The 42649-nt window shown below is 31.8% G+C and carries 38 protein-coding genes; 36 read left to right on the forward strand and 2 right to left on the reverse strand.

From position 1 onward, the window contains the following. Nucleotides 1-371 precede the first annotated feature (371 nt). The 3 genes from B3Z56_RS09435 to holA are packed head-to-tail and all read left to right on the forward strand — an operon-like array spanning nucleotide 372 to nucleotide 5553. A complete protein-coding gene (locus B3Z56_RS09435) occupies nucleotides 372-2651 on the forward strand; it encodes a bifunctional diguanylate cyclase/phosphodiesterase (RefSeq protein ID WP_346876496.1) in 2280 nt (759 codons plus the stop codon). 49 nt (nucleotides 2652-2700) lie between these two features. Continuing rightward, a complete protein-coding gene (locus B3Z56_RS09440; protein ID WP_346878644.1) occupies nucleotides 2701-4485 on the forward strand; it encodes a ComEC/Rec2 family competence protein in 1785 nt (594 codons plus the stop codon). A 57-nt stretch (nucleotides 4486-4542) separates the two neighbouring features. After that, nucleotides 4543-5553, forward strand: coding sequence for a DNA polymerase III subunit delta (holA, locus tag B3Z56_RS09445; RefSeq protein ID WP_346876498.1), 1011 nt, complete (start codon nucleotides 4543-4545; stop codon nucleotides 5551-5553). 61 nt (nucleotides 5554-5614) lie between these two features. Here the strand turns inward: holA and rpsT are convergent, their stop codons facing one another. Continuing rightward, the gene (gene rpsT / locus B3Z56_RS09450; RefSeq protein WP_035128853.1) at nucleotides 5615-5881 is read right to left on the reverse strand and encodes a 30S ribosomal protein S20; all 267 of its coding nucleotides are present in this window, start codon (nucleotides 5879-5881) and stop codon (nucleotides 5615-5617) included. Between the two features lie 229 nt (nucleotides 5882-6110). On the opposite strand from rpsT, the gene gpr reads away from it, so the two are divergent. The 27 genes from gpr (at nucleotide 6111) to ppdK (ending at nucleotide 34351) form a co-directional block, all read left to right on the forward strand. After that, nucleotides 6111-7124 (forward strand): GPR endopeptidase, encoded by a 1014-nt coding sequence (gene gpr / locus B3Z56_RS09455; protein ID WP_346848414.1) that lies wholly within the window; start codon nucleotides 6111-6113, stop codon nucleotides 7122-7124. Between the two features lie 83 nt (nucleotides 7125-7207). Then, a complete protein-coding gene (locus B3Z56_RS09460; protein ID WP_346878645.1) occupies nucleotides 7208-8236 on the forward strand; it encodes a stage II sporulation protein P in 1029 nt (342 codons plus the stop codon). Nucleotides 8237-8388: 152 nt separating this feature from the next. Continuing rightward, the gene (locus B3Z56_RS09465) at nucleotides 8389-8673 is read left to right on the forward strand and encodes a hypothetical protein (protein ID WP_346848416.1); all 285 of its coding nucleotides are present in this window, start codon (nucleotides 8389-8391) and stop codon (nucleotides 8671-8673) included. A gap of 152 nt (nucleotides 8674-8825) precedes the next feature. Then, entirely contained in the window at nucleotides 8826-10631 is a 1806-nt protein-coding gene (lepA, locus tag B3Z56_RS09470; protein WP_346848417.1) for a translation elongation factor 4, read from the forward strand. Nucleotides 10632-10807: 176 nt separating this feature from the next. Further along, on the forward strand, nucleotides 10808-11950 hold the full coding sequence (gene hemW, locus B3Z56_RS09475) for a radical SAM family heme chaperone HemW (RefSeq protein ID WP_346878646.1): 1143 nt from the start codon (nucleotides 10808-10810) through the stop codon (nucleotides 11948-11950). A gap of 107 nt (nucleotides 11951-12057) precedes the next feature. After that, nucleotides 12058-13095, forward strand: coding sequence for a heat-inducible transcriptional repressor HrcA (gene hrcA, locus B3Z56_RS09480; protein ID WP_346848510.1), 1038 nt, complete (start codon nucleotides 12058-12060; stop codon nucleotides 13093-13095). A 67-nt stretch (nucleotides 13096-13162) separates the two neighbouring features. Next, nucleotides 13163-13789 carry a nucleotide exchange factor GrpE gene (gene grpE, locus B3Z56_RS09485; protein ID WP_278245209.1) on the forward strand — a complete coding sequence of 209 codons (627 nt, stop codon included), beginning with the start codon at nucleotides 13163-13165 and terminating at the stop codon, nucleotides 13787-13789. A gap of 96 nt (nucleotides 13790-13885) precedes the next feature. Continuing rightward, on the forward strand, nucleotides 13886-15745 hold the full coding sequence (gene dnaK, locus B3Z56_RS09490; protein WP_035128867.1) for a molecular chaperone DnaK: 1860 nt from the start codon (nucleotides 13886-13888) through the stop codon (nucleotides 15743-15745). Nucleotides 15746-15911: 166 nt separating this feature from the next. Further along, nucleotides 15912-17036 (forward strand): molecular chaperone DnaJ, encoded by a 1125-nt coding sequence (gene dnaJ, locus B3Z56_RS09495; RefSeq protein WP_346878647.1) that lies wholly within the window; start codon nucleotides 15912-15914, stop codon nucleotides 17034-17036. Between the two features lie 412 nt (nucleotides 17037-17448). Beyond that, nucleotides 17449-18318 carry a YitT family protein gene (locus tag B3Z56_RS09500; RefSeq protein WP_346878648.1) on the forward strand — a complete coding sequence of 290 codons (870 nt, stop codon included), beginning with the start codon at nucleotides 17449-17451 and terminating at the stop codon, nucleotides 18316-18318. Nucleotides 18319-18588: 270 nt separating this feature from the next. Then, entirely contained in the window at nucleotides 18589-19524 is a 936-nt protein-coding gene (prmA, locus tag B3Z56_RS09505; RefSeq protein ID WP_346878649.1) for a 50S ribosomal protein L11 methyltransferase, read from the forward strand. Nucleotides 19525-19550: 26 nt separating this feature from the next. Then, complete coding sequence (locus tag B3Z56_RS09510; RefSeq protein ID WP_035128879.1) at nucleotides 19551-20303, forward strand: 16S rRNA (uracil(1498)-N(3))-methyltransferase; 753 nt, start codon at nucleotides 19551-19553, stop codon at nucleotides 20301-20303. Between the two features lies 1 nt (nucleotide 20304). Further along, nucleotides 20305-21606 carry a tRNA (N(6)-L-threonylcarbamoyladenosine(37)-C(2))-methylthiotransferase MtaB gene (gene mtaB / locus B3Z56_RS09515; RefSeq protein WP_346878650.1) on the forward strand — a complete coding sequence of 434 codons (1302 nt, stop codon included), beginning with the start codon at nucleotides 20305-20307 and terminating at the stop codon, nucleotides 21604-21606. Nucleotides 21607-21727: 121 nt separating this feature from the next. After that, nucleotides 21728-22072, forward strand: a complete 345-nt coding sequence (locus B3Z56_RS09520; protein ID WP_035128885.1) for a histidine triad nucleotide-binding protein — start codon at nucleotides 21728-21730, stop codon at nucleotides 22070-22072. Between the two features lie 147 nt (nucleotides 22073-22219). Then, on the forward strand, nucleotides 22220-22396 hold the full coding sequence (gene rpsU, locus B3Z56_RS09525) for a 30S ribosomal protein S21 (RefSeq protein ID WP_035128888.1): 177 nt from the start codon (nucleotides 22220-22222) through the stop codon (nucleotides 22394-22396). 21 nt (nucleotides 22397-22417) lie between these two features. Then, a complete protein-coding gene (locus tag B3Z56_RS09530; protein ID WP_035128891.1) occupies nucleotides 22418-22867 on the forward strand; it encodes a GatB/YqeY domain-containing protein in 450 nt (149 codons plus the stop codon). Nucleotides 22868-22979: 112 nt separating this feature from the next. Then, nucleotides 22980-23270 (forward strand): sporulation protein YqfC, encoded by a 291-nt coding sequence (gene yqfC / locus B3Z56_RS09535; RefSeq protein ID WP_346848424.1) that lies wholly within the window; start codon nucleotides 22980-22982, stop codon nucleotides 23268-23270. Beyond that, nucleotides 23257-24426 carry a sporulation protein YqfD gene (gene yqfD, locus B3Z56_RS09540; RefSeq protein WP_346848425.1) on the forward strand — a complete coding sequence of 390 codons (1170 nt, stop codon included), beginning with the start codon at nucleotides 23257-23259 and terminating at the stop codon, nucleotides 24424-24426. The genes yqfC and yqfD overlap by 14 nt, the downstream gene beginning before the upstream one ends. Before the next feature lie 14 nt (nucleotides 24427-24440). Beyond that, a complete protein-coding gene (locus B3Z56_RS09545) occupies nucleotides 24441-26690 on the forward strand; it encodes an HDIG domain-containing metalloprotein (RefSeq protein ID WP_346878651.1) in 2250 nt (749 codons plus the stop codon). A 19-nt stretch (nucleotides 26691-26709) separates the two neighbouring features. Further along, nucleotides 26710-27210 carry an rRNA maturation RNase YbeY gene (ybeY, locus tag B3Z56_RS09550; RefSeq protein ID WP_346848427.1) on the forward strand — a complete coding sequence of 167 codons (501 nt, stop codon included), beginning with the start codon at nucleotides 26710-26712 and terminating at the stop codon, nucleotides 27208-27210. 46 nt (nucleotides 27211-27256) lie between these two features. Further along, nucleotides 27257-27955 carry a diacylglycerol kinase gene (locus B3Z56_RS09555; protein WP_035128900.1) on the forward strand — a complete coding sequence of 233 codons (699 nt, stop codon included), beginning with the start codon at nucleotides 27257-27259 and terminating at the stop codon, nucleotides 27953-27955. A 164-nt stretch (nucleotides 27956-28119) separates the two neighbouring features. Beyond that, nucleotides 28120-28518, forward strand: a complete 399-nt coding sequence (locus B3Z56_RS09560; protein WP_346848428.1) for a cytidine deaminase — start codon at nucleotides 28120-28122, stop codon at nucleotides 28516-28518. Between the two features lie 10 nt (nucleotides 28519-28528). Continuing rightward, a complete protein-coding gene (gene era, locus B3Z56_RS09565; RefSeq protein WP_346878652.1) occupies nucleotides 28529-29410 on the forward strand; it encodes a GTPase Era in 882 nt (293 codons plus the stop codon). 18 nt (nucleotides 29411-29428) lie between these two features. After that, nucleotides 29429-30160 (forward strand): DNA repair protein RecO, encoded by a 732-nt coding sequence (gene recO, locus B3Z56_RS09570; RefSeq protein ID WP_346848429.1) that lies wholly within the window; start codon nucleotides 29429-29431, stop codon nucleotides 30158-30160. Nucleotides 30161-30215: 55 nt separating this feature from the next. Continuing rightward, nucleotides 30216-30758, forward strand: a complete 543-nt coding sequence (locus B3Z56_RS09575) for a DUF4342 domain-containing protein (protein WP_346848430.1) — start codon at nucleotides 30216-30218, stop codon at nucleotides 30756-30758. A 252-nt stretch (nucleotides 30759-31010) separates the two neighbouring features. Further along, nucleotides 31011-31643, forward strand: a complete 633-nt coding sequence (locus tag B3Z56_RS09580) for a helix-turn-helix transcriptional regulator (RefSeq protein ID WP_346848511.1) — start codon at nucleotides 31011-31013, stop codon at nucleotides 31641-31643. A gap of 53 nt (nucleotides 31644-31696) precedes the next feature. Further along, on the forward strand, nucleotides 31697-34351 hold the full coding sequence (gene ppdK, locus B3Z56_RS09585) for a pyruvate, phosphate dikinase (protein ID WP_346878653.1): 2655 nt from the start codon (nucleotides 31697-31699) through the stop codon (nucleotides 34349-34351). A gap of 84 nt (nucleotides 34352-34435) precedes the next feature. Here the strand turns inward: ppdK and B3Z56_RS09590 are convergent, their stop codons facing one another. Next, nucleotides 34436-35512, reverse strand: a complete 1077-nt coding sequence (locus B3Z56_RS09590) for a CotS family spore coat protein (RefSeq protein WP_346848432.1) — start codon at nucleotides 35510-35512, stop codon at nucleotides 34436-34438. 366 nt (nucleotides 35513-35878) lie between these two features. On the opposite strand from B3Z56_RS09590, the gene B3Z56_RS09595 reads away from it, so the two are divergent. From B3Z56_RS09595 to B3Z56_RS09620, 6 genes are all read left to right on the forward strand, one after another. Then, entirely contained in the window at nucleotides 35879-36895 is a 1017-nt protein-coding gene (locus tag B3Z56_RS09595; protein WP_346878964.1) for a deoxyguanosinetriphosphate triphosphohydrolase, read from the forward strand. 273 nt (nucleotides 36896-37168) lie between these two features. Then, complete coding sequence (gene dnaG / locus B3Z56_RS09600) at nucleotides 37169-38944, forward strand: DNA primase (RefSeq protein ID WP_346878654.1); 1776 nt, start codon at nucleotides 37169-37171, stop codon at nucleotides 38942-38944. 18 nt (nucleotides 38945-38962) lie between these two features. After that, on the forward strand, nucleotides 38963-40036 hold the full coding sequence (rpoD, locus tag B3Z56_RS09605) for an RNA polymerase sigma factor RpoD (RefSeq protein WP_346878655.1): 1074 nt from the start codon (nucleotides 38963-38965) through the stop codon (nucleotides 40034-40036). A 112-nt stretch (nucleotides 40037-40148) separates the two neighbouring features. Beyond that, nucleotides 40149-41036 carry a PH domain-containing protein gene (locus B3Z56_RS09610; protein WP_346878656.1) on the forward strand — a complete coding sequence of 296 codons (888 nt, stop codon included), beginning with the start codon at nucleotides 40149-40151 and terminating at the stop codon, nucleotides 41034-41036. Between the two features lie 20 nt (nucleotides 41037-41056). Next, nucleotides 41057-41743, forward strand: a complete 687-nt coding sequence (locus B3Z56_RS09615) for a class I SAM-dependent methyltransferase (protein ID WP_346878657.1) — start codon at nucleotides 41057-41059, stop codon at nucleotides 41741-41743. A gap of 20 nt (nucleotides 41744-41763) precedes the next feature. Further along, the gene (locus B3Z56_RS09620) at nucleotides 41764-42558 is read left to right on the forward strand and encodes a Nif3-like dinuclear metal center hexameric protein (RefSeq protein WP_346878658.1); all 795 of its coding nucleotides are present in this window, start codon (nucleotides 41764-41766) and stop codon (nucleotides 42556-42558) included. The last annotated feature ends 91 nt before the right edge of the window (nucleotides 42559-42649 follow it).

Below are 42649 nucleotides of genomic sequence, written 5' to 3' on the forward strand. Positions count from 1 at the left end.
AGGGGGTCTGACCCCGTTACTTTTTTTGGAATAATCATTGAAACCCGCATGAACACAACAAATAGTTAACTAGTTAACTATTTATATAGTTTTATAGGTAAATAGGTAACTATAGAAATAGTCATATAGTTACCTATACAAATATTTCTATATTTACATATGATTTCATTGATATATTCATACAATTTTATATTTACATTCACTATATTAACTTCAATGAAATTATAAATGAAGAATTTTATTATATAAATAAAGGATTTTCATCCTAAAAAAAGAATAATAGATATTACATTTAAGAATAGAAAACCTGTATTCTATATGGGAAATAAGTTATATATTATATTTCTACGATTGTAAGGGAGAAATGGATTATGAAGAAAGTTTTGACAGTGGTATTAATAGCAATTTTATATTTATCCTATTTCGGAGCAACCGTTGTAAAATCGAATTTTTTTGGGAACATTTTATCTCCCATTGTAACTTTTATAGCAGCTTATTATGTTTTTAAAGGTTTTTATATGGAGGAGAAAAATAAGACATTAAAAACTTCAGGACTATTTTTGGCTCTAAGTATTTTAAACTGGGCTGTTTGTGATGTTATGTGGGCAGTGGAAGCTATAATTCTGAAAATTAATCCAGAACAAGTTAGTGCTATAGTAAGTGGGTATTTATTAACTAATGTACTGTTACTATGTTCCTTAATTATAGGTGGATATCATCAATTTAAAAAATGGAATGCAACCCAGGTTTTAATAGATACTGTTGCAATAACAATCTGTACTATGACTTTAGTTTGGGTTATATTTTTTAATACTGATATGCAAAATGCAATACTTATGAAAAGTGATTGGATTTTTATGATTTGTGTATTTGTAGACTTTTTAATATTTATATGGGTTGCTAGTTGGTTCTTGTCTATAAGAAAAGGGAAAATACCTTTATATTTAAGGGTTACAGCTGGTTCATATATACTTTATATAGTTTTTGATATTATTTATTATTATGAATATTTTTACAGCCTATATGAGCCGAATTCATTATTAGATGCTGCATATGTAATTGCTTTTGGAGTGGCAGCTATAGGGTCAATTATTAAAATTAAAACTCAACATAAGATAGAACGTACTGAATTCATGAATAGTGGTAGAAATAAAAAGGGGCTTTTATTATTAACTGCTCCAATAATTTTAATCCTATTTAAAGGAGTGCAGTTAGAATATTTATTATTAATGCTTATAGTTATTACCTTTTACTATATACATTCAAATCATGTTCAAACCAATATACTTAAAGAAGAATTATTAAAAAATGAAAAGCAATTAAACTTAAGGTTGGAAAGCAAGGTTCAGGAAAGAACAAAAGAGTTAAATGATTTGATAAATAAAGATGTAGTTACAGGATTACATAGTAGGAGATATTTTCTTCAGCAGATAGATAATAATATTAATAATCTGAAGAAAGATGAAAATATTATTCTTTTTTACATTGATTTAAATAAATATAAAATGCTAAAAACCATGTTTGGTAATTATATTGGGGAAGAAGTATTAGTGGAAATAGGAAAGAGACTTAAAGAGTATGTTTACAGAGAAGAAGATATTTTAGCTTCCTTTGGTGAAGATGTTTTTGTTTTTGCTAAGGAAGGTTCATATACCTATGAAGATGGATTAGAAATGGCTAAAAATCTTATACATGCCTGTAGCGACATATTTACCATTGAAGAGTATGATATACGAGTTACTTTAAATGTAGGAATATCTATATATCCCCTTGATGCAAAAAATAGAGATGAAATGATTAAACATGCAGATATAGCTATGCTACAAGCTAGGCTATTAGGATTTAATAGGGCAATGGTCTTTACCCAAAAACTAGGAGAATTAGCATTTGCTAAAAATGAAATTGAAATTATGCTTAAAAAAGCTGACTTTAATGAAGAATTTCAATTGTATTATCAACCACAAGTCTCCATTGAAGATGAAACAATTATAGGCTTTGAGGCACTTATGCGATGGCAAAGAAATGATGGAAAATTCATTTCTCCTGGTGAATTTATTCCCATTGCAGAGGAAACAGGATTTATAATTCCCATAGGATATTGGGTTATGGAAACTGCCATGGCACAGCTATCCCAGTGGAAGAAAAAAACTAATAAACACCTTAGAATGGCAATTAATGTTTCTGTAAGACAGTTAAAGGATAATAGTTTCATTATAAAATTAAAAGAAACCATGGAAAGATATCATATTGCACCTGAAGAAGTAGAAATTGAAATTACAGAGACTTTAGAATTGGAAGAAGATATAAAAGTTAAAGATACATTGTTAAAGATTAATGCAATGGGTATTTCAATAGCTGTTGATGACTTTGGCACTGGATATTCTTCTTTATATTATTTAAAGCAGTTACCAGTAGATAGGATAAAAATAGCCAAACCTTTAGTAGACCTAATAGATAAAGATAACTATGATTATGCAATCGTTAAGGCTGTAATTACCGTTGCTAAAGCAATAAGGGTTCCTGTAATAGCTGAAGGGGTTGAAAGAAAGGAACAATTGGAATGTCTAAGAAAATTACAATGTGATGAGATTCAGGGATATTACTTTGCAAAGCCAATGCCAGCAGAAGAAATATATATAAATTGGTTATAAAATTGAATTACAATTTATTACTTTGGCAATGATACTACAGGGTGATATTATGGATAAATCAATGGTTCAGATATGCTTGGCAGGGATTTTTGGATGTACTATATATTTTTTATATAGCTACATGGGAATTTTACCAGCTGTAGTTTTTATAGTAATTTATATACTTTTACTTAAAAAAGATTTTAAGAAACCCCTAGCTTTTATAGTTATGGGGTTTTCTATGTTGTTTTTTATAAACTGCATTATATATTTTTATTCCATGGACCTAGGGGAAAATATTAAGTGCAGAATTGTAGAGGAAGGGAAGGATTACTATATTGGTAGTCTTCAAAATAGAAGAATTAAAATTTTTCCTAAGAACAAGGATATTCAATTGGGAAGGCAGTACATATTAAAAGGAGAATTTCATAGAAAGGTAGATTATAGTAAAGGCATTGTAGGAGAGTATAACCTGATAGCTTCAAAGCCTTTAAAGGAAGATTTAATATATAAGGGATACTTGATAAAAAGTCATCTTTATAATAAGCTTTTAGCTGTTACAGATGAAGAAGGAGCTGCTATTATACTGGCAGTAAGTGGTGGCGATGATAGCTATATTGATTACGATAAAAGAGAAGAGTTTAAGGCTTTAGGTATATCCCATATAATAAGTGTATCAGGACTTCATGTATCACTAATTTATGGAGTACTTCAAAGTATAATTGGATATAAACTAGCTTTAATAGTTCTTTTCTTTTATGTTATATTTACTGGAGGAAAAAGCTCTACCTTTAGAGCCTTTATAATGATATTTTTACTAGTATTAGGCCCTAAGGTGAAAAAGACCTATGAAGGTATATCAGCCTTAGCCTTTGCAGCATTTTTACTTCTGTTAATAAAACCTTACTACATATTAGATATAGGTTATGTACTTAGCTTTTTAGCCGTATTAGGAATCTTCACTTTAAATAATAAAATTAAAAGGAAATTTTATAAGCTCCCCAATTTTATAGCTGCCTCCCTTAGTTTAACCTTTAGCTCTATGATTTTTACTACACCCTATATAATAATGAGATTTAATGCTGTGAGTTTAGGTGGACTAATTTCTAATCTATTTCTGATTCCCTTTTACACCTTTCTATTAGTTTTAGGTAATCTTCTGCTTCTATTTATTAAGGTTCCAACGGTGTTTAATCTTTTGTCTCTCATTACTAACTCAGTGTTGCTTATAATTGATACCATGGAGGCTTTCTTAGTTAATCTTTTGCCATTACCCTTAGAATTTACTTACATAGAAGGGGTTATGATTCTCATATTATACATAAGTTATATCCTTATAAGAAGAGGGGTGAAATCTTTAAGATACTTGCCTATATTACTATTTCTTTTAACTATAAAGCAGCAATATATAATTTACCCAGAAATAAATTTTATAGGGGGGAAAAAGGCTGATATTGTAGAAATAAACTATGGTACCAGAAAAGTAATGGTATGTAATCAAAAGGTGAAGTTGAAATATGTCTATGAAAATTATAAGGGGTTAGATAGAATCTATGATGAATCTGAAGAAGAGCTAACCTTAAAACTATCAAAGCATTGCATTATAGATGTAGAAGATAAGGATGGAGTTCTCTATTTACAAATAAATCATAGGGGTAAAATTAGCAATATAATTATAGACAAGGAATATGAAAAAGAAGCCACTCAATGCTGTTATAAAAGCAATTTTTCATCAACAAGTCCAAACTGTGATATAATAAGGATTAACAGAAAAAGAGAAGGAATTATTCTAGGACATTATTATGAAAACTATAAACTCATAGGTGGAGAATTATATCATAATTATGTTCACTAGAATAAGTATTATGCTGAAATAAGTATTATACTGAATTAAAGAGTGGAGGAATTTTTCTTGATAACCTTAGAACAACTTGAAAAACACATAAAAGAAAATAAACTAAAAAATTGTTATATACTTTGTGGTTCTGATGAAGGACTTATAAAGACAGCTATAAAAAAAATAAGAAGTTTAAAGATAGATGAAAGTTTTGCTGATTTTAACTATACAAGAATTTCTGGAGATAAATTAGATGTAGATGCTTTAATAAATAATTGCGAAACTATACCCTTTATGAGCGAATATAGAATGGTAGAAATCTTTAGAGCTAACTTTTTAAGAGATAAGGGAGAAGATATAGATAGCCTTAGAAACTATCTTAAGGATATTCCTCCCTATACCTTTTTAATTATGTACTATGTATTTGAAGATGATAGAGAAAAACTTAGTAATAAGGTTAAGAAACTTCAAAATGTATGTGAGGTTGTAAAAGTTGACAAACTAAAGGGCATGGGCCTTCAAAGTAAAGTAAAAGCCATCTTTGAAGAGAAGGGAAAGTCCATAGGGAAAAGTGAAGTTGGATACTTTTGCTCCATCATAGAAAATAACATGAACATAGTAGATAACGAGATAGAGAAGCTTATTTTATACACTGAAGGAAGGGCGATAACTAGAGAAGATATAATAAAGATGTGTCCCTATGAAAAGGAGAATGATATATTTAATTTAGTATCCTATCTTTCAGAAAGAAATATAAAGGCAGCCATAGATACTTTAAATCAATTGATATATAGGGGTGAAAAAACACCTAAAATATTATCTATGATAGAGCGTCAATTTAAGCTTTTATTTGCCATAAGAATAAAGGTTGGAAAAGGGATTAGAAAAGAAGACATAGTAAAGGAATATAACCTAAATCCCTATATTGCAGATAAGATGATAGTTCAAAGCAAAAAGTTTTCTCAGGAAGCTCTAAAGAAGAATATAGAAAATTGCATTGAAACGGAAAGTGAAATAAAAAGTAAATCTGTAGATCAAAAGAATGCCATTGAAATGCTTATGGTAAAGACCATGATGAATAAATAAAAAGTTTTAAACTAAATATATGCAAAAAAATAAATAACCGGTGAATACACCGGTTTATTTATTAAGCAGATAATCCATTTAACTTAGCTGCTAATCTAGATTTTTTCTTAGCTGCTTTATTCTTATGTATTATGCCTTTAGAAGCAGCCATATCAAGGGCTTTAACTACAGTTTTAAAGCTTTCTTGAGCAGCAGCAACGTCATTGCTAGCTAGAACAGCTTCAAATTTCTTTATAGTTGTCTTTAAAGAAGACTTTATCATAGTGTTTCTCATAGTCTTAGCTTGAGTAACTTTGATTCTTTTTTTAGCTGACTTAATGTTTGCCATTATTAATTCACCCCCTTGTATTTTTATCAATCTCTCAGCGGCAGCTTTGGGGAAGTCTGCTTACGAGTTTCATATAACAAAAGCTATTATAACATTAAATTTTGCGTACTTCAAGTAGAATTTACCTTTAACATATTAGTATATGAAAGAAACTTTGGGAAAAGATAAATATACATACTAATGTATATAGGAATAATATGAAAAATACCATAAATGAGGTGTGATAATTATGATGAAGAAAAACAAGTCTAAGGATAAAGAAGAAGTAGTTTACAGTGTAAGGACAGATTTAGCTTTAGAAGCTAAAGAGATTTATAGTGAAAATAATCCTGGAAAATTGTCAGGAGTAAAATCGGAGGAATACATAGATAATAACGTTAGAGTTACTGCAGTAAAAATATTAGATGAAGAAGGAGCTAAAAACATAGGAAAACCTATTGGTGAATATATAACCTTAGAATTTCCAGAATTCGTATACTATGATGGTGAGAGAATAATAGATGTAAGTGAAGTTATGGCTAAAGAGTTATCAAAGCTGATTAATCTAAATGAAGATATGGTAGCTTTAGTGGTAGGGTTAGGTAACTGGAATATCACCGCTGATGCCGTAGGACCAAAGGTAGTGTCAAAGATAATGATAAGTAGACACTTAAAAGAATATGTTCCAGATAGCATTGATGAGGGGGTAAGACCAGTGTGTGCTATATCCCCTGGTGTCTTAGGACTTACAGGTATGGAAACCAGCGAAATTATAAAGGGTATAGTAGATAAGGTAAAACCTAGTGTAATAATTTGTATAGATGCTCTTGCTTCTAGGAAGACACAGAGGGTAAATAGAACTATACAGCTAGGTAATACAGGTATATCTCCAGGAGCAGGAGTTGGAAATAGAAGATTAGAGCTCAGTGAAAAGACCCTAGGAGTCCCTGTAATAGCCATAGGAGTGCCTACAGTGGTAGATGCAGGAACTATAGCTAATGATACCATAGACTTAGTTTTAGAAAGCTTAATCAAGTCTTCAACTAAGGGTGGTGCCTTTTATAGCATGCTTAAGGAAGTTGACAGAGATGAAAGACAAACATTGATTAGAGAGGTTTTAGACCCAGAATTAGGGGGCATGGTAGTAACTCCTAAAGATATTGATAAAGTAATAGATAGTGTATCTAAAATAATTGCCAATGGCATAAACATAGCCCTTCAACCAGCTTTAACCTTAGATGATATAAATACCTATTTAAACTAAAGTAATAAAATTTATTCCCTCCTCATATAAATTATTAGAGTAATTAATTATACCTATGTATAACTCAAACAGGGGGGGATACGGTGAATAACAAAAGTAAGACAGATGCTGGAAAGTATTGTTCTAGAGCTATCCTTGCTATAATAGCAGTAGTCATGGTAATATCTATAGGTTTATCTAGGTCTACCCAAGCCTTAGATGATGATAACTTAGAAAGTATCAATAGAACTAACTTTTTTATGAAGCTCATAGGGCAAAGTGTCAGTACTTTAAAGCCAGCAGTAAATAAGGATGATACAAAATTTGTAGGTAATTTTACCTTGAATCCTTTGGATATAGTTAGAAAGGAAATAAGCTTTTTAGACGAAGAAAATTTAAGGGATAAAACTGCTCTTGAGAATGTGAAGGAACATGCTAAGGTAGTACAGAAAATTACAATAAATCCTTTCGAACTAAAAGATACAGACATAAATAAATTTCAAGAAGGGGTAGACGTAGTTGGTGATCCTAAAGATAATTCTAAAAAGAAGATATTGATATATCATACTCATACTAATGAAGCTTATGCAGAAGGAAACGGTGGATTATCTACCACCGTAGCAGGAGTTGGGGATGTTCTTACTTCTGAACTAGAGAAATTAGGCTTTACAGTTGTCCATGATAAAACAATACATGATAAGGCTGATTATAATAGAGCTTATCATGCGTCTAGAGAAACCATAAGTAAAAACATAAGTAGTTATGGAGAGTTTGATTTAATAATAGATCTTCATAGAGATGGTGGTCCTAGAAAAGAAGATGTTACTGGAAACATAAAGGGAGATGATGTTGCAAAGCTTACTTTAGTAACAACCATGCAGGACCCTAAATATCCTAAGCATATAGAAAATGTTAAATCCATATTTGCTATAGCAAATAAGCTTTATCCTGGGTTGTATAGAGAGAGGGGCATTATAGCCTATGACCATGGAGGTATTTTATTTTATAACCAAGATTTAAGTGATAATGCTATACTCATGGAGGTTGGAGCAGATACCAACAAATTACAAGAAGCTAAAAACTCAATGAAATATATGAGTACAGTTTTTGCACAATATTTAAATTCTAAGTAAGGCATCTGAAAATAAATAAATAGACGAGCATTCTGACTTATTTATTTTTTGAAGATGCCTAAGAAAGAATAAAAATATAAGAAAAAGTACATCATTAAATGTGAGGTACTTTTTTTATTTTGAGCACCTATAGGTAAAGGAGAATAGATAAGATGAATAGTAAGACACTAAGGACAGGATTATGCAAGTTTTTAATAATAATTTCAGTAGGATTTATGATATACGGAATTTTAGTGGTAAATATGAATTTACCTCAGGTGGTGAGACAAAGCTCTAGTTTTTATGTAAGCTCTAATGACAGGGATTCGAAGGTTAATATAAAAATAGGGGAATTTAATATAATCCTTAATGGTCAGCCTTTTAGGAATTTTATTAAAGGCACTAAGGTTATAGGAGATACTATTAAGGAACTAGCATTGCCATCTAATGAAACTTAAAAGTTAACATTATAAAGTATATTGACAAGGAACCTTTATTTTATGGTATAATTTACTTTGGTTTATTATCTAACTAAGTATAGTTGATAATTAGATTAGAAACAGTGACTTTAATAAAGAGTTAATATAAATTTACGGGGGTATTTGAGTAGATGCAAACTAACAGACAAAAACACATAAGAAATTTTTCTATAGTAGCACATATAGATCACGGCAAGTCTACTTTAGCAGATAGATTACTTGAAAAAACAGGTACTTTAACAGCTAGGGAAATGGAAGCCCAAGTACTAGATAACATGGAATTAGAAAGAGAAAGAGGAATTACAATCAAGGCTCAAGCAGCAAGACTTATACATAGAACAGAAGAGGGCGAAGAGTATATTTTAAATCTAATAGATACTCCAGGCCACGTAGACTTTAACTATGAGGTTTCTAGAAGTTTAGCAGCTTGTGAAGGAGCTGTATTAGTTGTGGATGCAACTCAAGGTATACAAGCACAGACCCTTGCAAACTGTTACTTAGCCTTAGATCATGACCTTGAAATTGCTCCAGTTATAAACAAAATAGATCTTCAAAGTGCAAGACCTGATGAGGTTAAGCAAGAAATTGAAGATGTTATTGGAATTCCAGCAGATGATGCACCATTAATATCTGCTAAAACAGGATTAAATATAGAGGATGTAATTAAAACGGTTATAGCTAAAGTACCAGCACCAGAAGGGGATGAAGAAGCTCCTCTTAAGGCCTTAATCTTTGACTCTTACTATGACTCATATAAAGGTGTAGTAACCTACATCAGAGTATTTGATGGGGTAGTAAAGCCAGGAACTAAAATCAAATTAATGAATACTAATAAAGTGTACGATGTAACTGAGGTAGGAGTATTTACTCCAGGTCCATTAAAGGTAGATGAACTTAGAGCTGGAGATGTTGGATACTTAAGTGCAGCTATTAGAAATGTAAAAGATGCTAGAGCTGGAGATACCATCACAGAAGCAGGAAGACCAGCAGCTAATCCGTTAGAAGGATATAGACCAGCTATACCTATGGTATTTAGTGGAATATACCCTGTAGATGGAGCTAAGTATGAAACCTTAAAGGAAGCTCTTGAAAAGCTACAGCTTAACGATGCAGCCCTATCCTTTGAACCAGAGACATCTATAGCTCTAGGTTTTGGATTTAGATGTGGATTTTTAGGATTACTTCACATGGAGATAATTCAAGAGAGAATAGAGAGAGAGTTTAATCTAGATATAATTACCACTGCACCTTCCGTTGTTTACAAGGTAGCTAAAACTGATGGGGAAATTATAGAGATTACAAACCCTACTAACCTACCAGAGCCAAGTGAAATATCTTATATGGAAGAACCAGAAGTTAAGGCTTCAATAATATCACCTTCAGATTATGTAGGAGCAATCATGGAGTTATGCCAGGAGAAGAGAGGAACCTTCATAGATATGCAATATATCGAAGAAACTAGAGTTGTAATTAACTATGATATTCCACTTAATGAAATAGTCTATGATTTCTTTGATGCTTTAAAATCTAGAACTAGAGGATATGCATCCTTTGACTATGAACTTAAAGGATATAAGAGAACTCAACTTGTTAAGCTTGACATACTTCTTAATGGAGATGTAGTGGATGCACTATCTATGATAGTTCCAGCAGATAGAGCTTACCACAGAGGAAGATCCATGGTAGAAAAGCTTAAGGAGATTATTCCAAGACAAATGTTTGAGATTCCAATTCAAGCAGCCATAGGAGCTAAAATAATAGCTAGAGAAACTGTAAAAGCTATGAGAAAAGACGTACTTGCTAAGTGTTACGGTGGAGATATCTCAAGAAAGAAAAAACTTCTTGAGAAACAAAAAGAAGGTAAGAAGCGAATGAGACAAGTAGGAAGCGTTGAAGTTCCACAAGAAGCATTCATGGCAGTACTTAAAGTTGACTAGTTAGTAGTACTTATAATTAATTTATTAATGTCATGAAAATTCTTCGCAATGACAATCGGTAATCGGCGTAGAAACAATCATAAATTTCTTAATCAAATTTAGTTTCCTAGCGATTAACCTTGTCATGGAGATGAATTTTTAGAAGTTAATGAAGTGGATATTAAAGGAGAAGAAAAATGGATACAGTAGGATTAAATACAGTGGGATTATATATTCATATACCATTTTGTAAGATGAAATGTCATTACTGTGATTTTCCTTCCTATAGTGGTAAAGAAAGTTTAATGATGGATTATGCTAAGGCATTGAGTGAGGAAATTAAAGTTTCTTGCCAGGATAAAATTATAAGCACCATATTTATAGGTGGGGGAACTCCCACCTATTTGTGCATTGAAGGGTGGAAAATTATAGAAAAAGCCCTTAGGGGATTAAACAGGATAGAGGAAGGTTTTGAGTTTACTATAGAGGGAAATCCTAAGACTTTTAATGAGGAACAACTAAAAATTTTTAAAGCTATGGGAGTAAATAGAATTTCTATGGGACTTCAAGCTGTGCAACAGTGTCACCTTACTTCACTAGGAAGAATCCATTCCCTTGAGGATTTTAAACATAGCTATGAAATGTTAAGGAATTTTGGTTTCAATAATATAAATGTAGATTTAATGTTTGGACTTCCAGATCAAAGTTTAGCTCAGTGGAAGGAAACTTTAAGTCAGGTTGTAGAGTTAAAGCCAGAGCATATTTCTTGCTACAGCTTAATCATAGAAGAAGGAACTAAGTTTTATAATCTTTATGAAAAGAATAAATTGATTTTACCTGATGAAGATGTAGAAAGAGACATGTATGCTGAAGCAATTAATTTTTTAGAGATAAAAGGATATCACCAGTATGAGATTTCCAATTTTGCAAAGGATGGATTAGAGTGCAGGCATAATAAAATATATTGGAATTTAGAAAATTATATTGGTTGTGGCTCATCTTCCCATTCCTATGTTAATGGCATTAGGTATAGAAATGAAGAAAAAATAGAAACCTATATAATGTCTATGGAAAATAAAAGATCTGCAGTGGTAGAGAGTAATGAAAATTCCTTAAAGGATGATATAGAAGAGTTCATGTTCTTAGGATTAAGAAAAATAGAAGGTATAAGTATAGAAGAATTTAAGAGAAGGTTTAACATCTCCATTTTTGAAAAATATAAAGAAGTTATATATAAGTATGTAAAGTTGGATTTATTAAATTTAAAAGGAGATAGATTATACCTTACTAAAAGAGGTATAGAACTGAGTAATCAAGTGATGTCAGATTTAATTTTGTAAATAATTTATGAATCATATTGACATTGAATTTTATAAATGATATATATTAAATATAGTCATTAGCACTCGTGAGTAGTGAGTGCTAACAAAGAGGTGATAACATGGATATGGATGAAAGAAAGATTAAAATCTTACAGGCTATAATAAATGATTATATAACTTACGGAGAACCTGTAGGTTCAAGAACCATATCTAAAAAATACGATTTAGGAATAAGCTCAGCTACTATTAGAAATGAAATGGCTGATCTTGAAGAAATGGGATTTTTAGAACAACTCCATTCATCCTCTGGAAGACGACCTTCTGATAAGGGTTATAGACTTTATGTAGATAGACTTATGACCCCTAGCAGACTTACAGAAGAAGAGCATGAAACTATAAGACATGACCTGATAAAGGACACATCTATAAGTGAAATAGATAGTATAATTAAGGGTGCTATAGATGTACTTTCTAATATTACTAGACTAACTTCTGTAGTAAAAGTTGCTTCTGTTAAAAAGTCAAGTATTAAGTATATAAAGTTATTAGCAATAGAAAAGCACATAATTTTATCTACAATAATAACAGACAATGGTAATATAAAAAATAATACTATTAGAGTAACAAATCCAGTAGATGACAATAAGCTAGTAAAAGTGAATAATGCTCTTAATAGACTACTTGTAGGGATTAGCATAGAACAAATTACTCTAGATTTCCTTGTTAATTTAAAAAATGAATTAGTTGGTTACGAAGAGATATTTGACTGTATAATTCCTGTTCTTCATGAAACGCTAGTGTTGGGAGATTATGGTGAAATTTATACTAAGGGTGCTACAAATATATTTAACTATCCTGAATATAATAACATCGATAAGGCAAAGGCATTTTTAGGGTTAGTAAATAATGAAGAAAACCTAAATGAAATTCTTAGCAAAGGAAACAAGGAATCTTTATTTATTAGTATAGGAGAAGAAAACTTTGTGGAATGCGCTAAGGAGTGCAGTATAATCACTGCTAGCTATAGTTGTAATGGCCGTATTATGGGTACCATAGGAGTTATAGGACCTACAAGAATCCATTATGATAAAGTTATAGCTGTTCTTGATACTGTGGTTAATGAGATAAACGACAAGATCTCTAGCATATATGATCCAGATTAACTATGGGTTTATATATATTCAAAATTCAAAGTAAATGAGATAAGCATTTAGATTGGAGGAAAGAGCATTGGAAAATAATATGGAAGAAAACCAAGAGCTAGATAAAAAAGATATGGAAGATAATGCGGATGAAATTTTAGAAAATGACCCTTCTGAAAAAGAACAAAATGAAGAGGAAGGCACTTCCGGTGAAGAAACCTCAGAGGTTAAAGAGGAAGATGATAAGGAAGATGAGATGAAAAAATTCAGAAATCGCAAAGAAGAAATTAAAGAGCTTAAAGAAGAAAATGATTCTTTGAAAGATAAATTATTAAGAACTGTAGCTGAATATGATAACTTTAGAAAAAGAACCTCTAAGGAAAAGGAAAATATATATACAGAGGCTTGTGCTGATGTATTAAAGGAAATACTACCTGTATTAGATAATTTAGAAAGAGCTGTTGCAGTAGATGGTAGTGCAGAAGATCTTAAAAAAGGTATTGAATTAACTATAAATCAGTTTACAGCTTCTTTTGAAAAGCTAGGCGTTGAAGAAATCTCATCTGATGGAGAATTTGACCCTAACTTCCATGATGCAGTAATGCATATAGAAGATGAAAACTTAGGAAAAAATCAAGTAGCTGAAGTATTCCTAAAGGGATATAAAAAAGGCGATAAAGTATTAAGACATAGTATGGTTAAAGTAGCAAATTAATCTATGATTTATAAAGATTTTAATCTTTAATTAAAAATAAATGTATATAGTAAATTAGAAGAAAATAAGTGTATTAATTTATAGGAGGAAATTACAATGGCAAAAATTATAGGAATTGATTTAGGAACAACAAACTCTTGTGTATCAGTTATGGAAGGTGGAGATCCAGTTATAATACCAAACGCAGAAGGTGCTAGAACTACTCCATCAGTAGTATCTTTCTTACAAGATGGCGAAAGACTTGTTGGTCAAGTAGCAAAAAGACAATCAATAACAAACCCAGATAAAACTATAATCTCAATTAAAAGAGAAATGGGAACAAATCATAAAGTAAATATAGATGGAAAAGAATATACTCCACAAGAAATATCTGCAATGGTACTTCAAAAATTAAAAGCAGATGCTGAAGCATACCTTGGAGAAACAGTTACAGAAGCGGTTATCACAGTTCCAGCATACTTCAATGATAGCCAAAGACAAGCAACTAAAGACGCAGGAAGAATTGCAGGTCTTGATGTTAAGAGAATTATAAACGAGCCAACAGCTGCATCTCTTGCTTATGGTCTTGACAAAATGGATACAAACCAAAAGATATTTGTATATGACCTTGGTGGTGGTACTTTCGACGTATCTATCTTAGAACTTGGAGATGGAGTTTTCGAAGTTAAATCTACAAATGGAGATACTCGTCTTGGTGGAGATGACTTTGACCAAAAGGTTATGGATTATATAGCAGAAGATTTTAAAGCTTCTAATGGAATTGATTTAAGAAATGATAAAATGGCACTTCAAAGATTAAAAGAAGCTGCTGAAAAAGCAAAAATAGAATTATCATCTTCTACTCAAACAAACATCAATCTTCCATTTATCACAGCTGATGCTACAGGTCCAAAACATATAGATATGAACCTAACAAGAGCTAAATTCAATGAATTAACTCATGATTTAGTACAAAGAACTATTGAGCCAATGAGAAAAGCTCTTCAAGATGCTGATCTTTCAATAGGAGAAATTGACAAGGTTGTATTAGTTGGTGGATCTACAAGAATCCCAGCTGTTGTAGAAGCAGTTAAAAACTTTACAGGAAAAGAACCATCAAAAGGAGTTAACCCAGATGAATGTGTTGCAGCAGGTGCAGCTATTCAAGGTGGAGTTTTAACAGGAGATGTTAAAGATGTATTACTTCTTGACGTTTCACCATTAACATTAGGAATTGAAACTTTAGGAGGAGTTGCTACTCCATTAATCGAAAGAAATACAACAATTCCAACTAAGAAGAGCCAAGTATTCTCAACTGCAGCAGACGGTCAAACATCTGTTGAGATTCACGTAGTTCAAGGTGAAAGACAAATGGCAGCTGACAACAAAACTTTAGGAAGATTCACTCTTTCTGGAATTGCAGCAGCTCCAAGAGGAATTCCTCAAATCGAAGTAACTTTTGATATAGATGCTAACGGTATAGTTAAAGTTTCTGCTAAAGACAAAGGAACTGGAAAAGAAGCTAATATAACTATCACAGCTTCAACTAACTTAAGTGATGATGAAATCCAAAATGCAGTAAATGAAGCAGAAAGATTTGCAGAAGAAGATAAGAAGAGAAAAGAAGCTATAGAAGTTAAAAATACTGCAGATCAAATGGTCTACCAAACAGAAAAAACTTTAACTGACCTAGGAGATAAAGTATCTGCTGATGATAAAGCTAAGGTAGAACAAAGAATCCAAGTATTAAAATCAGTTAAAGACGGAGAAGATATAGAAGCTATTAAAAAAGCTACAGAAGAGTTAACACAAGAATTCTACGCTGTATCTTCAAAGGTATACCAAGCTGAAGGCGGACAGCCAGGAGCAGAAGGTTTTGATCCAAACAACATGGGTGGAGCAGCAGGAGCAGGAGCTCAAGATGCACCACATGATGACAATGTTGTAGATGCAGATTTTAAAGTAGATGGAGAATAATATTCATTAAATTAGTTAAGGGATGATGAAACACTCATCCCTTAAAACTGATTTTAATGTTAAATTTTAATGTGAAAATTTAATGTTCCCATTAATACATGGTTGCAATTATACATAATATATCTTAATATATTATTCGAAGTAAAATAGGTGGTGAATTTTAAATATGGCTAATAAAGATTATTATGAAGTACTTGGTATAGATAAAAGTGCCAGTGATGATGAGATAAAAAAAGCTTTTAAAAAGGCTGCTTTAAAGTATCATCCAGATAGAAATCAAGGAAATGCTGAAGCAGAAGAAAAGTTTAAAGAAATAAATGAAGCATATCAAGTTTTATCAGATCCAGAGAAGAAACAGAGATATGATCAATTTGGTACTGCAGACTTTAATGGAGCCCAAGGTTTTGATGGATTTGATTTCGGTGGAGGCTTTGGAGGCTTTGGAGATATTTTTAGCGATATCTTTGGTGGAGGATTTTCCTCTTCATCTAATAAAAATGCTCCAAGAAAGGGTGCAGATTTAGAATTTAATTTAAATTTAACCTTTGAAGAGGCTGTATTTGGCTGTGAGAAGGAAATTAAAGTTACTAGAAGAGAAAAGTGTGAAACTTGTGGAGGCACAGGAGCTAAAAAAGGTACTACTCCTAAAACTTGCTCTAAGTGTAGCGGTAGAGGTAAGATAAATGTTCAAAGAAGAACTCCATTAGGAGTGATTTCTACAACTACAACTTGTGATGCTTGTGGAGGTAAAGGTACTATAATAGAGGAATCATGCTCAACTTGTAGAGGAACTGGTAAAGAAAGAAAAACTAGAAATTTAACAGTGAATGTTCCAGCAGGTGTTGATACAGGTAATGTAATGCCGCTAAGAGGACAAGGTGAAGCAGGAGAAAATGGAGGTCCAGCAGGAGATCTTTATATAAATATAAGAGTTACATCTCATAATATATTTAAACGTAAAGGCTTTGACATCCATATGGAAACCCATATATCCTTTGCAAAGGCTGCTCTTGGTACAGACATAAAGGTTCCAACAGTGGATGGAGATGTTACTTATAAGGTTCCAGCAGGAACTCAACCTGGAACTGTATTTAGATTAAAAGCTAAAGGGGTTCCTAGAGTTAACTCTGTAGGTAGAGGAGATCACTATGTTAAGGTAATAGTGGATGTACCAAAATCTCTTAATGAGAAACAGGCAGAAGCTCTAAGAATGTTTATGGAGGCTAGTGGAGAAGCTCCAGAAACTACTGTGGAAAAGAAAAAACACAAAAAAGGAATATTTGGAAAGTAATAAAAAAATTAATATAACCCACAAATATTTTTAATATAGCTAAAGTCTTGTAATAGTTAGTATAGGACTTTAGCTATTTTTAGTGCTTATATATCCTATCACTGTAATTTTCAACAGAGCCAATTTATATTAAAATCTTAAATTTCAGTATATTAATGGTAAAATTGATCATTGGCAAAATATAGATAACAATATGAATATTTTAAAAATTTAATAATTGACTTTTTTAGACAAAATATTTATAATATTACTGTAGAATTTAATGATATTTTAGGGTTTATTGCGCTTTTATTACTAGTGGTGTAGAAGTTAAATTTTTTAGCACATGTAAACCTTTTAGTCATGTCTGAATCATGTTAATTTCTACGAAATCATAAGATATAACTTTAATAAAAAGGTTGGAGGCAATAACATGAAAATTGAAAAACAAAAGATCTATGACATTACCATTGATACCTTCTATGACATCATTGGTAGTATACTTTATGCTGCTGGTATTTATACCTTTGCATTATCAGCTAACTTTGCTCCTGGTGGAATTTCAGGTTTATCAATAATTATAAACTTTTTTACTAAAATACCAATAGGTGTATGTAGTTTATTACTTAACATACCAATAATAATAATTAGTTATAAGGTGCTTGGAAAATGGTTTTTAGTTAAATCTCTAAAAACTATGGTAATTTCAGCCTTCTTTATGGATGTAGTGTTTCCACTTATCCCAATTTATTCAGGAAATCCTATACTGGCAGCTGTGTTTGCAGGAGTATTATCTGGAGCTGGACTAGCACTCATATATATGAGAAATTCATCTACTGGAGGAACAGACTTTTTAATTCTTTCTGTAAGAAAAAAAGCACCTCACCTATCTATTGGGCAGATTACAATTGCTATTGATGGTTGTGTTATCCTTCTAGGTGGATTAGTATTTGGAACTATTGATGCTGTATTATTAGGAATTATTATGACTATAGCTACATCAACAATAATAGATAAGATTATGTCTGGTTTTGAAGCAGGAAAAATGGCAATGGTAATAACTAATCATGGAAAGGAAATTGCAGATGTCATTGGAAAGGAAGTTGGACGAGGAGTAACTATAATGAATGTTACTGGTGCTTTTTCAGGAGAGAGTCGTCAAATGTTAATGTGTGCTTGCAGTAAATCTCAGGTATATAATTTGCGTAGAATTGTAAGTACCATAGACCCAACAGCTATGACTATGATTTCTTCCTTTGATGAAGCCTTTGGTCTTGGATTTAAAGATAACCTAATTGACTAAGCATCTATAGAACAGTAGAATATTAGGGGTCGATAAAAATTATAGAGCCAAATAAAACTCTTTCTTGCAATAGAAAAGATTCACTATTGCCAAGGAAGAGTTATTTTGTTATTTTGTAATATGTGATATATAATTACACAATAAAGATTATTTAGTGTATAATACCATAGACATCTTTTAAAATGATGGCAATAATATTAATTAAAACCTATTAACTATTGTTCATATAACTTAAGTATAATTTAATGTATAGATATGGAGGAAGTAGAAATGGATCAGGATTGGATTGAAGTAACGGTACTTACCAGCAGTGAGGCTACAGAAGCTGTGGCTGGTTTTCTTTATAACTGTGATGTAGAAGGAGTTTCCATAGAAGATGTGGCAGATGTGGAATTTAAGAAGGAAAACCTGGGCTTTGCAGATTTTATAAATGAGTCAGTTTTAACTATTGAAGAAGGAGCTATGGTTAAAGGGTACTTTAAGGATAGTGAAAACTTTATGAATACACTAAACTACATAAAGGAAAGTGTAGATAAGTTAGGTGAATTTGGCTTTGATAAAGGTGAAGGCATAGTAACTTATCATAAGGTAAATGAAGATGATTGGGCAAATAATTGGAAGCAGTACTATAAACCAGCTAAGGTTGGGGAGCACATTGTAGTAAAGCCTACCTGGGAAGATTATGAAGAAAAACCTGGAGAGGTTGTAGTAGAGCTAGACCCAGGAATGGCATTTGGAACAGGAACCCACGAAACTACAAGAATGTGCATAAAAGCTCTAGAGAAAAAAGTTAAGGGAGATACCACTGTATTTGACATAGGTACTGGTTCAGGAATATTATCTATAGCTGCAGCTAAATTAGGAGCAAAACATGTAGTAGGAGTAGATTTAGACCCAGTAGCTGTAGAATCTGCAAAGAAAAATCTAGAGTTCAACAAAGTAAATAACATCGAAATTCTTTATGGAGATTTAATGGAAGTAGTAGAAGGTAAAGCTAATATAGTAGTAGCTAATATCTTAGCTGATATAATCATGTTTTTAAGTGAAGGTGTCAGAGCCTTTATAGAAGATGAGGGATACTTCATAGCTTCTGGTATCTTAAACACTCAAAGAGATAAAATTGCTGACAAGTTAAAGACCCTAAACTTTATAATTGAAGAAGTCATGGAAGATGGAGAATGGATTTGTATTATTGCTAAAAAGTAAAATTGTGTGATGGGAGTATATTTAAAATGCATAAATTTTTTGTGGAAGATAATAGCATAAATGAATCTCTGTGCATCATTGAAGGCGATGATGTTAAGCATATATATAAGGTGCTTAGACTTAAAGAAGGGGATAAAGTAAATATCAATAACTGCAAGGGTGTTGAATATATAGGAGAAATTTTAGAGGTAAATAAAAAAGAAGTAAGAGTAAACCTAATTGAAAAGGTTGCTTTAAATAATGAAAGTCCTTTAAGAGTTCAGCTTTTTCAAGGATTACCAAAGGCAGCTAAAATGGATTTAATAGCTCAAAAGTGTACTGAGCTAGGAGTCAGTGAAATCACCCCTATAATTACAGAGAGAGTTGTAGTTAAGGGCAATGAGTCCTCAGAATTTAAAAAGGTAGATAGATGGAACAGAATTGCATTAGAAGCTTGCAAACAAAGCAAAAGAAGTATAATTCCAACTATAAACCAACCTATAGATTTTAATAACCTAAAGGAAGAGATAAAGAACTTTGATTTAGTCATAGTACCCTATGAAAATCAAGAAAATCAAGGAATAAAATATGTAAAAAACCAAGTATCAGATAAAAATATAGAAACAGCAGCCATTATCATAGGACCTGAGGGTGGCTTTGAAGAGGATGAAATTCAGGCATTAAAGGATGCTGGAGCATTTATAGTAACCTTAGGGCCTAGAATACTAAGAACGGAGACTGCTGGCTTTGTAGCTCTTAGCTTAATTATGTATGAGCTTGGTGACTTAGGAGGAAATTAAAATGAAAGTAGCACTATATACACTAGGATGTAGGGTTAACTCTTATGAATCAGAAGCCATGGCAGAAAAATTCATAAAAGAGGGATATGAAGTTGTAAGTTTTGATGAATTTTCAGATGTGTATGTTATAAATACCTGTACAGTAACTAACATGGGAGATAAAAAGTCAAGACAGATGATAGGAAGAGCAAGACGTCATAATCCAGAGGCTATAATAGCAGTAGTTGGATGCTATTCACAAATAGCTTCCGATGAAATAGCACAAATTGAAGGTGTAGATGTAGTCTTGGGAAGTAGAAATAAAGGAGACATTGTTTACTGGGTTAATAGAGCAAGAGAAGAAAGTAAGCAAGTAGTAGAAGTTAAAGATGTACTTAAAAACAATAAATTTGAACAGCTAGCTATCAATGAATATCAGGATAAAACTAGAGCCTTTTTAAAGATACAGGATGGATGTAATAGATTTTGTTCATACTGCCTAATTCCCTTTGCTAGAGGGGGAGTTTGTAGTAAAGAACCTGAGAAAATATTAAAGGAAGTAAAAGAACTAAGTAAAAATGGTTTTAAAGAAATAATTTTATCAGGAGTTCACACTGCTTCCTATGGAGTGGATTTAGAAGGTAATTGGGATTTAGTTAAAATCCTAGAAGAGATAAATAAAATAGAAGGAATAGAGAGAATTAGAATAGGCTCTATAGATCCAACCTTCTTCACTGAAGGGGTAATAGAGAGAATTTGTAACCTAGAAAAGATGTGTCCCCATTTTCACCTATCCCTTCAAAGTGGCTGTGATGCAACAATTAGAAGAATGAATAGAAAATATACAGCACAGGAATATAAGGATGTAGTAGAAAATCTTAGAAAGTATATGAAGGACGTATCTATAACTACAGATATAATTGTAGGTTTTCCAGGGGAATCTAATGTTGAATTTGAAGCTACCTATGAATTTTTAAAAGGGATAAAACTAAGTAAAATGCATATCTTTAAGTATAGTAAAAGAACAGGAACTAAGGCAGCGGAAATGCCTTTCCAAGTAGATGGTCTTATAAAGGAAGAAAGAAGTAAAAAGTTAATAGAACTAAATAATGCTTTAGAAGTAGAATTCATGGAGAAATTCCTTGGAAGAGAAATGAGAGTACTTTATGAGGAAGCTATAAGTGGAAAAGAAAACACTTATGTAGGCTATACAGAGAACTATATAAAAGTAATAACAGAAAGTGATGAAAACCTAGAGGGTAAAATAGTGCCTACAAAACTAGCAGCTGTAAAACAAGAAAACATGATAGGAATCATAGAATAATACAAAATATAGATACACTAACATGAATTTTTAGAGTATAATATAAGATATGAGAAATCATATTATACATTATAGGAAACTATAAATGTAGGTTTTTACTACTGAGAATGGAGGTGAAAAAATGTCAGATTGTTTATTTTGTAAAATTGCAAAGGGTGAGATTCCTTCAAATAAGGTCTATGAAGATGATAAGATATTAGCATTTCATGACATAAGTCCTGAAGCACCTGTGCATATTCTTATAATCCCAAAGGAGCACATAAGCTGCGTTAATGATATAAATCATGAGAATAGTAGCATTATAGCTCATATTTTCGCCACCATACCAGAACTGGTAAAAAAACTAGGAATAGATAAAAGTGGATATAGAGTTGTAACTAACACTTTAGACCATGGAGGTCAGACTGTTCCACATTTACATTTTCATTTGTTAGGTGGAAGAAATTTAAAATGGCCACCAGGCTAAAAATAAGGACTAAAAATATGTAAATAAAACTAATGAAAATCTTGACATAAGTTAATGTGAATTGTATAATTGAAAATGTGCTATTTAGGCCTCGCATTGGCTACTTTTAATTAAAATTAAATTGAGCTAGCGGAGGGAGGGATATAAATGTCAGAGATAAAAGTTGGAGAAAACGAATCATTAGAGAATGCATTAAGAAGATTTAAAAAGAAATGTGCAAGATCAGGTGTGCTTTCAGAAGTTAGAAAGAGAGAACATTACGAAAAACCAAGCGTAAAGAGAAAGAAAAAATCAGAAGCTGCTAGAAAAAGAAAATTTAAGTAGAATTTGAAAGAAGGTTTATTAATGTCATCCATTAAGGAAACATTACAGGACGACTGGAAAAATGCTATTAAACAAAGAGATAAGTTTAAAGCAAATGTAATAAGCATGGCTAAAGCTGCTGTTTTAATGGTTGAAAAATCAGGGGCAGGAGAAGTAGATGATAGTAAAGTCATCGAAATTTTAGCAAAGGAAGTTAAACAAAGAAGAGATTCTTTGGTTGAGTTTGATAAAGGAAATAGACAAGATTTGGTTGATCAAACAAAAGCTGAAATCGAAATCTTATTACAATACCTTCCTCAGCAGTTAACGGAAGAAGAAATCCGAAAAATTGTTCTGGAGTCAGCCGAAAAACTTGGTACTAGTAGCATTAAAGATATGGGAAAACTTATGGCAGATGTTAGACCTAAGGTAAATGGTCGAGCAGATGGCAAAGTAGTTAGTCAAATAGTAAAAGAATATTTGAATAAATAAAGAACTCAGTTTACTGAGTTCTTTTTATTTTAAGTAATTTATCATGAAAAGAAATCATAAAATTTAAAAGAGAAACTTTGTAAGTAAAAATTATGATTTAGAGGTGATGAAGTTGAGTGATAAATTAGTGAGGGTAAAGGAAAAGGTCATTTATGGATTAGACTTACCAGTAGATGTAGCCCTTAGTTTACCTAAAATAATAGTGATAGCAAGAAAAGAGGTAACGGTAGAGAATCATAAAGGGATAATAAAATTTAGTGACAGTGAATTAGTTATAAATACAAGTATTGGACCTTTGAAAATTCTAGGTAAGGATTTTGAAATTATATTTGTAGGAGGTACCACCATAACTTTAAGTGGATATTTTAGCTCTATGGTGTATGAAAACTATGAAGAAGATTAATAATTTTAATAAAAGCTATATAACTGTTCAAGTAGATTCCCTTGAAGGAGAAAAAATTCTCAATTATCTTTGGAATAAAAATGTTAGTGTAAAAAATATAAAAAGAAATAATGCCTTTTCTATTACACTAGAAATATCAGTATCAGATTATCTTCATTTAAAAGAAGCTGTTAAAAAAGTAAAGGGAAAAGTAAAGATTTTGCATCGTAAAGGGATAAACTTTTTTTATCTTAGATTAAGTGCTAGAAAACTTTTAATTGCAGGTATTGCTGCATTTTTCTTTATTTTATACTATTTGAGTAGCTTTATTTGGAGTGTGGATATAAATACAGATAAATATCTAGCTCCCCTTGAAGTTAGAAATATACTGAAAAGCTATGGAATAATGGTTGGAAGTAAAAAGGGTTCAATAGATGTTCTAAAAGTTGAAGAAAAGTTAGTTGCTGATATAGATGAAATAATGTGGGTTAAAGTTAGAATTGAAGGCTCTATGCTCACTGTAGATATAGTGGAGAGGCAAGAACCACCAAAGATAAAAGAAAAGGAGTACACAGGAGATTTAGTAGCTAAAAAAAGTGGAGTTATAAATAGAATATATACTAGTGCTGGAACTCCTGTGAAACAACTTGGCACAGTAGTTGACAAAGGTGAGTTAATTGTAAAAGGTCAAGAAGGAAAAGAAGGCATGGAGTTCTCTGTAAAGGCTGAAGGAAAAATATATGCTACTACTTTTTACGAAGAATTTACAAAAGTACCTATATCTATTACCTCAAAAAGAAGAACGGGAAATAAGCAGGTACGATATGGAGTAAATGTAAACAATAATAAAATTTATATTAAGAAATCATTAAATAACTATACAACTTATGATAAAATAGAAGAAAACTGGGGCATCTTTATAAAAGAGACTTATTATGAAACAGAAGAGGTGGAAGAAGCTACTGACACTGACACTGTAATAAAGGAACTACAAAACAAAATTACATTAAATTTAGATAGAGGAGTTAAAATACTAGATATAACTCCAGAAGTTAAAAAGCAAGAGAAGGAATATGAAATTAGAGTATTAGTTACTGTAGAAGAAGATATAGCAGAAAGCCAAGTTGTAGTTACAGAAACAGAAAGAGAAAAGGAAGATGAATCCCCTGAGACTTAAAAAGAGGTGTAAATATGGGACATAAAAAAAGATTATCAAGGATAAGATTTCCAAGAATAAAACCCTATATTACTTTTATAATTACAACTTTAATAGTTTATTTGATTTTAAGCACTGTAGTAGTAAGTAAAAAATATAACCTTCAAGTAGGTGAAATAGCTAAATTTGATATTAAAGCACCAAGAGATGTGGAAGATAAGGTAGCAACTCAAAAGAGTATTGAAGAAGAGCTAAAACACGTACAAGAAACCTATACCTATGATGCTAATATAAGAAAGGGTGCTTTAGATAATATAAATAAACTTTTTGAATTAGTTAAAAAGATAAATTCTGAAAATCCTCCTTATAATCCTTCCAGTGAAGATGATAATGAAAAAATTAAGTCAGAACAGGAAAAAATCAATGGGATAAAGCTGAAAAAGTTAAAAGAGGAAAGTGTTATAAAAAATCTTTCTACTGAAAACTATGGATTACTTTTATCCTTAAATGAGACTGGATTAAATAGCCTAAATGAAGAGATAGTAGATTGTATGAATAATTTATATGATACTACCCCTATATACGAGAATAAACCTCAGGATATAGTTTCAGCACAAGGATATATAACTGCCTTCTTTAATAATACTAGCTATGCTAAAAATGTTAAGGATCTAGCCATGGCCATAGGTTATTCGCAAACTAAGGCTACCTATTTTGTAGATCATGAAAAGACAGAAGAAGCGAGACAAAACATAACTAAAAATGTAACACCTGTAATCTATAAAAAGGATCAAACTATAATAGCAGAAGGTCAACCTATTACTGAATCACAAATTGAGCTTCTAAATGACTTAGGCCTCTTAGGTAATGATAAATCTACGGGCATTTATATGAACCTAGTTTTACTTCTAGTTGTTGTAGGAGTATTAGGATTACAGTGGAGATATATAAAAGAAAAGCGCAGAGACATATATGAAGATAATAGTAAGGTTATCCTGATAAACCTACTGACAGTACTAACTGTAGTATTAGCTAGGATATCTATTCTCATATCTCCTTATGTTATACCCTTTGCTTGTATTTCAATTTTATTATCTGTACTAATTGATAGCAAAACCTCTGTAACCATAGGAATATTAAATGTAATATTTATATCCTTTATTGTTAAATTTTCAGTAGATTTAACTCTTATAGCTATGGTCAATGCAGTAATAGTTCCAATGGTATTAAAAAGGGTTCAGCAAAGAAATGACATATTGTATTCTTCCTTGCTCATTGGAGCTATAAATGTAGTATTTACTGGTGCCATGGGATATTTCCTAAGCACTAATGTGACTAGTATAATCAATAAGGCTATGCTTACAGGAATATCTGCTATAGTATCAGGAATATTAGCCATAGGAATACTGCCAGTTTTAGAAAATATATTTGATGTATTAACTAATATTAAACTTCTAGAGTTAGCTAACCCTAATCATCCCTTAATGAGGAGATTGCTTTTAGAAGCACCAGGCACTTATCACCACTGTGTGTTAGTTGCAAACTTAGCAGAGATGGCTGCTGAAAGTGTGGGAGCCAATCCAATACTAGCTAGGGTAGCCTCCTATTATCATGATGTTGGAAAGCTAGAAAGGCCCTATTATTTTAAGGAAAATCAAATAGGTATAGTAAATCCTCATGATGATATGTCACCAGCTATGAGCTCTGCCATAATACTATCCCATGTGGAAGATGGGGTTAAATTAGCAGAAAAATATAACTTACCTGAAGGCATCACTGATGTTGTGAGAGAGCATCATGGAGATTCTCTCGCTAAGTATTTTTATATAACTATGAGAAATAAAAGTGAGAATCCCGATGAGGTAAATGAGGCAGATTATAGATATGGTGGACCACCACCAAGATCAAAGGAATCTACCATTATAATGTTAGCAGATGGGGTTGAAGCCTCTGTAAGGTCCATTAATAAGCCTAACAAAAAGAAGATAGAAGAAATGGTAAATAACATAATTAAGAGTAGAATTGATGAAAATCAGTTTGTCAACTCTGACCTAACCTTTAAAGATTTAGAGAAAATAAGAGAGAGTTTTCTAAAGGTTCTATCTGGAATTTACCATGAAAGAATTGAGTATCCTAAAGACAAGATTAATTTAACAAAAGAAAACAATGAAAAAAACCTTGAAGAAGATAAAGAAGTTGTATCAACTAAGGAAGAACAGTTTAAGTTAAAAGAGCCAGAAGCAGTTATACAAACTAAAGAAGTTGAAAAAGAAAAGCAGATATAGGATAAATAGGAGATAAAATATGATTTATATGGACGATAGGCAAAGTCTTATTTCCGTTGAAAAAGACTTAGAAGAAAATATTAAAGAAATTATAGATTATGCTTTAAAAGAGGAACAGGTTCTGATTCCCTATGAAGTAAGTCTAATTTTTGTAGATAATGAGGCCATAAGAGAAATAAACTCAGATACAAGAGGAATAGATAGGGCTACAGATGTACTATCCTTTCCCATGCTAGACTATGATGAGAAAAAAGTATTCAAGGAGTGCTATTTAGAACATGAATTTTCAATTATTGATTTAAATGAAGGAAATTTAGTCCTTGGAGATATTGTGTTATCCTTAGAGAGAGCAAAGGAGCAGAGTGAAGAGTTTGGACACTCATTTATAAGAGAAGTGTGCTACTTAGTAACTCACTCCATTCTTCACTTGCTTGGATATGATCACATGGAAGATGATGATAAGGTAATAATGAGAGCTAGAGAAGAAGAAATTCTAAGTAAGTTTAACATTGAAAGATAATAGATTATATATAGGTTATATCAGCTTTAATTAAGGTGGGGTTATTATGAAGGTAAAGAAGCTAGTGGATAGTTTTAACTATGCTATAGAGGGAATAATTTATTCAATACGAACTCAAAGAAATATGAGAATACATATGATAATAGCTATGTTAATACTAACAGCTTGTTTTTTCTTTGACATGACAAAGATGGAACTTTTGGTAATTGCAATTACAATAACAATGGTTGTGGTTGCAGAGATGATAAATACAGCAGTGGAATGTGCCATAGATGCCACCACCAACTTTTATCATCCCCTAGCAAAGATTGCGAAAAATGTAGCTGCAGGAGCAGTATTAGTCACTGCAATAAATGCGGTTTTAGTAGCCTATATAATTTTTGGTGATAAAGTTCTACCTTTTTCTATAATTATTCTTTTGAAAATTAAAAATTCTGACCCTCACATGATATTTTTAATGTTAGTAATAGTTAGTATTGCCACTGTAGTAGTAAAGGCTGTATATGATGAAGGTACACCTTTAAGAGGCGGAATGCCAAGTGGTCATAGTTCCATAGCCTTTGCTGTGGCAACCACCATTACACTATTAACCACAGAGCCACTAATAATGATATTGGCATTTTTATTAGCCTTCATAGTAGCCCAAAGCAGAGTAGATTCTAACGTACACTCCATCCTTGAAGTAGTCCTTGGAGGAGCCTTTGGATCACTACTGACCTTACTGTTATATCAGCTTATTGGGTAATTACTAAATGAATGAAGCTAAATAAAATATAAGCAATAAAAATAATGTGATAAAATTCGTATTCTATGGTAAACTAATATAACTAAGAAACTAAAAAACTAAAGAAATGTGTGATTATTATAAACCATGGATAGATTTGAGTAATTAGGTTGGAGGAAGATAAAATGGATATAAAGGAATTGGTAAGACTTGCTATAGAGGCTAGAGAAAAAGCTTATGTGCCATATTCTAAGTTTAAAGTTGGAGCAGCAATTGAAATGGAAGATGGCAGTGTATTTACAGGCTGTAACATAGAAAATGCTTCTTATGGCGCTACTAACTGTGCTGAAAGAACGGCTATATTTAAGGCTGTATCTGAAGGACATACTATAATGAAAAAAATTGCCATAGTAGGAGATATGTTAGCATTTACAGCTCCATGTGGAATATGTAGACAGGTTATTGCTGAGTTTGCAGCTAAAGATATAGAAATAGTATTAATTAAAAATCAAGATGAGTATATAGTAAAAACTTTAGAAGAAATACTACCAGGAGCTTTTACTAAAGAGGACTTACTTAAATAAGGAGAGATATATGTTTAAATCAGGATTTATAACTATAATAGGAAGACCAAATGTGGGTAAATCAACCCTTTTAAATTATTTAATGGGAGAGAAATTATCTATAGTATCAAGTAGACCACAAACTACAAGAAACAATATACAAACAATACTTACAAGGGGTAACTTTCAAATAGTATTTGTAGACACACCAGGTATGCATAAACCTAAACATAAGTTAGGTGAGTACATGGTGAAGATAGCTAAAGATTCCATGCAGGATGTGGATGTGGTGCTATTTTTAACAACACCAGAAGGGGAGATAAACAAGGCAGACCTTCATATTTTAGAACAACTAAAGCAGTGCAATACTAAAGTGTTTTTAGTAGTAAATAAAATAGATGAAAACCCTGCTGATAGAGTAGCTAAAACTCTAGAAGAATACACTAAAGTTTTAGATTTTAAAGAAATAATACCTATTTCAGCTATTAACGGAAAGAACACCGAAAAATTATTAGAATTAGTAGTTGATCAGTTACCAGAGGGACCAATGTATTACCCAGAAGACATGATAACAGATCAGCAAGAAAGATTTATAGTAATGGAGACTATAAGAGAAAAAGCCCTAAGACTTTTATCTCAAGAAGTACCTCATGGTATTGCTGTAGAAATTTTAACCATGAAGAAGAATGAAAATGGAAGTTATCTTATTGAGGCAAATATGCTATGTGAGAAGAACTCCCACAAGGGTATAATAATTGGTAAAAATGGAGCTATGATGAAGAAAATATCTACCTATGCAAGACAAGATATTGAAAAGTTCCTAGGCTGTAAAGTAAACCTAAAGATTTGGGTTAAGGTTAAATCAGAGTGGAGAGATAGTGCATTTGTACTCAAGGAACTTGGTTATAAGTAGAATTGCAGGTGTTATTCATTGAATACTATCAAGACTAGAGGGATAGTTTTAAAAACCCAAGAATACAAAGAAAATGATAAATTACTATGGATATTTACAGAGGAGTTTGGAAAGGTAACTGTCATTGCAAAGGGAGCTAGAAAAAGTAAAAATAAAAATTTTTCAAATACCCTACCTTTCTCCTTTGGTGAGTATGTACTATATAAAGGAAGAACTTTATATACATTAAATGAAGGGAGAATTATAGATTCCTTTCAAGATATATTAAATGACTATGATACCTTAATATATGGTTCTTATTTTAATGAACTCATAGATATTGCCATAGAAGAAGGTGAGAGTCATCCCATATTTATAGATTTAGTGAAATGCTTTTATCTTATGAGAAACAAGGCTATAGACTTAGATCTTTTAGCAAGAGCCTTTGAAGTTAAGGTTTTAAAGGCTACAGGCTATGGTATATCGTTAGAAAACTGTGCCCTATGTGGAAATAAGATAAATACCACAGACTATATTTCTTTTCAGTTCTATGGTGGAATTTGTAACCAATGTGAAAAACAATATGGTACGAAAGTATCTGCTGCCACATATAATGGATTAAAGTTTCTAAGTAAAGTGGAGCTGGAGAAGGTAGGAAGACTTAATTTAGATATAAATACAAAGGAACAAATAGGAAAAATCCTAGAAACCTTTATAAGTCTAAATTATAGAAAAAAACCTAATAGCCTGTCCTTACTTAAAAAGTTTTAGTATATAAGTGATATAATATACTTAAGTATTAAATATTGCTAGGGAGGAAATATTTATGGATGAAGCTACATTAAAAAAGATAAATATATTAAAAGAAAGAGCTAATCTATCTGAAGAAGAAGCTAAGGAATTATTAGAAAGATTCAATGGGGACTTAATCGAAGCATTAATTCATTGTGAAAGAGAAAAACAAAAGGATAATAGAAATTTCAATGAGAAAATTTCTCAAAGTGAATTTGTAACCTATATAAAAGAGCTGATAAAGGCTGGTAATGTTTCTAGAATTATCATTAGAAAGGATGATTCTATCCTAGTGAATATTCCTGTAAATGCAGGAATTGTGGTGGGTATAGCATTATTATTGCAACCAGTTTTAATAGTTTTAGGAGCTGCAACTGCAGTATTTATTGATCTAGAAATAGATATAATTAAAGAAGATGGAACTGTAGAAGTAGTTAATAAAATTGTAAAGAGCACCATGGAAACAACTGCAAAGAAAGCTACAGAAGTAACCCATGATCTAAAAGAGATCTTCTCTGAAACCTCAGGAAAGATTAAAGAAAAAATTTCTGAAGCAAAGAATAATATGAAAAGATAACATAAATTTTATATATTTGGATATTAATTAAAGATGAGCATATACTCATCTTTTTTTATTTAGAATAAAATTTACCCAAGAATTAACGAAATATTTTAAAAATTTTTAGAGAAAGTTGCAAATTAAATAAATCTCTTATACAATATAATAGAAAATAACTTAAAAATAACACTTACTCACCCCAATGTGTGATATAATTAAAATTATAGAATTTGGAGTGAATAATAGAATTTTGAAAGGTGGCGAATTGTCATTAAACTCTCGCTTAGACAGGAACAAATAATAGAATTAGTTAAAGAAAATGAACCAATAACCAGTGAAGCTATCGCAAAAGAGTTAGGGCTTACGCGATCCGCCATAAGACCAGATTTATCTATATTGACTATGACCGGTATACTTCAAGCAAGACCTAAAGTTGGATATGTGTGTGTTAAAAATTCAAATAAAGGACCTAAAAACAGTGAAATTAGAAATATAAAGGTTAAGGATGTAATGTCTGAACCTGTTTTAGTAAAGGAAGACACACCAGTTTATGAGGCCATTCTAACACTTTTTTTAAATGACACAGGAACTTTATTCATTGAAAATGAAGGAGCACTATTAGGAGCTGTATCTAGAAAAGACTTTATAAAGATGGCTATGGGAACAGCTGATATGCATAGAGTACCCGTTGGAATTATCATGACTAGAATGCCGAATATTGTTAGTGTATCAGAGGAAGATTCAGCCTTTGATGCTGCAAAAAAAATAATTGAGCATCAGGTAGATTCCTTACCTGTTGTAAGGCTAGAACTTTTAAGGGGAAAAGAAGTTCCGAAAATTGTAGGAAAAATATCTAAGACAACAATTTCTATGATATTTGTAAAATTGGGTGAAAATGAATAATTTTATTCATTTGACTATATAACTATAATTTAAGAGTTAAGGGGTTGTATAACATGGAAAAGAAAAAATATGTGTACCTTTTTAATGAAGGCAACGGCGGCATGAAAAATTTACTAGGTGGAAAGGGTGCAAACCTTGCAGAAATGACAAGCATAGGAATTCCAGTGCCACAAGGCTTCACAGTAACAACTGAAGCTTGTAATAAATACTATGATGATGGAAAGAAAATCGCAGAAGAAATCGTTGACGAAATTCATGAAAAAATGACTGAACTTGAAAAACTTACAGGTAAAAAGTTTGGAAGTTTAGAAAATCCACTATTGGTTTCAGTAAGATCTGGTGCTAGAGCATCTATGCCTGGAATGATGGATACTATCCTTAATCTAGGATTAAACGATGAAACCGTTGAAGTAATGGCTAATAAAACAAACAATCCTAGATTCGCATACGATTCATACAGAAGATTCATTCAAATGTTTGCTGATGTAGTTATGGAAGTAGAAAAGAGAAACTTTGAAGATATCATGGATGAGATGAAGGCTGCTAGAGGCGTAAAACTTGATACAGAATTAAATGCAGAAGACTTAAAAGAATTAGTAGCTAAATTTAAAGCTTACTACAAAGAAGCTAAGGGAGAAGAATTCCCAAGCGACCCTACAGAACAATTAATAGCTTCTATCACTGCTGTATTTAGATCTTGGAACAATCCTAGAGCTATAGTATACAGAAGAATGAACGATATTCCTGGTAGTTGGGGAACTGCAGTAAACGTTCAAGAAATGGTATTTGGTAATAAAGGAAATACTTCTGGTACAGGGGTTGCATTCTCAAGAAACCCATCTACAGGAGAAAAGAAAATATTTGCTGAATACTTAATGAATGCTCAAGGAGAAGATGTTGTTGCTGGTATCAGAACACCTCAAAAAATAGAGCAATTAGAACAAGAAAATCCAGAAGTGTATAAACAATTTATGGATATTGTAAACACTTTAGAAAACCATTACAGAGATATGCAAGATATGGAGTTCACTATAGAAGAAGGTAAGCTTTACTTCCTACAAACAAGAAACGGTAAGAGAACAGCTCAAGCTGCATTAAAAATAGCTGTTGACCTTGTAGAAGAGAAAATGCTTACTAAGGAAGAAGCGATTCTTAAAGTTGAACCAAAACAATTAGATACATTATTACACCCTGCCTTTGATTCAGCATCACTTAAGGCTGCAGCAGTTATAGCTAAAGGACTTCCAGCATCTCCTGGTGCTGCTTGTGGTAAGGTTTACTTCACTGCAGAAGATGCAAAAGCTGCCCATGAAAATGGTGAAAAGGTAGTTTTAGTTAGACTTGAAACTTCACCAGAAGATATTGAAGGTATGATTGCTTCTGAAGGTATATTAACAGTAAGAGGTGGAATGACTTCTCACGCAGCTGTTGTTGCTAGAGGAATGGGAACATGTTGTGTTGCTGGTTGTGGTGACTTAACAGTAAATGAAGGAAATAAGACCTTTGCAGTAGGTGGAGTTACTTATAAAGAAGGAGACTACATCTCAATAGATGGAAGTACAGGAAATGTATATGCAGGACAAATTAAAACTGTAGATCCTGAAATAAGTGGATATTTTGGAATATTCATGGCATGGGCTGATGAACTAAGAACCTTGAAAGTAAGAACTAATGCTGATAATCCAAGAGATACAGCTCAAGCAGTTAAATTCGGAGCAGAAGGAATAGGACTTTGTAGAACAGAGCACATGTTCTTTGAAGGCGAGAGAATCATGGCTATAAGACAAATGATCGTTGCTAAGGATGAAGCTACAAGAAGAGCAGCTCTAGAAAAATTATTACCAATGCAAAAGGGTGACTTTATAGGAATCTACGAGGAGTTACAAGATAGACCAGCTACTATAAGATTCTTAGATCCACCACTACACGAGTTCCTTCCTCATGAAGATGATGAAATAGTAGAATTAGCTAAAGAACTTGGAATTACCTTTGAAGATCTAAAAAATACTGTTGAATCATTACATGAGTTCAACCCAATGATGGGTCACAGAGGTTGCAGACTTGCAGTTTCTTACCCAGAAATAGCTGAAATGCAAACAAGAGCAGTAATAGAAGCTGCTATAGATGTTAAAACTAGAAAAGGTTATGATATAGTACCTGAAATTATGATACCATTAGTTGGAGAAGTAAAAGAGCTTAAGTATGTTAAAAACATAGTTACAGAAACAGCTGATAAAATCATAAAAGAATCAGGCATAGATATGAAGTACATGGTAGGAACAATGATAGAAATTCCAAGAGCTGCTTTAACTGCTGATGAAATAGCTAAAGAAGCTGAGTTCTTCTCTTTTGGAACTAATGACTTAACACAAATGACCTTTGGATTCTCAAGAGATGACGCTGGAAACTTCTTAAAACACTACTATGACAAGAGCATATATGAATCTGATCCATTTGCAAGATTAGACCAAGTTGGAGTTGGAAAACTTGTTAAGATGGCTGCTGACCTAGGAAAATCTACTAGACCAAACATCAAACTTGGAATATGTGGAGAGCACGGTGGAGATCCATCTTCCGTTGAATTCTGCCACGAAGTAGGATTAAACTATGTATCATGCTCACCATTCAGAGTTCCAGTAGCAAGACTTGCAGCTGCTCAAGCTGAAGTTAAAAATCCAAGAAAAAAATGCTGCTGTGGATGCAAATAAAATAAAAAATAATAATTAACAAAGAGGCTATCTGAAAAGAATTAAAATATTTTCAGATAACCTCTTTATATATCTTTAAGAGTCTTATTTAAAGGAAATTTTAGTGCTAAATTTATTTTCAATATAATCCAGTAGTTTATAACTGAAATCAATATGGATATCATTGTGGATTACAGCTTTATTAAGAAGATTAATAAAGGCTTTTTTATTGCATTTTGATATGTTTTTATAGTAATCCCTAGATAATTTCCAATATTTCTGTGGAAAGGCTAAGTAGGCAAGGATATATTTATAATCATCAAAGGTCAAAGGGTGACTGCTCTCATATTCCTGTAAAAAGTTTATGGCTAAATCTCCATTCCAGCAAGTGTTTTCTCTTCTCATAAGTCTCCTTAAACAATAAGAAATATCAAAAGCTGAATAGTCGTATCTACATTTATCAAAGTCTATAACGTAAATTTTACCCTGATTTACAATAAGATTTTTACTTACATAATCATTGTGACAAATGGATATGGATAAGTTGTCATAGTCTATAGTATTGGCTACGTTAGTTGATAAATTTGCTAGGCACATGCTATTAGTAAAACTAACTCTATATATTTTAGAAAAATAATCTTTATACTTTAATGCTAGCTTCTCATTTTTAACAAGTTGAAGAGTATGTTTATTTAAAGAGTCTGTAAGATTGGTGAAACCTTCCTTATGTTTACTACCTAAAATTGGGGAGAATCCTAAAGATGTCTCATGAATTTGTCCTAAATTTCTACTTGCCATATTTACATTATTTATATCATCAAAATCGCATTTGTCTCCTTTAACCCAATCTGTGAGAATAAATAACATATCATTATACCTTACATATCTTCCATGATTAGTAGTAGATAGTATTCTAGGTACATTTATATTATTGCGATATAACCATTCTATGGCTGAATAAATAAAAAGCAGTTCATCTACATCATAATATACTTTTTTCAAACAATACTCATGGGAATCACTTTCTATTTTATATACAGCTCTTTGCTTATCTGTATCCTTAAACTTCACCTGATATATACTGCAGTTACTAGATAAATTATAATAAGGTAATACATTTTTCTTAATATTACTTGGCGATAGTAAATTTGAACTAGAACTATCTGCTATTGCGTTACTCATTGTACTTCTCTCCTTAAAAATACTATAAGATAATACTAAATATCTCTACTATAATTATATTTATGAAAAATTTATGATAAATATATCAGTTCCTTGAAAAATTGAAAAAAATTTATGGTCCATTAAAGGAATATTCATGGATAGTAAAGAAACTATATACATAATAAAGAAATTATATACATACATAATATAGTTATTAAATATAATTAGAAGGGATTAAATTTAATATTTTAAATATATAGAATACTTAAAGGTTGTAGAAATAAAACAATAGTTTATGTTATAATATAAAAGTTTTTATAAGCTAAATTTCAACATCTAAGCATAACTTTGAGTATTCAACAAGAAATAAAGGTAGGTGCAATGATGAATATTAGGGAAAACATAGAAAAGAGTGAAGAGTATAGTATAATACCACAAGGCTCAAAATCTAAAAACTCTATGGGTAGGGCTAGAAGAGAAGAATTAGATGAAGTTAGAACTGCCTATATGATTGACCGAGATAGAATAATACACTGTAAATCCTTCAGGAGGCTAAAGAGAAAGACTCAAGTATATATTAAAACCTGGAGCGACCACTATAGAACCAGGCTTACCCATACCTTGGAAGTGGCGCAAATTGCTAGAACTATAGGTAGAGGCATAGGACTAAATGAAGACTTAATAGAAGCCATAGCCCTAGGTCATGATATTGGACATGTTGCCTTTGCTCACAGTGGAGAAGAAGTGCTTAATGAAATACTTACCAATGGTTTTAGCCACAACCAAAATAGTGTTAGGGTATTAACATATATAGAGAATAATGGACAAGGGTTAAATTTATCAAAGGAGGTACTGGACGGAATACTATATCATAGTGGTTTTTCTAATAACAGTAGCAAGGCTTTTACTTTAGAGGGTCAAGTAGTAAAGTATAGCGATAAAATAGCTTATGTAAATCATGACATTGATGACTCCCTAAGAGCAGGAATTTTATCTATGAAGGATATACCAAAGGATATACTTGAGATTTTAGGGAATACTCATGGAGAGAGAGTAGATACCTTAGTTAAGGACTGTATCTATAGAACAAAAAGCAATATAAATTCCAATGATATTCAAGTGTCATTATCTAAAGATATAGATTATAACTTTAAAAAGCTTAGAGATTTTATGTTTAAAGAAGTCTATAATGGAGAGTTTCTAAAAGAAGAAAGGGATAAAGCTAGGTTTATTCTTATTCAGCTTTATAAATATTTTTATTTTCATGAAGAAAAGCTACCTGAATTTTACAAGTCCATAGCCAAGGAAGAAGGACTTAATCAAGGTGTTGCTGATTACATAGCAGGAATGAGTGATGAATACTGTATAGATCTGTTTAAGGACATATATATACCTAGTTAAGGATATTTATTTAAAATAATGATTTTATCTATATAAATATTTAAATAAAGTAACTCTTTATGAAGGAAAACTATATCTTATAAAGAATATATATATAACAAACAATACAATTATATTACAAAAAACTTTTAAAAAAAAGGATTTAAGAGATATATGTCGAATTATAAGAGCTAGGAATTTGTACGTAAAGTTAAATTCTTTTAGACTTAATGAATAATATATTTAGTAGGTTTCTTTAAGTTTAGAATCACTTGAGAGTGAGGTGAGTTAATAATGTTTTCTGAAGAAATAATACAAAAAATAAAAGAGGAAAATGATATAGTGGATATCGTTTCAGAGGTAGTAACCTTAAAAAAAACGGGGAAAAATTATTTAGGAAGATGTCCATTTCACAATGAAAAAACACCTTCATTTACTGTATCAAGTGAAAAACAAATTTATAAATGCTTTGGATGCGGAGAGGCTGGTAATGTAATAAGTTTTGTTATGAAAACTAGGAACATGGCTTTCCCAGAAGCAGTAAAACTTCTTGGAGAAAAGGTAGGCATTGTAGTAGATGATGCAGATTCACCAGGTAAAAGTTCAGCAACTAATGAAAAATTTAAGCGAATGTATGATATAAACGTACAAGCGGCCAGATATTTTTATACTAATTTAAAAAGATTTAAAGCTCCTTATGAATACCTAAAGGGAAGAGGTATAACAGATGAAACTATTAAAAAGTTTGGTATTGGTTTTTCACTAGACAATTGGCAGGGAATACGTTCCTATTTAAAACAAAGAGGCTTTAGTGAAGAAGAAATATTAGAACTAGGACTTACTACAAAAAATGAAAAGGGAAATATATACGATAGATTTAGAAATAGAATTATATTTCCTGTATTTAATGTCAGTGGTAGGGTAATAGGCTTTGGTGGAAGGGTTTTAGATGATTCTAAACCCAAATATTTAAACTCTCCCGAAACCCCAATATTTCATAAAGGAACAAATCTTTATGGATTAAATTTAGCAATAAAGAATAATCCAGCTAGAACAGTTATCATGGTTGAAGGTTACATGGATGTAATCTCTCTTTCCCAACAAGGAGTAACAAATGTAGTTGCCACCCTAGGAACTGCATTAACAGAAGGTCAATGTAAATTATTAAAGAGATATATTGATACTGTAATAGTATCCTTTGATTCAGATGTAGCAGGTCAAAATGCTACTATAAGAGGCTTAGAAATATTACAAAAATCTGGATTTGACCTTAAAATTCTTCAAATTCCTAGCGGAAAAGACCCCGATGAATTTATTAGATCCTACGGCAGGGAAAAATTTCTAAATCTAGTAGACGGGGCTCTACCAATTATAGATTTTAAACTAAGGATGGCAGAAAAGGGAATTGACTTTTCAAAACAGGAAATGGTGATTAAATACCTAAAGAGAGTAGTTAGCGTGCTAAAGGATCTTGATCCACTAGAAAAAGCTGTATATACTAAGCAGGTTTCAGAGAAAAGTGGCATAGGTGAAGAAGCTATAATGGAGTCCTTAGATAAAAATCCCAATAAATCTATAGAAAATAGCAAAAATCATAATATAAATAGGAAGTTTGGGCAAAAATTATATTTAGAGCCTGGGTTTGTTAGGGCTGAAAGAACGGTATTAAGCCTTGCCCTTGATAAAAGGCTAAGTGATAAAATATTTAGTAATGTAAATGAAGATGACCTTATATTAAAGGCACATAAAGTAATTTATACAATCATTAAAGAAAATAATATGTGCTCTAAGGAAGAATTGATAAAGATTATTAACCTGCAAACTATGCAGGATAGTGAATTCACAAAGGAATGGATAAAAATTCAAGAATATAAAGTTGATATAGATGAAGGATCCATAGACAAAATGGTAAGTGACTGCGTGAATAACATAAAAAAATACAAGTTAGAGGAGTCAAGAAAGAAAATTATGGATAAAATTAGAAAGTGTGAGTCTGAAGGGTTGGTTGAGGAAACTTTGATGTTAGCTAGAGAGCTTATGGATATACAAAAGGAAATGGGAAAACTATAGAAGAGAGGAGGTAATGGAATGAAGGACAAAGCAGGAAAAGTTGCTATAGTAAAAAAATTAGTAGAAAAGGGTAAGAAAAAAGGGAATTTAACTTATAAAGAGATAATGGAAGAAGTAGAAGGTGTAGAACTAACTCCAGAGCAAATAGAAAAGATTTATGAAGTTCTAGAATCTATGGGCATAGACGTTATAGGTTTAGAGCCAGAAGTTGAGGATGAAGAAGAAGTAGAAATAGAGGTTGACATAACAATTCCAGAAGGAATTGCCATAGATGATCCAGTTAGAATGTACCTTAAAGAGATTGGTAAGGTGCCCCTATTATCAGGTGAAGAAGAGATGAGACTTGCTAAGCTTATAGAAAATGGTGATGAATATGCTAAAAAGAAATTAGCAGAAGCAAACCTTAGATTAGTTGTAAGTATTGCTAAAAGATATGTTGGTCGTGGTATGTTATTTTTAGATTTGATTCAAGAAGGTAATTTAGGACTTATAAAAGCTGTAGAAAAGTTTGACTACAGTAAGGGATTTAAATTCAGTACCTATGCTACATGGTGGATTAGACAGGCGATTACAAGAGCTATTGCAGACCAGGCTAGAACTATTAGAATACCAGTACACATGGTAGAAACTATTAATAAGTTAATTAGAGTATCAAGGCAGCTTCTTCAAGAATTAGGAAGAGAGCCATTACCAGAAGAAATTGCAAAACATATGGATATGAGCGTAGATAAAGTTAGAGAAATAATGAAAATTGCTCAAGAACCTGTATCTTTAGAAACACCTATAGGTGAAGAAGAAGATTCTCATCTTGGAGATTTTATTCCTGATGATGATGCCCTTGCTCCTGCAGAAGCAGCAGCTTTCACCATGTTAAAGGAACAATTAATAAGTCAACTTAGAACTTTAACTCCAAGGGAAGAAAAGGTGTTAAGACTTAGATTTGGTCTTGATGACGGAAGAGCTAGAACCCTTGAGGAAGTTGGAAAAGAGTTCAATGTAACAAGAGAAAGAATTAGACAGATTGAAGCGAAGGCGTTAAGAAAGTTAAGACATCCAAGTAGAAGTAAAAAACTTAAGGATTATTTAGATTAGTGAGGGGCTGTCTTTTGGCAGCTCTTTTGTTATATATACAAAATTTGTAATAGACAAAATCCCTTAGTATAATATAAAATAAAAGTATACACAATTTATAAGGAGGTAATCCATGAATAGTTTCAATAGCAATAAGAAACTAGAAATAATTCCAACTATATTCACTTTTGTTATGTTTAATGTAATAGGGGTTTGGTCTGCCTATGTTATAGATTCCTATCTTATGTTGAGTTTAATAAGAGTAATGTTGGTCATTTGTAATATATTCTACTTATATCATATTGGAGTATGGTTAACTGTAAAGTATGAAATAACAAATAGTGAAGTGAGAATAAGTGCACTGGGAGGACTTAAAAAAGTAATTTTACCCTTAAGTGATGTAGAATGCTACACTGTGGAAAAGGGAAAAATAAGAGGTATAAGCCTTTCGGGTATATCCTCTAATAAATTTGCCATAGGAAGAATTGCAGTAAAAAATTTAGGAACCGCTAGAATGTTTGTAACAAGCGGAAGTGGTGTTATATATTTAAAAACTCAAGACATAAGCTATGCTGTGTCACCTAAGAACTCTGAAAAATTCCTAGAAATTTTAAACAACCTAGGTATTGAAGAAAATACTTGGACAAAGAAATATAATAAGGTAAGTAGACTACATAAGGATAAAAAGTTTATGTATCCATTGATTTTAACTAGTACAATAATTTTATTTACAACTTTTTTTCCAATGGTTTTATATATACTAAATAAACTTCCAGATGTAATGCCATTAGTTATTAACGTGTCCAAAGAAGCGGGAGAAGTAGGTACAGACAAGCAATTTGCTTTTGCCCAGATGCTCTATGGTCTATTAAATATGGCAGTGATGTTCTGTATGTATTATGCAGCTCACTTTTGTGCAAAATATGATAAAAAGTCTGCTTATAGGTATATCTATATTTCACTTTTAGTGGCAATAGTATTCCTATATATTCAAATGAGACTTATTATGTCTGTTATATAAATAAGGTGTTAGGTGAAAATATGATAATTAGCAAAAGATTAAAATTAATAAGTGATTTAATCACAGGGGTTAAATCTATGGTAGATGTAGGAACAGACCATGGATATGTACCCATAGAACTTTTAAAAAGAAATAAAATAGACTTTGCCATAGCTAGTGATATTAATAAAGGTCCCGTGGAAAAGGCTAAAAAAAATGTTAGAGATAATAATTTGCAACATAAGATACAATGTAGACTTGGAGGAGGACTTACAACTGTAACTCCTAGAGAAGTAGAGGCAGCTGTAATTGCCGGTATGGGAGGAAACTTGATAAGAGATATCCTAGAGGAGAGTAAGGCTGTTTTTAAAGCGTTAGACTATGTTATAGTTCAGCCAGTACAAAATCCAGAAGTCTTAAGGGAATATCTTTATACCTCAGGGTGTAACATCCTAGATGAGTGGATTATATATGATGAAGAAAAATACTATGAAATTATGAAAATATCCTGGGGAGATAAGCCTAAAGTTATTGAGCCTATTTTTTATGAAATAAGTAAGCTGCTTTTAGGTAAGAAAGATAATACCTATATGGAATATTTAAATTATAAGTTAGAAAAGTATTTAAGAATCCATGAAGAACTTAAGGGTGACACAGAAAATTCAAGAAAAAGAAAGCTGGAGTTATGGGATAAAATTCAAAGGATAAAGGGCTTTTTGCTTGAGTAAATGGGCGGAGGTATATTTTTATGGTAAAAATAAATGAAATCATTAATATAATGGAGGGCCTTGCCCCATTAAACTTAAAAGAAAGCTACGATAACGTTGGGTTTATGGTTGGAGATAGAGAGAAGGAAGTAACAAAGGTCCTAGTTGCTCTAGATTGCACCATAAAGGTAATAGAGGAAGCAAAGGAACTAGGAGCTCAGCTTATTTTAACTCATCATCCATTGCTGTTTATAAAGCCTAAAACCATAACCACAGATAGTCTCCAAGGTAAAAAGCTAATGAAGTTAATAGAAAATGGTATAGCCCTATATTCTAGTCATACTAATTGGGATACTGTAAAGGGTGGCTTAAATGATGAATTTGTAAAGATTCTTGGCTTTCAAGAAAGTAAAATCATTGAAGTGGCGCCATCAGAACCTACAGCAGGAGTGGGAAGAATAGTTCAGCTGAAGGAAGAGACTACCCTAGAGGAAATAATAAAGGGCATTAAAGATAAATTAAAAATACAAAATTTAAGATACTCGGGGGAGTTAAATAAAAAAGTAAGAACTATAGCTTTAGTCAATGGAAGTGGAGAAGATTACTTGCAGCAAGCCTATGACCTAGGTGCTGAACTATTAATCACAGGGGATACTACCTATCACTTTGTATCTGACTATGAAGAGATGGGACTCTCTGTAATAGATATAGGACATTTTAATTCAGAATGGCCACTTGTAATGAGTTTATCAGAAAAGATTAAAAAAATATTAGAGCCTAGGGGTGTGGAGGTTATTATATCAAACGCTACTAGAGATCCATATAATTTTATTTAATTAATACTAGCTCTAATACTCCCATAAAAACAGCCTGAATAGAGGGGGAAGCGCTGAAACCCGCACTACGCCAACAACTAGTTAACTATTT

This window comes from Clostridium sp. UBA7791 (assembly GCF_002480755.1).
Classification (GTDB): Bacteria; Bacillota; Clostridia; order Clostridiales; family Clostridiaceae; genus Clostridium_J; species Clostridium_J sulfidigenes.

Excerpts from the sequence above, each read along its gene's own strand:
- B3Z56_RS09435 (WP_346876496.1), top strand. The coding sequence starts at position 372 with ATGAAGAAAGTTTTGACAGTGGTATTAATAGCAATTTTATATTTATCC.
- B3Z56_RS09440 (WP_346878644.1), top strand. The coding sequence starts at position 2,701 with ATGGATAAATCAATGGTTCAGATATGCTTGGCAGGGATTTTTGGATGT.
- rpsT (WP_035128853.1), bottom strand. The coding sequence starts at position 5,881 with ATGGCAAACATTAAGTCAGCTAAAAAAAGAATCAAAGTTACTCAAGCT.
- gpr (WP_346848414.1), top strand. The coding sequence starts at position 6,111 with ATGATGAAGAAAAACAAGTCTAAGGATAAAGAAGAAGTAGTTTACAGT.
- B3Z56_RS09465 (WP_346848416.1), top strand. The coding sequence starts at position 8,389 with ATGAATAGTAAGACACTAAGGACAGGATTATGCAAGTTTTTAATAATA.
- lepA (WP_346848417.1), top strand. The coding sequence starts at position 8,826 with ATGCAAACTAACAGACAAAAACACATAAGAAATTTTTCTATAGTAGCA.
- hemW (WP_346878646.1), top strand. The coding sequence starts at position 10,808 with ATGGATACAGTAGGATTAAATACAGTGGGATTATATATTCATATACCA.
- hrcA (WP_346848510.1), top strand. The coding sequence starts at position 12,058 with ATGGATGAAAGAAAGATTAAAATCTTACAGGCTATAATAAATGATTAT.
- dnaK (WP_035128867.1), top strand. The coding sequence starts at position 13,886 with ATGGCAAAAATTATAGGAATTGATTTAGGAACAACAAACTCTTGTGTA.
- dnaJ (WP_346878647.1), top strand. The coding sequence starts at position 15,912 with ATGGCTAATAAAGATTATTATGAAGTACTTGGTATAGATAAAAGTGCC.
- B3Z56_RS09500 (WP_346878648.1), top strand. The coding sequence starts at position 17,449 with ATGAAAATTGAAAAACAAAAGATCTATGACATTACCATTGATACCTTC.
- prmA (WP_346878649.1), top strand. The coding sequence starts at position 18,589 with ATGGATCAGGATTGGATTGAAGTAACGGTACTTACCAGCAGTGAGGCT.
- B3Z56_RS09510 (WP_035128879.1), top strand. The coding sequence starts at position 19,551 with ATGCATAAATTTTTTGTGGAAGATAATAGCATAAATGAATCTCTGTGC.
- mtaB (WP_346878650.1), top strand. The coding sequence starts at position 20,305 with ATGAAAGTAGCACTATATACACTAGGATGTAGGGTTAACTCTTATGAA.
- B3Z56_RS09520 (WP_035128885.1), top strand. The coding sequence starts at position 21,728 with ATGTCAGATTGTTTATTTTGTAAAATTGCAAAGGGTGAGATTCCTTCA.
- rpsU (WP_035128888.1), top strand. The coding sequence starts at position 22,220 with ATGTCAGAGATAAAAGTTGGAGAAAACGAATCATTAGAGAATGCATTA.
- B3Z56_RS09530 (WP_035128891.1), top strand. The coding sequence starts at position 22,418 with ATGTCATCCATTAAGGAAACATTACAGGACGACTGGAAAAATGCTATT.
- yqfD (WP_346848425.1), top strand. The coding sequence starts at position 23,257 with ATGAAGAAGATTAATAATTTTAATAAAAGCTATATAACTGTTCAAGTA.
- B3Z56_RS09545 (WP_346878651.1), top strand. The coding sequence starts at position 24,441 with ATGGGACATAAAAAAAGATTATCAAGGATAAGATTTCCAAGAATAAAA.
- ybeY (WP_346848427.1), top strand. The coding sequence starts at position 26,710 with ATGATTTATATGGACGATAGGCAAAGTCTTATTTCCGTTGAAAAAGAC.
- B3Z56_RS09555 (WP_035128900.1), top strand. The coding sequence starts at position 27,257 with ATGAAGGTAAAGAAGCTAGTGGATAGTTTTAACTATGCTATAGAGGGA.
- B3Z56_RS09560 (WP_346848428.1), top strand. The coding sequence starts at position 28,120 with ATGGATATAAAGGAATTGGTAAGACTTGCTATAGAGGCTAGAGAAAAA.
- era (WP_346878652.1), top strand. The coding sequence starts at position 28,529 with ATGTTTAAATCAGGATTTATAACTATAATAGGAAGACCAAATGTGGGT.
- B3Z56_RS09575 (WP_346848430.1), top strand. The coding sequence starts at position 30,216 with ATGGATGAAGCTACATTAAAAAAGATAAATATATTAAAAGAAAGAGCT.
- ppdK (WP_346878653.1), top strand. The coding sequence starts at position 31,697 with ATGGAAAAGAAAAAATATGTGTACCTTTTTAATGAAGGCAACGGCGGC.
- B3Z56_RS09590 (WP_346848432.1), bottom strand. The coding sequence starts at position 35,512 with ATGAGTAACGCAATAGCAGATAGTTCTAGTTCAAATTTACTATCGCCA.
- B3Z56_RS09595 (WP_346878964.1), top strand. The coding sequence starts at position 35,879 with ATGAATATTAGGGAAAACATAGAAAAGAGTGAAGAGTATAGTATAATA.
- dnaG (WP_346878654.1), top strand. The coding sequence starts at position 37,169 with ATGTTTTCTGAAGAAATAATACAAAAAATAAAAGAGGAAAATGATATA.
- rpoD (WP_346878655.1), top strand. The coding sequence starts at position 38,963 with ATGAAGGACAAAGCAGGAAAAGTTGCTATAGTAAAAAAATTAGTAGAA.
- B3Z56_RS09610 (WP_346878656.1), top strand. The coding sequence starts at position 40,149 with ATGAATAGTTTCAATAGCAATAAGAAACTAGAAATAATTCCAACTATA.
- B3Z56_RS09615 (WP_346878657.1), top strand. The coding sequence starts at position 41,057 with ATGATAATTAGCAAAAGATTAAAATTAATAAGTGATTTAATCACAGGG.
- B3Z56_RS09620 (WP_346878658.1), top strand. The coding sequence starts at position 41,764 with ATGGTAAAAATAAATGAAATCATTAATATAATGGAGGGCCTTGCCCCA.